This is a genomic window from Ligilactobacillus saerimneri (genome assembly GCF_036689625.1).
Taxonomy (GTDB): domain Bacteria; phylum Bacillota; class Bacilli; order Lactobacillales; family Lactobacillaceae; genus Ligilactobacillus; species Ligilactobacillus saerimneri.
This window is the reverse complement of sequence record NZ_CP144759.1, coordinates 295,001-352,671: the sequence shown is the minus strand read 5'-3', so window position 1 is coordinate 352,671 and position 57,671 is coordinate 295,001. Positions and strand designations below refer to the sequence as shown.

Sequence of the window (57,671 nt, the reverse complement as noted above, 5' to 3'; positions counted from 1 at the left end):
TACGTTGTTCTAGCGATGTACCGGTGGGGTGAACTGCTAGAGCCTGACTAATAATATCAACCACCGTACTATTGACACTCCGCTTATCAGCTTGTGCTTTTTCTTCTAACTGACGCTTTAGTGCCTGTGGTAGTCGAAGTAAAAAAGTAGTCATCTCACTTTGTCGCATATTTCATATTCCTCTATCTTTATGATATCTAAATGATATCATAAAGAACAAAAAAATCGTTTGAAAAAGCCTGATAATCTTTTCCAAACGATTTGTATACTAATTTTCATACATCCATCATCAGTGATCAATTACCGACGATTGGATATGACCTTTAATTTGACGCCTTTTTGCTTCTAAATAAAGAAAATAATATTTGGCTTTAGCTAATTCTGTTTCAGCCACCAATTGCTCATCACTATCATACACTGCCGCCTGCGTTTGGCGGGCGTTGTCCCAATTACGCTTAGCAGTATCAATATCAGCCAAGAGCATTTCGTCATATTGCTTCTTTAATTGCTGTTTCTTCCATAAACCAAACATCTTGATCCCTCACATCTCTTGCCGACCTTGCATTGCGCGCGCTAGGGTCATTTCATCTGCGTATTCAATATCGCTTCCCACAGCCAAACCATGTGCCAGCCGTGTAACCTTGATTTGAGCAGGCTTGATTAATCGCGATAAATACATTGCCGTTGCTTCACCCTCAGTAGTTGCATTTGTTGCTAGGATTACTTCTGTAATTTCCTCATGCTCCTGCAGCCGCTTCAATAAACTAGCAATGTTTAGGTCATCAGGCGTTGTCCCATCAGTCGGCGATAAAACCCCATGGAGGACATGATACAGTCCATGATATTCGTTCATTTTTTCAAATACCATCACGTCTTTAGGTTGCTCTACCACAATTAGCTGATGCTGGTCCCGTGTCTGATCCTGGCAGATTTCACACGGCTCATCTTCAGTAATATTGCCACAAATTTGACAATAGTGCAGGTCACGCTTAGCTGAAATCAAAGCTTTAGCAAACTTTGTAACATCTTCTTCATCCATATCTATGGTATAAAAAGCTAACCGCGTAGCGTTCTTATTACCAATTCCCGGCAAGCGCATATAACTTTCAATCAACTTCTCAATCGGTTCTGGATACTGCACCGTTTTCGCCCCTTTTAACTCAAATTATAGACCCGGGATATTTTGTGCATACTTTCCCATTGTCTTTTGGGTTTGACTATCAATTTGGCCCATCGCATCGTTGATAGCAGCCACCAACAAATCTTGTAACATTTCTACATCATCCGGATCTACTGCTTCCGGTTTGATTGTCAAATCAGTCATTTTACGGTCACCAGTAAATTTAACAACTACTAAATCTTCTGGCGCATGTCCTGTGAAAACCGTCGCATTTAACGTTTCCTGATCTTGTTTCATCTTCTTTTGCATTTGCTTAACTTGTTTCATCATTGCTGACATATTCATTCCACGCATCATTACATATTACCTCACTTTTAAATTAATCATTTTTAACTTTAACAATATCTTCCCCAAAAATTTTATTGGCTTCAGCGACTAGTGGCGCTACCGGTTGTGAAGCAGTAGGCGCCTCTTCTTTTGAGGAAGTTGTTGCCTGAGACTTCTGTTTCCCTTTATGCAGTTGGTCAACATAGGTTGTACGAATCTCTAGCCACTGGTCTTGCGGAATGAAAACCAGTTTAAATTCCCTGCCTAATAACAATTCTAATTGTTTAGTCACTGCAACCTGCAGTTCTTCATCTGCAATAGCCTTTTTACAAAGAAAACTCTGCTTAAACCCTAATAAGAGTTGGCTAGGGGCGGCTGCTAAGGGTTGGGCCACCGACATGATTGCCCGTTGTGGTATTGCCAATTGTGAGAGAACCTGGTCCCACACAGCTGTTACAGCTTGTTTATCCTCACGGGTTGCAGCTCGCAATACCGAATATACCCGCTCGAGATCAACCTTAATTTTAGCAATCGGCTTCCGTGTTACAGCTTGTGGTTTTACTTGAGAATTAACCTCGGTAACAGTAGCCCCTGGTTGACTTCGACGATTAAGTTCTTGCTTCAGCGTTGCCACTTCTTGTTGAAGTTGCTTAATTTCTGTTTGAAGTCCCGTATCCATCGTAGCAACCGGTGCTTGCTTGGGTGTCATTTGCGAAGCTTGTGTCAACTTGACAGTCATTACCTCTAAGTAGACAGATTGGTGTGTTGTGAACCGCATATTTTCTTGTTGTTCATTCAACACATCAATCATCTGATATAGACGATCAGCTGCTGTCGCCTGCGCAAATTCTTTAAAGCTATCGTCAATGACACCCATCCGATTTGCTTCAACAATTTCTGGTGCTTCTTGATACAGCAGTAAATCTCGACAATACATAATCAAGTCCTCAATCAAACGACTAGGATCTTTGCCATCCTGGAGTAGTTTCTGAATGGTTATCAACGCCGCTGCCGTGTCATGATTTAACACTTGAGCTAAATAATTATGTAATTCTTGTCGCGTTACACTTCCAGTTACTAATAAGGCATTATCTAATGTGACTTCGTTTTCACCAAATGATAAGACTTGATCTAGAATGCTCAATGCATCTCGCATTCCCCCTTCGGCTGCTTTAGCAATCACCTGCAAAGCCTGTTGATCATATTTAATCTCTTTTTGCTGAAGAATGTATTCCATACGGTGTAGCAACGCAGCTAATGTGATCCGCTTAAAATCAAACCGTTGGGTTCGGGAAATAATCGTTGCTGGAATCTTATGTGGTTCCGTAGTAGCTAAGATAAAAATTACATTAGCTGGGGGTTCTTCTAACGTTTTTAATAAGGCATTAAACGCACCCGTGGATAACATGTGAACTTCATCAATGATATAAACTTTATAGTCTGCTTGTGTCGGCGCATATTTTACTTTATCTCGTATGTCACGGATTTCTTCAACACCGTTGTTTGAAGCAGCATCAATTTCAATTACGTCGTTTAAACGGCCGGCTGTAATTGCCCGACAGGTTTCACATTCATTACATGGTTCGCCATCTTTTTGTTGGTGGCAATTAATTGCCTTAGCAAAAATTTTAGCAGCCGAAGTTTTTCCTGTTCCCCGCGGTCCACAAAAAAGATATGCATGGCTTGTTTGCTTCGTTACTAACGCGTTCCGCAACGTCTTAGTAATCAGTTCTTGCCCCACCAAATCAGCAAAACGCTGAGGACGCCATACCCGGTATAATGCTTGATAACTCATCCTGCATTCCTTCCCATTCTAATAAAACATTTCCCCCATTATAACAAAAAATCTCCTCGCCTTAACAGACCAGGAGCTTGCATTCATATCACAAAAGGCACATGCTGAACCAAACTTAGTGCTGCTTCCTTCCGGACCTGACACGGTTCGTAAGGACAACATTGCCTTAAGGCCTTGCGGCAAAATATATCTTAACACGATCACAATTATTTTTCCAGTATTGATTTATCTTTCTTTTGTTGCGCCAGCCTACGCTGCTGCTTCCTGATTTTTTGTTGTTTCCGAATATAGCGAAAGAAGTCACGCAAAATTTTAGCTGACGCTTCTTCCATAATTCCGTACTCAACCTGTGCCTGGTGATTGAAGCGTTTATCCCCTAACAAATTCATCAAACTCCCTGCACAACCTGCTTTGGGATCTTTAGTCCCATAATAAACTTCTGGAATTCGAGAATTGATAATTGCTCCACAGCACATTGCACATGGTTCCAAGGTAACAAATAACTGAGTATTTTCCAATCGCCATGATCCTGTGCGTAAACAAGCCTCTTCGATAGCCATCACTTCAGCATGATGAACCGCATCTTGACTGTGCTCACGCAGATTATGCCCTCGCCCAATAATTTCACCATCGTGAACAATTACACATCCAATGGGGATTTCACCTATGTTTTGAGCTTTCTTAGCTTCATACAACGCTTCCCGCATAAACTTGTACTTTTCAAATTCACTAAGCTCCATTTTCTTAATCCTTCCTATTTAATACTTTGCAAAATGAAGTACCCTTTATCCCGCGTCAAAGTTGTACAATTACCAAAAACTTCTAACATCTTCTTTTTAGCCGATGGAGCTCCCTGCTTCTTTTGAAGAACAATGGTTAAAGTCCCTCCTGGCAACAAGTGGGCATATGCTTCCGCTAAAATGGTATGTACTACTTGTTTTCCTGCTCGGACCGGCGGATTGGAAATGATCGCATCATAATCAGCATCTTCAACATCCTGGTAGCAGTTTGAAGGCCAGATTTTGACGTTCTTAATTTTGTTAATCGTAGCATTTCGTTGACATAACGCTAATGCCCGGTTATTAACATCTACCATATCAACTTGGCTTGCTGGGAAAGATTTTGCCAAAGCTAATCCAATCGGGCCATAGCCACATCCCACATCTAGAATTTTTGCTGCGGTAGTTAAGGTTGGTGCTACCGCAGTCAATAGCACACGACTACCATAATCCACAGTATTCTTAGAAAAAACACCATTATCAGTAATAAAAGTTAGTGTCTGATCCAGAAGTATAAAATCCCAGCGTTGTTCTGCATGATCTACATCTGGATTTTCTGTGTAATAATAATTTGGCATTTTTGTATCCTTTCTGTAATTTACGTTCATATTCTGTTTTATATCATACGAATTTTCGCGTGATAAAGCAATTTCTATTGGTATCCGCTTTCTTAAATAACTCTATATATGGTATTGAGGGTGTTTTTTAACCCCCTATATCTTGTGTTTTACGATTGCTTTTTGTTGATTTATTCCCAAAATATTGTATACTGAATTACGTTAATTATCGAGGGAGTGAGCACAATGAAGCTAACTGTTTTTACTAAAAATAACTGTATCCAGTGCAAGATGACTAAGAAATTCTTAGAACAACACAACATCAGTTTTGAAGAAAAAAATATTTCACAAGAACCACAATACATTGATTATCTCCGTGATCACGGCTTCCAAACTGTTCCGGTGATCGAAGAAAACAACGAACCTGTAATCAATGGTTTTCGTCCTGATCTTTTAAGGAGGCTCATCGCTGACTAATGAAAGTTGTCTATTTTACTGTGACAGGTCAGACACGGCGGTTTGTCAAAAAACTTGCTGTTAGTGATCCTTACGAAATTGATGGGATTGATCCAGAACATGAAGTCAACGAGCCGTTCGTCCTCATCGTTCCGTCGTATAGTGACCCTGCTATCACGGAACCTGTGGACGAATTTTTAAGTTATGGAACAAATTCTAAAAATTTAAAAGGAATTATTGGCAATGGTAACCGTAATTTTGCGGAATTATTTATTATCACTGCTAAAGAACTGGCTCACAAATACCAAAAACCAATTATTTATGCCTTTGAATTCAACGGCACACCACGCGATGTAGAAAATTTCAGGAAAGCGGTGAAGAAACTTGAGTCTTAAAGATATTGATATCAGCAAAGTTCGTTATTATGATCTCAATAATGAGATCAATCTCCCTGTTAATGGGCAAATTCCATTGAATAAAGATAAGGAAGCTCTAGCTAGCTTTCTCGAAGAAAACGTTGGCCCCAACACCAAACGGTTTGCCAATCTAAAGGAACGCTTTGATTATCTCATTGCCAATGATTATTATGAAGCTGAATTTATTCATAAGTATGACTTTAGCTTCATTGAAAAGTTATACGCATTTTTACGTCAAGCCAACTTTCACTTTAAGACCTTCATGGCCGCTTATAAATTCTATGCCCAATATGCTTTAAAAACTAACGATGGAGCATATTATCTGGAAAACTTCATTGATCGGGTAGCAGCCAATGCTCTTTTTGCTGCTGATGGTAATGAGGAATTGGCTATGGCTTTAGCAGATGAGATTATTCACCAGCGTTATCAACCAGCTACTCCAACCTTCCTCAATGCCGGTCGCAAGCGGCGGGGTGAGTTGGTGTCCTGTTTCTTAATCCAAATTACTGATGATATGAACTCAATTGGACGAGGAATCAATTCTGCCTTACAACTCTCACGGATTGGGGGCGGTGTTGGGATCACCCTATCCAACTTACGGGGAGCTGGCGCCCCTATCAAGGGAATTCAAGGAGCTGCTTCCGGGGTCATTCCTGTCATGAAACTCCTGGAAGATAGCTTTTCCTATTCCAACCAACTTGGCCAACGTCAAGGTGCAGGAGTTGTGTATTTGAATGTCTTTCATCCTGATATTATTGCTTTTCTTTCCGCCAAAAAGGAAAATGCTGACGAAAAAATCCGGGTTAAGACCTTATCTTTAGGAGTTATTGTACCTGATAAATATTATGAATTGGTACAAAAGAATGCCGACATGTATCTCTTTGACCCATGGGGGGTTGAGCGCGCCTATGGTAAACCATTCTCATATGTTGATATCACTAAAGAATATGACAATATGGTAGCTAACCCTGCTATTCCTAAGAAGAAAATTAAAGCCCGGGAATTGGAAGAAGAAATTTCCAAACTCCAACAAGAATCAGGTTACCCCTATGTTATCAACATCGATACTGCTAACAAGGCTAACCCAATCGATGGCAAAATCATCATGAGTAATCTTTGTTCAGAAATTCTGCAAGTTCAACGTCCTTCACGCGTTAATAATCGCCAGGAATTTGACGAACTTGGCACTGATATTAGTTGTAATCTAGGTTCAACTAATATCGTTAACCTGATGGCTTCACCTGATTTTGGTAAGTCCGTTATGACTATGACCCGAGCTTTGACATTTGTGACTGACCACTCTGCAATCGATGTCGTTCCATCAGTTGAACATGGCAATGCGATTGCACATACTATTGGTTTAGGTGCTATGGGATTGCATGCCTTTTTGGCTAAGAATCACATTGAGTACGGTTCTCCAGAAGCTTTAGACTTTACTAGTGTCTATTTTATGCTCTTAAATTACTGGACTCTTAAAGCCTCAAATACTATTGCTCGAGAACGACAAACGACTTTTGCAAATTTTGCTAAAAGTAAGTATGCTGATGGGACTTACTTTGACAAATATGTAACTAAATCTTATGCTCCGCAAACTGACCGGGTTAAGGAACTTTTTGCAGGCACTTTCATCCCCCAACCATCTGATTGGGCCAAACTCAAGGAAGCTGTAATGCTTGATGGGCTCTACCATCAAAACCGAATGGCTGTTGCTCCTAACGGATCAATTTCTTACATTAATGACACTACTGCCAGTCTTCATCCAATTATCAACCGGATTGAAGAACGACAGGAACGAAAGATTGGGAAGATCTATTATCCAGCTCCATACCTTTCTAACGATACTATCAAGTACTACAAGTCAGCTTATGATACTGACATGCGGAAAGTTATTGACACCTATGCGGCTGCTCAACAACATGTCGACCAAGGAATGAGTTTAACTCTCTTTATGCGGTCAACTATTCCTGAAGGTTTGTATGAGTGGAAGAAGAACCGGACAAACAAGATGACAACTAGAGATTTGTCCATCTTACGAAACTATGCCTATGCAAAAGGCATCAAGTCTATCTACTATATTCGGACTTTCACTGATGATCAGGAAGAAGTCGGCGCAAACCAATGTGAAAGCTGCTCAATTTAACTAGGTGTTGATTTTAATTAAGGAGGAATAATCCGTTCATGGAACGTCTAGACAAAAAAGGAAATTACTTAGCTATCAACTGGAATGACATTGAAGATAGCATTGACAAAGCTACTTGGGAAAAATTAACTGAACAATTCTGGTTAGATACACGAATTCCCCTTTCTAACGACCTTGCGGACTGGCGCACTTTATCTGACGCCGATAAAGATGTCGTAGGGAAAGTTTTCGGGGGACTAACCCTGTTGGACACCTTGCAATCACAAGATGGAATGTCATCTTTGATGGCAGATGCACGTACACAAGAGGAAAATGCTGTACTTAACAATATTCAATTTATGGAGTCTGTCCACGCTAAAAGTTATTCTTCAATCTTTTCAACGTTAAACACTCCTAAAGAAATTGAAGAGATCTTTGCTTGGACTAACAGCAATGAAACACTGCAATATAAAGCTCAAAAAATTAATGACATTTATCGTCACGGTAAACCATTAGAAAAGAAAGTCGCTTCTGTTTTCCTGGAAACTTTCTTATTCTATTCAGGTTTCTACACTCCGCTATACTGGTTAGGCCACAATAAACTGGCTAACGTTGCTGAAATTATCAAGTTGATCCTGCGGGATGAATCTGTTCACGGCACATATATTGGCTATAAGTTTCAACTTGGTTTTAACGAATTGAATGCTGAGGAGCAAGAAAGCTTTAAAGAATGGATGTACGATCTTCTCTATGATCTTTATGCTAATGAAGAACAATACACCCACCTTCTTTATGACCAAGTTGGTTGGACAGAAGAAGTGCTCACTTTCTTACGTTACAATGCTAACAAAGCCTTGATGAACCTTGGTATGGATCCCTTATTCCCAGATACTGCTGAGGACGTCAACCCGGTAGTCATGAACGGGATCTCTACTACCACTTCTAACCATGACTTCTTCTCCCAAGTCGGTAATGGTTATCTGTTGGGGAACGTTGAAGCAATGAATGATGATGACTATCTATTCCGCTTTGACGATGACGATCAAAAATAAATATTTCCATAACTAAACAAGCGGCAGGCAAGAAATATTGTTTCTTGCTTGCCGCTATTTTTATTATATAGCCAAAGCTTTTTATAAAATTTATACCACTAATTCTTTGACGCTAGAAAAGGCTATCTTCTAATCTTTGCAGTTGTGCTTGATACGTCTCAGTCGTCAATAACAAGTCACTGGCTAATCGGTCAATACGCGTAATAATCTCTCCGGTAATGATTTCATCACCAGCAATATCTTTGCTCTCCACGTATAAACTGCTTGCTAATGGGACTGCCTTCATGAAGTTTAAAATCGGTTTAAGCTGGTAATCAGCCACCAAAAAATGGCGGGGTGAGCCCGCTGTTATCACAGCTGTGGTCACCTTGTCTGCCAGTGCTCGTGCGGGAAGTAAATCTAAGACATTCTTTAACGCCCCAGAGATTCCTGCCTGGTATACTGGTGATCCCAAGACCAAAGCGTCCGCACTCATGATTTCTGTTGCCACACGGAGAGTGTCACCACTGTACTCACGAAAATCACGTCCATCACTAAATACCATCTGCAATTGTCGTAAATCCAGCAAAACCACCTCAACTTGGTTGCTTTGTGCTTGGAGAGCATCTTTTAGTTTGTTCAAAATTGTTACCGTTTTCGAACCAATAACAGCACCTGATACAAGTACTATTTTCATTATTTCACCTACTTCTTCGGATATGCCCGGGTATACTGCTTAACAACAGGAACAATCTTCTCCCCTAAATAATCAATTTGTCTCATCACTTGTTTGTGGGGCATTCCTGCAAAGTCAAGTTGGGCGATATAGCGTTGCATCCCAAACTGTTCATACTGATAAAGGACCTTTTCAACAACAGCTTCTGGGTCACCAACATTCATTGATTGTAGCGGGTCGCGTTGGGCAGCAAAGGCCCGTTTATCAAAGCCATAACCATTAGCTAACCGCATTCCCTCATCAACATGTGGATAATACTCCCGTAGCGCTGTGGTCATATCTTCAGCTACATAAAATAATCCCGCAGTTGTTACCGGAATTTCTGCTGGATCATATCCATTTTCGCGTAAAACGTCACGATAAATATCCACCGACTCCTTGAAACGTGATACCGGCCCAGCAAGGGTTGTAATCACCATGGGAACACCTGCTCGCCCTGCTTTAATCGCACTCTCAGCTGGTCCACCAACCGCTCGCCAAATAGGCATCTTTCCATTTAAAGGCCGAGGATACACAGCAATATCATTTAATGGAGCGCGAAACTTGCCTGACAACGTAACTCGTTCATTGGCTGCGATCTGCAATAATAAATCAAATTTTTCTTCGAAAAGTTCAGCATAATCTTCATATTTGTAACCAAGCAAATCAAAAATCCCTAAACGTGATGCTCGTCCGCCAACAATTTCGGCCCGCCCATTAGACAACAAGTCTAATGTAGCAAAATCTTCAAAAAGTCTAACTGGATCTGTGGTCGACACAATAGAAGCAGCCGACCCGATCTTAATCTTTCGCGTTGCATTAGCAATAGCTCCCAAAATGACTGTATGTGCCTGGTTAGTAAAATATTGCTGATGACTTTCGCCCAAACCATAGTAGTCTAAACCTGCTTGCTCTGCATACGTAGCTTCTTCGACTAACTCATCAATTCGTTGCTTTTCACTACTAATTTTGCCCGTAGTTGGGTCAGGCATCCTATCCCCTAACGTATAGATTCCTACTTCTAAACCATTTTCTGGATGAATCCGATAATCTGCCATTGTCATTTGGATAACCTCCACTCCATAACTTACTCTATGTAAGAAATATAAATAAAAATCCCTAGATTGCCAAGACGGCACTTCAGAGTAATCAGGTTACTTTAAAGATACCGTTTAATTTGGCAAGCACAAAATTGATCCGTATAATAAAACTTAAAAAGTCGCAGGAGGAATACCGATGAGTTTTGAACCACTGGACTGTCACATCGATGATGGTCTCAAAAGTTTATTGGGCAAATGGAAAATCCCTATTTTAATTCAACTACGCGCTCAACAAGTGTTACGCTTTTCTGACTTATACCGCGCACTACCTGGAATAACTAAAAAGATGCTTACACAAACGTTAAAAGAACTGGAGGAAGATGATTTAGTTAATCGCAAGGTCTATCCGGTTGTGCCCCCTAAGGTCGAATACCAGTTATCTGCACATGGTCAGGAATTGATTCCGACCCTCGATGCCCTTCATGCGTGGGGAATAGCCCATAGCGCACACTTAGCGCATAAGCAACACCAGCATGACTAATCCGGTTATATTAGAAAATATTTTTACACACTACCGACTAACTTCTTAGCCTTAGTATTAAGGAAGATTATTTTTGAAAGAAAACGGCTTACTCCTCGTAAACCTTGGTTCCCCCCGTTCCACAAGTGTGGCTGATGTACGCCAATATCTCGCCGAATTCCTGGGTGATCCCAATGTAATTGAAATGCCCCGCTGATTTTGGAAACCAATCTTGCATGGGATGATTTTACGGTCACGGCCGGCTAAATCAGCTCAGCTTTATCGGGAAATATGGACCGATGCGGGATCTCCTCTCATCGTCCATACCTATAATTTAACTAAAAAAGTTCGCACTTTACTTCCTGACTGGGAAGTGACAATGGCTATGACCTATGGGCAACCAACAATTGCCAGTCAAATTACCAAGTTGCAACAAAAATGTCACCACATCACTGTTCTCCCACTTTTTCCTCATTACAGTAAGTCCACTACTAAGTCCATTATCGACCAAGTTGCAGCGGTTGCTCCAAATGCAACAATTATTAAGCGCTTCGGTGGCGACGATGCTTATATTGCGCTTCTGGTTAATAGGATCAACCAATTGTGGACAGCAGGTGACTATGACCAATTGTTTGTTTCCTATCACGGGGTTCCTGTCTCTATGATTAAACGCGGGGATCCTTACCAGGATGAAACCATGGTTACTTCGCGCAAGTTACAAGCAGCTTTAACTTTAACATCAGACAAAATTAAATTCACCTACCAATCACGGTTTGGACCAACCCCGTGGCTCCAACCATATCTCCATGAAAGTCTTGTCCAAGCGGCTGATGCAGGCATACGAAAAGTTTTATTAGTTTGTCCATCATTCACAGCTGATTGTTTAGAAACTTTACATGAAAATGGTATCGAAAATAAAGCTAATTTCCTAGCCCATGGCGGGCAAACTTTAGATCTTGTTCCTGCCCTCAATGATGACGCGGAATTTGCTCAATATATTGCCCACTTGGTTCAAATTCATAAATAGATACCAATAATACAAAAACCGTTAGAAATTGCGTTACTGAAAACGTTACTTTCTAACGGTTTTATTATTACTGTTTTCTAAACTCCAGCTAAAACTCTAGTTTTTTCATTCATTATTAGTTACGTAAAAATCGTGGCAACCATCTTTGCCATAAATCAGGTAACCCCGTGGTATTCTTCTCTTTTTTAACCGGAACGTTCACTACCGCAAATAATTGGATCATGGTAGTAACTAGTGAACTCTTCTTCCGGTAAGCAATGTATTTAGGATACCATTGGGTAACGTATTTATTTTTAAATGACCGTAATCCTTGGAACGAGTAAAAACGGTATCCATATTCATAGATCAAATGGGCAATTTTTTCTTCGAGGAAACTAAACTCCGAATTTCCTACGTTTGCTAACGGAGCCATTCCCATATCAAACCGCTGATATCCATTTTGCTGTCCATATTCAAACAACTTGATAAATAGAATGTCCATTACTCCAGAAGGAACACCATCATGGCGGTGGCGCATAAGATCAATTGAAAGTACGCCCTCCTCCATTGGCATAATATTAGCAAAGGCCACCAAGCGTCCGTATTGGTTTTTTACCACTGCTATCGGTTGCTGTTGTAGGTATTCTTCGTCAAAAAAACCTAATGAGAAGCCTTTTTCGACTTCTTGCCCTAACCATTCATCTGAAACGCTACGCAAATCAGCCATTGTCGCCGCATCAAATGGTGGTTGTAATAAAGCAAACTCATAACCTTCACGTTCAAATTTGTTAACTAAGTTCCGTAATGGCCGCCGCTTCTTCCCCGCCATACTGAAGTTGGGCAGATCAACATACCCTTCTTCACCGATTTTAATAAAATCAAACCCATAATCATGGAGCAATGAGGCGACTTCCTGATTTGTTTCATAAAATACCAGGCTGTAGCCAAACCGATCAGCAACCTTCATAAAATCCAAGATTGCACTTCGTAAATATTCCTGATTACCGACCGGTTCTCCCATGATCAATAATTTATTAGCGTTGCGCCGATACATGAAGAAAAGTTGATCCTCACCGTTAACTTGATAGTAATAAATATTTTTGTCACGCAAATAAGCCAACTGACTTACTTCATTGCCCCCAAACTGGGCAATTATCTTATGAATACGTTCTTCATCATAATTATTTAGCTTGAAAGGATCATTGGCTGCTCCTAAATAGCGGATCAGAATCATTCCCAGCAATGCAGCAATTGAAAGTGCAATCAATCCCGACAGCCAAATTTTCAAACCAGGAAATAGGAAAACGGCAGGCGTCTTATGATGGCGCATAAATGATGGCGTGTTTAATACTCCAACAATAAGATAGATCACCAGCGTCATCACAAAGATCGACCCGTCAACAATCAATTCGTTAATGGAATAACGTAACTGTTCACGATAAAGCTCTTTTTTGGCAAAGGCCACTGCAATCACTACTAAAACTAGGAAAGCAATAAACACCGGCGACGAAGAATCCCAAAAAATAGTGTTGGCCACACCCGCTACCAATAATAGCAATGCCGGCCAAAAAGCCCGCTTAACCTTTAGTGCAATCGCCCGACCTAAAATAATCAAAAGAACTGCAAAGATGATGTCCGATGATTGACTCAAGAAAAAGAGGGTATATGGATATAGCTGCAACAAAAACTTGTTACTGAATGTATAATTAGGGACCGCTGCTTCCAATAATAAAAAGATACCTGAGAAATACATGAAGCAAGTCACTAGGATATGCGCAATTTTTTGGAAAGCAGCTTGGGGCAAACCATCCAAATACTCATTGACCCGTCCTCCCATGCTGTGGGCAAAAAAGATTAAGCCAATGATAAAGGGAACAATATAATAAAAGATCCGAAAGAATAAACACCAAACAACAGCTTGGTCTGTTGCAATGCCTAGGGTGCTCATCCCCATCATCATGAAGACGTCAAAGGAACCTAAGCCCCCAGGTACCATTGAAATGACCCCTAAAACTGATGCAATAACATACAGGGGGAAAATTGCAGCTAAGTTCACAGATACATGCATAACCCAGCCAATCATCATAAAGAACCCGGCCGCAAATAACCACTCAAATAGCGATCCAGCGATTAACCGCAGCTCAATCCCCAGCGTTAGGTCTTCAAAAAAGGATGCACTTTTTAGTTTGGTAACAGTAAATAATACTGGGAAATACAAAGCTCCACCAGCTAACCAAATCCAATAATTAGCAAATTGAACTCCGATTTGCCCAATAAAAATCATTCCTAAAGCTAGCCAACACAAAATAGACAAACCCGCAACCAAAAATAACGCTACCTTGGATAAGGCATATAATACCTGCTTTTTAGTTGCATTTTGACTGTAAAAATGGGCCCGCAACGTTGCCCCTAAAACCCCGCCAAAGCCAGCGATATTAGTAAAACTGTTAGTTGTCCATCCGCTTCGGATGATATACGGGATTGTGAATTTTCCTGGTAAAAACTTCACAATAGCAAAGTCATACCCCAACATCGGTAATACTGCTACCATTCCGCCTAACAACATCAACCCTATTTCGATTGGTGACTGATCAGCCAATCCCTGTCCAACCCGATTCCAATCTACATCGCGAAAAATTTTTGCTACTTCAAAAATCACAAAGATTACCACTGATGTTACAAATAATAATTTCAGCAATAGCGCATTGCGATCAAAAAAAGTACGTGCTTTTTTTAGTATAGTTGTCACCTATTTTTCCTCCCCAAGTATGCTTTATCTATTCTCATTATCAACGAAATTAGTTAATTATTCAACTAACTAACGTAGATTAAAAACATTTTTAGCAAAAAAGGATAACTCACAGTAATAAACTGCGAATTATCCTTCGTTGTTAGGTGTTATTTAGCTCAATCGTGCTTTTTCTTTTTATTTTTCAGATCGATTCTTAATAATCCTGCCAGCATTATCAGGAGTAACCCCCACACCGTCTCACTGGTGGTTTCTTCGGCACCCGTTTGCGGTAGCCGCGCTAATTGCTCTGTTTTACTTTCCGCTTGAGCTGGACTTGGATTTTGTTGGTCACTAAGCGCAACCTTCTTATCAGCCATTGTCCCGGGCGCATTGTTCTTATCTGCGTCATCTTCTGGCATCTGTGGCTGATTATCTGGTGCGTAAATGAAAATAATTTCATCATTTACCAGCTTAAATTGTCCGCTGACACTAGGGGCTGCACTTTGTAAGTGATAACCAGGTATCTGTATAGCCTGTGCAGTAAATGCTGCCCCAAATGTTCCTGTTAAAACTGTACTTGGAGCCAAGTGGTGTCCATCAGCGGTTTGATAATGCACCACTACTTGCTCTTCATCAGGTGCGTAAACAAAGACTACGGCGTGATTATCCACTTGATAAGTTCCGGTTACTTGTGTGGAACCGCTAACCAAGTGGTATCCTGGAATATCCTTCGCAGTCGCAGTGTACTCTCCACCATAGACACCAGTCAAGTTTTCACTTGGATGCAACGGCTGCCCATCAGTCGTTATATGCTGTACTGTGACTGTTTCAGGGTTTGGAGTGTAGTTAACGACATATGCTTTATCTAGGTTCTCGTCCCAAGTAGCATTGCTAACAACAACTGTGTCACCGCCAACACTGTCCATCTCTGGAGTATATCCTTCGATGTCTGGACTGTTCAAGGTGGCAAAACTTGCCTGGTCATTCCAATCATGATCCCAAACAACCACTCCGGTAGCCATATCTTTGATTCCCCCTTGAGTAAAGACTAGGGTCTTTGCTACCTTTTGTGGTCCTGTTGGTAAGTTATAGGTCACTGTCATCGTAACGGTCTTAGTTCGCTCTTGGGCTACCAACTTGTGCTTAAGGTGCACAACAATTTGTTCACCATCATGGGTTCCATCAGCAGTAAAGTTAATCTCCGTTGGATAACCTGGTACCAAGACATACCTATTCGGATCCGGATTGATAATGTTAGTAGCGACTTTCTGGTCAGTTTGTCCATTGATCATTTGTGGATCACCAATTTGTAGTTGATTGTTGTCATCATCAACATAAATTACCGTCGCGCCCTGCTTATTAGGACTATAAATCACTGTTCTTTCAACAGTATTTAATTTTGGATCAGCAAAATTGTCATTCGTAATCAATACTACTACCGAAGATACTTCTGACTGGTCGGCCGTATAGCCCTGAATTTTCGGACTATCAACTGCTGCAAAAGTCACTTTTTGGTGCCAAGCCGAATTCCAAATAGTGGTCTTAGTTACCAAGTCAGTAACCCCATCTTGAATCACTGTCAAGCCTGGCTCTGTCTGGTAATCATCCGCCGCTTGGGAATGTGTAGCATCGGCAAAGACGTAGTGAATTACTTCTGTAATTGTCTTAGTTCTGTGCGCTACCACTTGCTTATGTTTAAAATGCAGGACAAATTGATTATGCCGATCGTCGCTTTGATAAGTCGTCCCTTTAGCAAAATTATCCGTTGCATCTGCGTTCACAATGTAGCCTTTAGCTTCTAAAGTGGCAATAATTTGTTCTAGATTTTGCCCGTTTTTGGTAAACACAATTTGCTCGGCAAAATTGCCACTTGCAGTCAACTGATTCAAAATTTGACCGTTGGCATTATCGTCCACTAGCTTTATCTGAGCATTCTGTGGATTAGCTGTATACCGGATTGTGAATACTGTGTCTTTATCCAACGGCTGGATATTGTCCATCTCAGGCGCAGCGTTGGTTGGCGTATATCCATCGAGTTGCCCTACGATTTCGGGTGCTCCTACACTAGCAAATGAATCCCGATAACCAGCAACAAGTTCCCATGGATTGTAGGTAACATGCTTAGTAACTTCATCTACAAGCGCACTCCGCTGGAACTTAACCGTTTGTACTAATTGCTTGGTAGTACCATCTGGGAGGTAGACGATAATTGTCCGCGTTACCGTTTGATTTAGATCACCTGCTTCTAACCCGGTCGTATATGTCAGATTAGGATTATCTGGGAGAGGATCGGTCGTCGTTTTAGGATCATCCGGTGTCACTAAAACAGTAGCATGTTCAATCAAAATCTTTTGGTCAGGAGTATGATCACCAGTAAACGTAATCGTCGTAGGAATCTCCTGTCCTGTAACCAGTCTCCATCCAGCTGGAACTTTGATTTCGATCCCTGATGGAGTTTTAAAGCTCCCATCGTCTTGTTTCAAAGTGATGGTTTCATCTGTATGTCCCGTGATTTCATATGTCGGAGTGATGACCTTCCCCGTTTCTTTATCAACAAACGTGATATTTGTTTTTTGTTCCTTCGGAGTATAGATGACAACTTCGTCCCCACCATTTTTCGGCTTACCAGCCAAATCAAAGGCAATCCGCTCGCTCGCAACTGTCTCTGTATTCGCTGTATATCCTGCAAGGGTGTGCTTATTAGCGGTTAAATTATAAGCATCAAAGTATACCGGTGTTGTTACATCAGTGGTCCCATGAACCCACTTAGAATAATGCACTGCGTCATCACTGCCCTGGGCAAGTTTAACCAGATCAATATCAGCCTTCCGCGTCCAATGTGATTCTTGGATGACAGGAGCGAACGCTTCGCGTCCATCCTTGTAAACAAAGGAAATCTGCCGAGTAACAGTGGTATTCAGATCTTTCTGGTCAACGCCTTGCGGGTAGTTATGTGTATAACCATCACCATCTGTCAGTTGATCTATCGTTGCTTTTCCTGCTTCAGCAGTAACTGTGACATGCTTGTGCCCAACATAAACTTTCCAGATCTGCTTAATTTTCAGCGGGACTTTTCCAGCATCGGTATCAACTAGTTCACTATTATCATATGATTCTAGATATTCCTTATTTAGTCCCTCAGGATTAGTCGTCCAGCCATCAGATACCAGCTTGTAACCTGCTTTGGCTAACTGTGCTAACCGTTCCTGGGTAGTGTAATTAATTGTGTCCCCTGAATTACCATTAATTCCGTCAGTAAATAGTGTATTGCCGGTATCTTGGTCAATGTACGCTACTTGGGCTAATGATGTATTAGGAGAAATAACAACATAGACATCACCAGCATTCACGCCCTGAATAGCAGCAATCGATTTTACTATCGCTTCTTGAGGAGTGTATCCTTTCAAAAAGTCATATTCTGTTGGCTTATTCGGATCATAGTATGGGGTAGGCACACTAGCATAATCTCCCACTGCACCGCTGGTAATGGTGGTTGAATTACCATTTTGATCTTCGGTTGTAGTACTTACTGGTATCCATATGTTGCGAACTGATAATTCTCCCGTTACCAAGTTAATTTCTACTTGCCGGTAGAACTTAACTGTTTGGTGAATATCATTTAAGCCAGCTACTGGTTGCCCTGAAACATCAACCCCATTCTTAGAAGTTCCTTGTGCATACCGATAGTGAATTGTCCGGGTTGAAGTTGATTCATAATCTTGCACATGGCTGGCGTATTCATTTGCAGGATAAACCGGCGAATTATCATCACTACCAGCAACTTTTTCACCGACAGTGGGCGGATTATCTGGTGTCACACTAACCCACTTTTCATGGTAAAAGACATCTACTGTCGTATCTGCCGTTGTTGCATCAACATCCTGAGCTGCAATCGACGCTAAAGCTCGGTCATTACTATCCGTGGCCTTTTCATAACCAAACTTCGTCAAATCATACGTTGCTACTGCTTGCCAACTTGTTTCATCTGTTGCTTCGTACCCAGCAGTATCCTCAGTTGCTTCAGCATATGGAATCCATTTTTCCCCTACTTTTGGCACTACACCTGAACCTTCAAAAATCACATCCACTTGACTTGGCTTATAATAACCAACCAAGGCTTTAGTGATCATGTCATAAATTGCGTAGCGCTTTAAGGTCACTACTTGCTTCACAGTCTGAGGATATTGTGTTGTAGTTACCCGTCCATTTGCGTCATTAATCAAGCGATCTTGATCCGCATCCCAGAAATTGATTGTCCGCGTTACCGTCTTTGTTTCTAAGGTGAACTGGTTACTGTGAATCAAATGCATAGTTACGATATTTTTGCTTGGATCAGCTGAATATGTCTTCGGCATCCCCAACCCATCATCAGAATCAATAAATTTTCCTTGATCGGTATCGTAGTAATGTACATAACTCAAATCATAACCGTCATCAATCCCTTGATTTAAACGATTGAAAACATCCCAATAAACTGTCTTATTCTCGTCATCAATCGCTCCATCAGTGACTCCCGTTGCGATCTTCAGGTCAGGGATGATGACCTTATTATCGGTGTCATCAATTACTACGTAGTGAAATTCTTGTGGTAGAGCAGTATAGGTAACTGTATTGGTAAATGCTATTGTATCTTCTGGATGTTTAGCAAATTCAGCTGCAATATCAAAAGTGATTCCCTTTGTGGCAATTTCTGAAGCGGCTGTTCCTGCCAAGTATCCCGCTTTTTTCGGAACGGTTACCCCTGGAATCGTAAATGTTGCTTCTGTCCCGGTGGTGGTTGTTCCTTGTTCCTGATACAAATAAGTGACTTCGCCTGTAACTTCATCTGTCATTTGGGTTACAGTATAGGTCTTGATAACTGGAACAGCAATGCTATTATCACCATCTTGTTGATACAATGGTGCACTTGGATCATATTCGAACTTATCTGTCCGTGTTATCGTTTTAGTGACCCGATCAATGATATGTTCCAATTCAAACTGAACGGTATCACCATCGAAATAATAAGCAACGATCTGATCAAAGCCAGCCTGACCCGTACTATACTTTCCAGTCTTGATTATCGTCGGCGTTTGTCCCGCTACTAACTGATAGTGAGCTGGAATCAAATCAGCAGGAATATTTGTAACCGCAAAATCGGATAACTTCAGCGTATCTTGATTGTCACTATATGTCTTCGTTAAGGCCGGAACATCAATGTAGTGGTCCTGACCATTCTCATCAACATAATGTAGTCGTACTTTAACAGTAGACTCCCCTGTAATCTTTATCCCCGCCCGGGTAGAAATAAACGGTGTCATTCCTTCACCCATCAAGGCTGTATCCAGATACCCTGTCTTATTCGCATCATTGATAAAGTTTGGATCAGTCCCATGGAAAATGAACTGTCCCACTGCTGTGATAGAGTCAATCGTCCGTAAGAAACGAACCATCACTGCTTTAACTTTAGACCAATCATCAACCTGATCCGCGGTCATAAAGCCTACTGTCGACGGTAAGTAACCTTTTTGCGTTTGATTTGGCAATGTTTGTGTATCATATGAGTACAAAATTTCAAAATCATTCACACCAAACGCAGTACTACGCGGTTCAAATTCAACCGCCCGGGTCAAATGGAAAGTAAAACTTGTATCCGAACTCTGTGGTAAGTTAGAGACCAAATATCCCTGTTTAATGCCATCAGTACTATAATTTGCCAGCCGTACAAAGTACGCCATTTGGTCGCTTCCTTTGTCGTCTGAAGTCCCAATTTGAACCGGTTTAACGTCCTGGTTCCCCTGAGCGGTATTTGGGACATAAGCAATTGGTGGGGTCTTAATTGTAAAAGTCCCTGAACCTAATAGGTACAACTTACCACTAACTCCACTGTCAGTAATCCCTTGAGTATAACCTTTGACATCTTCTTCAGGATTCAGCACTTCTTTGGAGGTGTTAACCATCCCTGTCCGGGTGAACATGTATACTTGCCAACCATATGAACCTGCTTCAGCATCCGGATCAATAGCAATCGGCATTTGGTTAGAACCATTGACATAGTTACCAGCTTTGACGTCAAAGTTAAATCCTGTTCCCGTATAATCTAGCTTGATAACTTCGCGCCCATTATACATAAATTTAGTCAGCTTGGGCTCTACTACTCCCTTTTCTCCTGGATTTGGTAAACCAATATCTTTCCACGTACCAGGAAAGTTCATATGCTCTGGTAAGACGTAGTAGAAGATTGGTTCATGGATGTACTTTGTTCCGATGGACGAACTATTGGCGTTGGCGATGCTGATACTACCATATGATTTCCAGTTTAAGTCTTCACTGTAATATTGATTAGATGTTTGTGAACCAGTGGCTCCGGCATCTGACTTCAAATCAGCTACACTTTGGACCCGTTGGTTTGAAGTATTAGTATAAGCAGTTCCATTTCCAAACTCTGGTGACCAAACTGTAAATTTAGTACTAATCCTCAGATCAGCAGGTAACGGATCGGCCTCATCGGTGGCTGGTGCCAAGGTCCCATACACAACGAAAGATTCCGGACTATCATACTGGTTTGTCCCAAAATTACCAGTGATGTAATAGTTAACATATTTATTCGTTTCGGCCCCCACTGCCCAGACATCTGGAATAAGCTCTACCTTTTGGAGTAACTTCCCTGTCGGCGCAGTTACTGCCTCCCCTGCTTTAATAGTTCCCGTCAAAACGGTCCCATCAGTTAAGTAAGCTGTGTAAGTATAAGCTGTTGTCCCCCGCCGCGCTGCCTCGTTTAACTGTGGCGTTCTAAAACCCGTAATAGCCAGTTCCTTAGGAAACTCTGCAACAATGTGCAGGCTATTCTTAAACTCAACTGAAGTTTGATTAGTAAAGGAGAAATAGTTGGTAATCTTCGTCGCAACTGTTTGACTAAATAAATTAGAATTATTATTTCCCCATGAATACAGTGGCAGTTTTCCTTGGTCAGGAATAGCATCCTTTCCTAACATCGTAATCTGCCATGGAGCCAGTGTTTTGGAGATAGTTGTCAAACCATCTTCAGTTAGGATCTGCTCTTGTATCGTGATCGGTCCTGCTGCAGTTAAAGTCGAAGTAGTCTCTGGACGTTCAGCTTCAAATTTTCCCACTAACTTATATCCTGTTTGAACTTCATAGCCTTGGGCCCCATATCCCTTGGGAACAGTGATGACAATGTTTCCGCCTTTACCACCTACTTGCGTAATCGTTGTTTGATCACCATCTTTTAACTGACTAGCTAACCGGGAGGCAGCTTCATCCAAAATGAAGTCTGCTGGTACCGGAATTACAATCTGAGCGCCATAATTACGGGCTGAGTTAATCTTGTTAGAAGAATAGCTTTGGTCATCTTGGATCCCAGTTGCTTGTCGAATATCAAGTTCAAACTCATATGTGACATCCGGCAACAGTTTATTAACCGTCTTCGGATCAGGTTTAGTTTGAATAAGTTGCGCATTGTCCAAACTAGTATGGATCTTAGTTGTATATGTTAATGGAGGATTCTCTATTGGCGTTGTTGTGTCATTGCTATTGTAATGACTCCAGTAAATTTTTCTAATAGCGTCCCCATCTTTGATTACATCACTTGGTCTCCCTTGACCCGTATAGTTATTGCCATCATTGATGATAATCTGTAACCCTTGGGAACTAATAGTGAAGTTGTTAGTAAACTGGAAAGTATAAACATTATAGCTAATCCCATCAATCTTTTCTGATGTCCGCTTAACAGTTCCAGCTCCAGTTAACGCCCCCGCTGTCATAACCGCATTATCATTAAGTGAAAATAGATAGTTAGGAACTTTAACGATGTAAACGTCACCGGTATTGATTGTCCCACTTAGACTGACAGTAATCCCACTATTAGAGCCATCATTCCCCAGGGTGCTGCGGCTAATACGCAAAGTTCTGCCATTATTATCAGTAGCGGTCAGACCATCGTTCGCCACTGATGTCGTAACATTTGGCGCAGCTGCTCGTACCCGTGGTTGGATAGGGGCATTACTTTCTGTTGCAGGCGAGGTTTCATTCACTGTTGTATCTACCGAAGTAGCAGGTGGCACCGTATCCCCAGTCGTACTGCTACTTGCCACACTAGTATCTGTCGCTGGTACGTTCTGGCTACTCGTATTTGTAGTAGATGACTCATCAGAAACAGCAGTCGTTGTTTTCGGCTGAGATTGAGTGCTGGTAACTTCTGTTAACTCACTATTCCCTGAATCCTTGCTAGTTATTGCATCACCGGTTGTTTGCACCGTTGGCAGTGCATTTCCAGTTTCATCAGCTTGGACTAGTTGACCCTTTGCAAATACAAACATTGTACCTAAAAGAACCGATGCAAAGCCAACCGTTAATTTGCGCAAACCATACCTTGGCTTTTGCATAGCAGCCTTTTGCTTGCGAAGTTGAGTGTTATTTTTTCCGACCATATTGGCAACCTGATATCAACGTGTCTTTGTAGTCGGCTAACTACATTTAAAGATCGATACTTTCCTTTCTCCCATTTTTCTGAACAGTTTTTAACCTAGAACACGCTTCTCTTTACTAGGTTCTGTTGCAAAAATTACATTTATAAATACTAGCTTTGTAACCGTATTTATATATAATTATAAAATTAAGTTAGAAAAATAAAAAGCCATTTGTGGTAGACTTTTGAATACCTATACATCAAAAGAAAGGACACCACAAATGACCTACCATCATCTTACCATAGACGAACTAACGATGATCGCTAATTTTCGTGACCAAGGAGTAAAAGCCTACCGGGCCGCCAAACTTTTGCACCGGAGCTTAGAAACCGTCTACCGAGTTTATCGCTTTCTGGCCGCCGGCCACACGCTCCAAGAGTATTGCCAACACTATCGTAAAAACAAGACTCATTGCGGTCGGAAGGCCATTCAATTGCCCACTGATGAGGTAACTTATATCAAAGCCAAAGTGTCTCAAAGCTGGACGCCAGACACAATTATGGGACGCGCTGAACGGCCACTCAGCTGTAGTATGCGGACGCTTTACCGCCTTTTTGAGTGGGGTACCTTTGATGTGCGGACTTTGCCGATGAAAGGCAAACGTCGCCCCAATGGTTACATAGAACGGCGGGGGAAGGCTGGTCAACTTGTCCAAAGCATTCACCAACGGGCTATCGACTTTCCCAACTTTAACCGTGAATTCGGCCACCTTGAAGCCGACACCGTCCAGGGTAAAGGACATCAGGACGCCGTTATGACTTTGGTCGAACGGACTTCCAAAGTCGAAGTAATTCTTAACGTCCATAGTAAGACGGCCACCAGTGTGACCCAGCACTTACAAGTTTGATTTTAATATTAATTATTAGTTTGTTTTTTTAATTTACTATACTTTGTAATAGCTAAGTGCGAACAAAAAAGACCGGTAACGACCAGCCTCTTATCATTGCTGCGTCTAATGATGCGCAACATGATATTTATGCCCCGCGCGCCCTTTCCGGGTTACACGTTTGATTTTTTGGTGTTTTTGTTCGACCAATTTAAAATTCTTCATTTTCCCCCGAAACGGGCGCCCAGCAACTTTTAGCCGCGTCCAGTCCTGCATCGCCGTGATCATGCCAGCTAACTGTTTAGTTTGAAAATCATTTCCTTCTAGTTGGGCTGCTTGGTAAATATCAGTTTGTAACCGATTAGTTAAATTTTGATGGTACCGGAGTAACTCATTCGTCAACGGTTCATGCCGATACTTGTTGAACAAGTCTTGGATAATTATCATCGCTTCTTTAACATTCTGGGGTTTGACATAACGATTTTGCATATTAGTTCCTACTTTCTTTTGTGCTTTTAGATTGATATATCATCTTTTTTGATATAAATATATATGTAATTTTTTGTTAGGAGGTTACGTATGCGTCCGAAAAAAATAGCTGACACTATTAGGAAAATAGTTTCCTATTTTGTGCTTCTAGTTTTACACGAGATTTTTATTTCTTTTATGTCCTATCATCATGTGTGGATTCTTTCCACACTATAATTTTATATCCACAGTATTATCAATAGTCTTCCCTTTGCTGCTGGTTCGTGAATTGAACTTTTTTCACGGTTAGTTTTTCCATTCGTATTTGTAGCTATATTGTCATCCAAATTAGCAGTACCTCTCCAAGTTATCGATACCTTAGCCAGTGAAAATGAAGCAGCTGACCCTCGCGTAAAAATTTATTTTGGACTTGTTACAGCCACAGCCAGGAAAGCATGGTCAAAGTGGTAGTGGTTTTCAATCTTAATTTTACTTCTCTACTTTATCCTTGCTCACTTGTTATCAATTCTCATCAGTATCCCTCTCGCACTCATCTTAAGAGGGATTTTAACCATCTTGGGGCTTTGATAAATAAGCGCACTACCTAATTTTAATACAAAATCATAAAAAATAGCGCTGGAAACGAAACTCGCTTCCAGCGCTATTACTTTAGTGCGTTAATTACTTAAGAGTAACTGATGCGCCAAGTTCTTCTAACTTAGCCTTCATTTCTTCAGCTTCGTCCTTAGCAACGCCTTCCTTAAGTACGGAAGGAGCACCGTCAACTAAGCCCTTAGCATCCTTCAAGCCAAGACCAGTAATGTCCTTAACTGCCTTGATAACCTTAACCTTTGCAGAACCTGCAGAAGTTAATTCAACATCGAATTCGCTCTTTTCAGCAGCGTCGCCACCAGCAGCACCTGCAACTGCAACAGGAGCAGCAGCAGAAACACCGAATTCTTCTTCGATAGCTTTAACTAAGTCGTTTAATTCAAGAATGCTAGCTTCTTTTAAGTCAGCAATGATCTTTTCTGTATCTAATGCCATTGTTTTATTCCTCCAATATTTGGTAATTATATATCTAAAATGTTGTACTTACGCAACCTGCATTAAGCAGCGTCTTCTTCGCCCTTGTCGGCAACAGCCTTGACAGCGTAAGCAAAGTTGCGAACTGGTGCTTGCAATACAGAAAGCAGCATTGAAAGCATACCATCGCGATCTGGAAGTTGGGAAAGTTCGTTGATTTCTTCGAGAGTAACAACTTTACCTTCGATCATACCACCCTTAACAGTCAAAGCGTCATGATCCTTAGCAAACTTAACCAAAATCCGGGCTGGTGCAGTAGCATCATCTGAACCGAAAGCAACAGCAGTTGGGCCAACGAATGCATCGTCAAGTCCTTCGTAACCAGCCTTGTCAGCAGCACGCTTCAAGAAAGTGTTCTTGATAACACGCATTTCAACGCCAGCTTCACGCAATTGCTTACGTAATTCAGTTACTTCTTCTACCGTTAAACCACGGTAGTCAACAACAACTGCTGATGAAGCGTTAGCAAACTTTTCAACAACTTCATCAACCAGTGCAGCCTTTTTGGCAATAACTTCTTTACTCATAACTTTGATTCACCTCCTAGTCATTGTGTCAGAGTTCTCTATAAAAATAAAAAACCCTATGTCCACCAAGACACAGAGAGAGGTACAAATAATATACTCCTCGGCAGGCAATGTTTAAGGCGTGAGCCACCTGAGTCTTCGGTAGAATCATAATTAAAAAATTGACCTTAACTAGGTTAACATTAAACCCAGTTAAGGTCAAGCATTTTTTTATAAACTATCTTATAAAGTAGTTGTGTCCACAGTTACACTTGGGCCGAATGTGGAAGCAACAGAAACGTGCTTCATGTAAATACCCTTAACTGCAGCTGGACGTAACTTAGCAATAGTTGAGTAGATAGTGTTAAAGTTACCAAGTAATGCTTCAGTATCGAATGATACCTTACCAAATGGTACGTGGACGTTACCGTCACGGTCAGTCCGGTAAGTTACCTTACCAGCCTTAGAATCTTCAACGGCCTTCTTAACATCCATAGTAACTGTACCAGTCTTTGGGTTTGGCATTAAGCCCTTAGGACCTAATACCCGACCTAAACGACCTACTTGGGCCATCATATCTGGTGTTGCGATTGCAACATCGAAGTCCAACCAACCATCTTGGATCTTAGCAACCAAGTCATCGTCACCAACGAAGTCTGCACCAGCAGCCTTAGCTTCATCAGCCTTAGCACCCTTAGCAAAAACAACAACAGTTTGGTCACGGCCAGTACCGTTAGGTAAAACAACAGCACCACGTAATTGTTGGTCAGCTTGCTTAGTATCAAGGTTCAAATTGAATGCTACTTCAACAGTTGCATCAAAGTTAGCAAAATCAATCTTCTTTACCAATTCAATAGCTTCTTTAGCTTCGTATTGCTTGCCAGCTTCAACTTGCTTAGCAGCTTCTAAATACTTCTTACTCTTTTTCTTTGCCATTAGTGTATTTCCTCCTTGCAATATGTGGTCTATCGGATAAACCTCCCACTTGACACGCTTACTTTCGTAAAGTGTCCGTCTGAGAAGCAAAAACCCGTGTTAAAGAATTAGTCTTCAACAACGAAGCCCATGCTCCGTGCAGTACCTTCAATCATGCGCATAGCAGCTTCAACATCTGCAGCGTTTAGATCTTGCATCTTTGATTCAGCGATTTCTCTAACTTGAGCAGAAGTTACAGTAGCAACCTTCTTTGTGTTAGGTTCGCCAGAACCCTTTTCAACACCAGCAGCTTTCTTAAGTAAAACTGCAGCAGGTGGAGTCTTAGTAACGAAATCGAATGAACGATCATCGTAAACATTAATCACAACAGGAATAATCATACCAGCTTGATCAGCTGTACGTGCGTTGAATTCCTTTGTGAATCCCATAATGTTAATACCTGCTTGACCCAATGCAGGACCAACTGGTGGAGCTGGAGTAGCTTTACCAGCAGGAATTTGTAATTTAACTACATTTACTACTTCTTTAGCCACGGTAATACCTCCTTAAAGTCCGTGTGTGGTACGGATGACCATGTAAATTTGGTCTCCCACGTGTATGCACTAAAGCATACTTGAATAATATAGCACACTCATTTGTTCTGTGCAATATCCTTTTCAAAGGTGAAAACTCATCTTTTAAAAAGAAAATGACCAATTAGTTGGTCAACTTCTTTATTTTCATGTAGCAGCGAGTGGGCTGCCCGGCACCCTGTCACTACTACTTGTTCGTAATAATTAGCTGGTGGCAATAAATAGCGCAAAGCTAATACCGAATTTACTGCCACTATGCCGTCTGAATGGCGCCCATGACCAATATCACCCGCAATATTTAAAAATTGCGTTCGCGGATCAATCCATTGTTGATGATCCGCAAACCATTGGTACAACGGCGTTTGTCTACTTGGCCCATTAACAGTTAAGGGGTAGTCTTCAATAGGGAATGTGTTTTTTCCCGGGTCGGTATCATTAAAAGGTCCCCCTAGCATAACAACTTTATTGACCAACGAGACAGCTGGATTCTGCCCATATAACATCAAATACCGTAAGACAGTCACTGCCCCCATCGAATGAGCCACAATATTGACGCGGTCAATCCGATAACGCCAGTGAAGAACTGCTAACAAATGATACAGCCACATAGTCTGAGCCATAATATTTAGGCGGTTGTTAGTGAACAACACCTGGACCATTGAACCAGGCAAGCTGGGATCACCGATCATTTTAAAATGCTGCTTATCTTTAATCCGCACCACAGCCGTCTTTTGCCCCCAGCCCCGCTTCGCCAACCTGCGAATTAACGGACCAGTTGATAATCTGGTTCCAGCATAGCCGTGAATAAATAACGTTGGAATCGGACTGCCAGTTGGCTTGCCCCCGCTTAAACGCTCTACCGTCCCGAATTGATGCCACCGTGCTACTAAAAAGGAGGATGCTCCTAATGCCAAACCACCCCATCCTACGAGCTGACGTTTCTGCATAGTACCATCCTCCTATATCAGTTTAGTTTGTTGATCAAACCAAAGTTTCCACTTGATCAAAGTTTAATTCAGTTGCAGTTTCCCGACCGAACATATCGATCGTAACTTTTAACTTCATCTTTTCTTCGTCAATTTCAATAATTTTGCCAATTAAGCCTTCAAACGCTCCATCGACAATCTTCACTGCATCTCCAATATTACCAGCAAAGTTAACCACTTTTGACTTCATCCCTAATTGACTCAAGATTTCATCAATTTCTTCATCCAATAGTGGCGCAGGTTTGCTTCCTGACCCGTGAGAGCCTACGAAACCGGTAACCCCTGGAGTATTCCGTACAACAAACCATGAGCGGTCAGTCATTACCATTTCTACTAGAACATAACCTGGGAAAGTCTTGGACATTTCGACTTTTTCCTTTCCCGTCTTAGTTGTTTCGATGCGTTCTTCTTCCGGAACAACTACCCGAAAAATATAGTCTGCCATCCCCATAGACTGTGCCCGTGATTCAAGGTTAGTTTTAACCTTGTTTTCGTAGCCAGCATAAGTGTGTAAAACGTACCATTTCTTTTCCGCTGATTCAACCATGTAACATTCTCCTTAAATTAATTTTATGTAAAAGGTAGATTGCAATAAATAACTTGAACAAATTTAATGACGCAGATTAAGCAAAAAGATCTCAATTGGAGTTCGCCAGTTCAAACATTTGAGTGGCCGTGAATTCAGATACCAGTTAATCTGAATCAATTCATCATCACTAATCTCTTCAATTGGCTGACCCTTAGGAATAAATCGCCGTAACACTCGATTACGATTCTCATTACTACCACGTTCATGCGGAGAATAAGCATGGGCAAAGTACAACGGCACGCCGGTATTTTTCTCAATTGATTGGTAGTTGGCGAACTCTTTCCCGTGATCAACCGTCAGTGTCTTGAGATTAGTTCCTAATTGATTAGCTAACTCAAGGATAGCCTTAGTCATTGAAGTGCTATCTCGTCCACCAAGCCGTTTAACGATAGTAAGGCGACTCTTGCGTTCGACAAACGTGGCTACTGCTTGACCTTTGCGCTTGCCAGATAAAACTGTATCAGCTTCAAAATGGCCTGCAATATTACGATCAGAAGCTTCAGCTGGACGATCTTCAATCGAACGACCATGACTGAAAGTCCCACGGGTTTCTTTAGCACGCTTACGACGAATACCATGGTCAGGTAAATCAGTCATCCGAATATCTAGAAGTCCTTGATCGACCCAGTTATAGATAGTCTTGTAGGCGATCCTAACCACATGGGCTACTTGTTCAATTGACCATTTCTGAATCTTGATCTTGTCTTCGATTAGTCGCTTGAGGTTAGCCGTTAATGAGCATTTACGACCACGATAACTAAGTTTAGTTTCGTGGTCGGCTTGCGCACTAGTCGCATGGTATTCACCCTTTAACCGGTGAATTTCATTAAAGATAGTAGTCTTACTAAAGCCCAGGTAATCAGCGATATATCGAAGAGATCGCTTTTCATGACGAAGCGTTTCGATGACAATGCGGTCTGAAAATGATAAGATAGTGGTGCCCATAAAGGTCCTTCTTTCTAATGGAATGTTGTAACGACACCATTAAAGACCTTTATGGGTTTTTCTGTCCACTAAAATGTTCAACTTAAATTTTACAATCTGCCAAAATAAAAAAACCCCGAATTTACACCCGAAGTTTTACCACCCCAGGTATTATAGCAAACTCTGCTGCAATACACCAGGATATTAATTAACCGACAAACTGTAATGCCCATAAGACCACATAATCAACTAAGGCGAAAAACGCAATAAAGAATAACGACATAACCACTACTGTAGTAGTATCCCGTGATAGTTCTCGACCTGTTTCCCAGGTTGTATCCTTCATTGTTTTGGCCACGCTCTTAAAAAACTTCATTCTCACCCCTCCTGTCAACCAGCTCTATTTAGTTTCTCGATGTAAAGTATGCTTGCCACAATACTTACAATACTTTTTGATCTCCAACCGGTCTGTTCGATTTGGATTCTCTGTCGCTGTATAATTGCGGGAACCACAAACAGAACAAGCCAATGCGACTTTTCTCTTATTTGCCATTTTTGTCTCGCTTTCTTAACTCTCTATTCTTTCCAACTTTAGCACGGGCAAAAGTCACCTGTCAAATCACCTTTGTGACAACTCATCCCGTAATGCAGCTAATTTATCCAGTTGCTCTTGATCCCAGGGTGAACGCCGAACCGAGGCCTCATCTTGATATTGCCGCGCTTGCTGCCGCACCTCATGTTTAGCCCGTTTGATATTTTGATATAGCTCCCACGCCGGCACCCGCATTGCTCCTTGGGCAAAAACAGTCCACTGCTCAGCTTGATCACTTGTAGCTACCGTCACTTGCGTCAGGGCATTTTGGAGTTCTCCAGCTAACGATTCGATATAAGAATCTGCTGTCTGTTCTTCTGCTGTCCAAACTACCCGCAAATCATATTGCTCGTAGCTACGCGATAGTCCTGGAACATACATCGCATCAAACACTACGATGATATCATATGTTGTCTGACGCTTATAATTGGAAAGAATATGCAATAATTGATCGCGCGCTTCTTCTAACCGATCAGCTTTCTTTAGGCGATCCAATTCTGGCCAATTCCCGATCATGTTGTATGCATCAACTATCAGAATATTCTTCTTGATCATGATTACCGCCCCCGCGAGGTAAATCCTTGGTAAATCAACAGGCTAGCTGCCACACTGGCATTGAGTGATTGAACATGACCAACCATCGGAATTGTTAACATTTCATCACAATTCTTTTTCAATAACGGCGAGATTCCTTTACCTTCATTGCCAATAACTAAAGCTACTGGTCCATGAGCATCCCACTTACGATAATCAGTTCCCTGCATATCAGTTCCGAACAGCCATAGCCCTCTTTGTTTAAGCTCTTTAGCAGTTTGAACCAAGTTCGTCACCCGTGCCACTGGCATATATTCGATCGCCCCAGTCGAAGTTTTCGCTACGGTTGCAGTCAGTTGAACTGCCCGCCGCTTAGGGATGATAATTCCATGCACGCCAGCAGCATCAGCTGTTCGCATGATTGATCCCAAATTATGTGGATCCTCAATTCCATCCAAAATCAAGAAAAAAGGATCTTCTTCGCGCTGAGCTGCTACCGCAAACAGGTCATCAATGCTAGCATACTCATACGGTGCCACTGCCACTACCACTCCTTGGTGGTTCTGGTGGTCAACCAGGGTGTCTAACTTAGTCTTGGGAACCCAAGAAACAATAATCCCCCGTTGCTTAGCTTGCTTTTCGATTTCTTTTAAAACATCTGCCTTCAACCCAGATTGTAAAAACACCTTGTTGATCGGCTGTTGGCTTTTTAATGCTGCTTGGGCGGGATGACGCCCAATTACAAAGTCACTTTTAAGTTGTTTACCCATACGTTACTTCCCTTCTTTTTCAACTGTTGTGATACACCATTGGGCTAGTTCATCCAAACGTTCTTTCTGTCCACTTAAAAAAAGGTAGCCAAAGAGTGCTTCAAACCCCGTTGAAATTCGATAAGTTCCCACTGAAGTATTCTTAGCTTTAGTATGACTCTTCGCATTCCGTCCCCGTTTAAAAAACTCTTTTTCTTCGGTAGTCAATAAATCTGCTGCCTTCATCTTTTCAATCAAAAATGCTTGTGCTTTGGCAGACACATAATGTGTAGCTAACTTTTGTAACTTATTGGGTTTGGTTAAACCACCTTTAAGGAGGTGTTCACGAATATATACTTCATAGATCGCATCGCCCATATATGCTAAAGCGATTCCATTCATTGCATTGTAATCCATTATTTTACTCTCTTCTCCATCTCGTTCCATGCGGGGTATCTTCTAAAATGATTCCCTGTTCTTTCAATTGATCACGAATTTCATCACTCCGCGCAAAATTCTTTTCTGTCCGAGCAGCATCACGTTCATGAATTAATTGCTCAATTTCTGTATCAAGAAGTTCTTCATTTTTAAACTCAATCCCAAAAATCGCAATCATCCGCATAAATTCATGCAACATTTCATCAGCCACTCCACGACTAACAGTAGCTTCTTCTGTATACCGATTCATTGCTTTAGCTAATTCATAAACTACGGCGATCCCGTTTTGAACATTGAAGTCATCATCCATTGCTTTAAGGAACTTCATTTGATAAGCGGCCATTTGTTCAATCCAAACATGATCAGCTGCAGTCAATGGAGCAGTAGTGGCATCATTAGCCACACGATAATTAAGGTTGTCCCATGCATGCTTAAGTTTGGCTAAATTGTTCCGTGCCTCATCCAAGTTATCCTGTGAATAACGAATTGGTCGCCGGTATTGGGTTGTTGCCATAAAGAACCGCAAAACTTGTGGGTCTACTTCTTGAACGAGATCATGAACAGTAACAAAATTCCCTAGCGACTTGCTCATCTTTTCGTCATCATTGCCAATTGTTACAAAGCCATTGTGCAACCAGTAATTAGCAAATTTCTGTCCCGTTTTAGCTTCACTCTGTGCAATCTCATTTTCATGGTGAGGAAACTCTAAATCCTGGCCCCCGGCGTGAATATCAATTGTATCTCCTAAATATTTTGTTGCCATCACAGAGCATTCAATATGCCATCCTGGCCGCCCTTCTCCCCATGGAGAAGTCCATGAAATCTCACCCGGTTTAGCCTTTTTCCACAGAGCAAAATCCAACGGATCTTCTTTCTTTTCCTGGTCAATATCTGTTACCCGTTCACTTGCTCCAAGTTCTAATTCATCAATTGCTTGGCCGGATAGTTGACCATAATGAGCAAACTTCCGCGCCCGGTAGTAGACATCACCATCAGCTTCATAGGCATAGCCCTTGGTAATCAAAGCATCCACAAATGCGATGATTTCGTCCATATTTTCCATCACTCGTGGATTCTTAGTTGCTCGCTTGATATTTAAGGCATCCGTATCCGCATAAAAAGCCTGAATAAATTTTTCCGTCACTTCAGGGACAGAAAGGTTCATCTCGTGGCTAGCCTTGATAATTTTGTCATCCACATCTGTAAAGTTGGAAACATAGTTTACCTGATATCCGCGATATTCAAAATACCGCCGAATAGTATCAAATGCTACCGCGCTCCGTGCATTGCCAATATGGATATAATTGTATACTGTTGGACCGCAGACATACATCGTCACTTTTCCAGGTTGTAAAGGTTTAAAAACCTCTTTTTCTCGTGTCAAAGTATTATAAAGATGAATCATTTTGTACCTCACTTCTTAAACTAGCAAAAAAGGGCTGTGACGCACTTATGTCACAGTCCTTTCCAGTTGGCTTTTAATTGCGCAACGGCGCTAACCATGACTAGGCGCCTTTTTCACACTTCTATTCAGCCATTTCATCTAAAGTTTGTTGTAAATGCTTTAAAGCTTTTTCTTTCCCTAATAATTCAATGGAAGGTGCCAAATCTGGACCGTGCATTGCCCGTGTTGTCGCAATCCGAATTGGCATATACAGTTTCCGTCCCCGGACACCAGTTTCTTTTTGAACGTTCCGAATAACAGCTTGGATGTCAAAGGCATCAAAAATTGGTAGTTCGTTAACTTGCTTAGCAAATTCATTCAACACAACCGGTGCTGTTTCATCAGCTAATTCCTTCTTGGCAGCTTCATCTAACTTAGGTGGTTCAGTAAAGAATACTGATGCCATTTCAGCTAACTGACCTGTATATGACATCTGCATCTTGTATAATTCCATCAATTGCCGTACCCATTCAATTTCATACACGCTTGGGTTAGCTGGAATTAAGTCTGCCTTAATTAACTGTTGTAGCGATGATGCCGTAATTTCATCGGAAGGAGCGGACTTAACATACTGGTTATTGATCCATTCCATCTTCTTGTTGTCAAAAGCAGCTGGTGACTTACTCAACCGCTTGTAATCAAACATCTTAATGAATTGTTTGCGGTTAAAGATTTCTGATTCACCAACAGGTGACCAGCCTAAGAGGGTAATAAAGTTGAACATAGCTTCTGGCAAGTAGCCTAAATCACGGTACTGTTCAATAAACTGCAATACTGATTCATCCCGCTTACTCAACTTCTTACCTGTTTCAGAGTTAATGATCAGTGACATATGACCGAATGCCGGAGCTTCCCAACCAAATGCTTCGTAAACTACTAATTGCTTTGGAGTATTAGCTACGTGGTCATCTCCGCGTAAAACATGGGTGATTTCCATCAAGTGGTCGTCAACAACAACGGCGAAGTTGTATGTTGGCATCCCATCACGCTTTTGAATAACAAAGTCGCCACCGATTGTATCGGATTTAAAACTAATGTGTCCCTTAACCATATCATCCCATTCGTATACCTTGTTGTGTGGTACCCGAATTCTGATAACTGGTTTCAAGCCTTGAGCTTCTGCAGCAGCTTGCTTAGCAGCAATCTCTTCGTCAGACATACCTTCGTATTCATAGACATAACGTGGAGCTTCCCCACGGGCCTTTTGTTCTTCCCGTTGGTTCTGCAATTCTTCTTCTGTCATATAGGATTTGTATGCCAAGCCCTTTTCCAAAAGTTCTTGAATCAACGGTTGATAGATCCCTTTACGTTCAGATTGGCGGTAAGGACCATATTCACCTGGCTTATCTGGACCTTCATCCCAGTCCATCCCTAACCATTTTAAGTTGTCTAATTGGCTCTTTTCACCGTCAGCAATATTTCTCTTAGTATCTGTGTCTTCAATCCGGATCACAAAAGTTCCTTTATTATGCCGTGCAAATAAATAGTTGAATAATGCTGTCCGTGCATTCCCGATATGCAAGTGCCCTGTTGGACTTGGTGCATAACGAACACGAATTTTTTTGTCTGCCAATTTAAGCGCCTCTTTCTTTTTCATTTTGTCGATACTCTTTAAAGTTTACAATGAATATTCCAAAAAATAAACTATCCCGAGTTATTATTTTCTTTTTTGGGGTAAATTACTTTCCTGCTCCTGGTCTTTAGCAGGAGACTGTGCTTTTAGCTTGCGCCGCGAATGGGCTAGCTTAGCAAAAATCATTCGTCCAGCGTCTGTCTGCAGAGCACTAGTAACCTCAACTTCGATAGTCTTATTCATATAATAATAACCATCTTCAACAACAATCATGGTCCCATCGTCTAGATAAGCCACTCCTTGTTGCCGTTCCGTTCCTTTCTTAATCACCATAACTTCAAGTTTTTCACCAGGAATCACCCGTGGTTTTAGTGATTTAGCCAGAGCATTCACATTTAACACTTTAACATTTTGAAACTGACTCACCTTATTCAAATTGTAGTCATTAGTAACAATCTCCGCATCTAGCAATTTAGCTAACTTGATCAACTTGCTATCAACTTCTGTAATATCCTCAAAATCACCATCATACATTTGAATAGGGACAATTTGTTCACTCCGCAGTTTATTAAGGATATCCAGTCCTCGGCGCCCCCGAACGCGTTTGATACTATCACCAGAATCAGCAATGTATTGTAGTTCGTATAAAACGAAATTAGGAACAATCAAAGTTCCTTCTAAAAAACCCGTTTTCGCTAAGTCATAGATACGACCATCAATTAAAATATTGGTATCTAATAATTTATAGCGGTAGAAGTTTTCTCCTGCACGCCGTGCCAAAACGTTGTCTGCAGCCACAGTATCAATTTTGTTTTCTGGATCTAACTTATCCCGGCGAAATAGAAAGGTGCGGCGGAAATCTATCAGTCGATCACGACCAATAATAAAGCCTAGATATCCCAAAATAATCATCAGGATGACAGGAAGGATTGTATGAAGCAGGAATAATTGCGAATGCCAAAATAATGTAGAAATCAAAACCGCAACTATTAGCCCTAATACTACACCCAGTGATTCAGAGATCAGCGTTTCGGGCTTTTGTTGCAGCAGCTTCTCTTCAATCCGCTGTAATAAATCATCCATGTAATTGCTAAAAAGATATGCCGGCATGATAAATACCACTAGACCAATCAGGGCATTAACTGCCATGTTATCTAAAATACGATTTGTAGAAACATGCAGCAGCTCCCACAATAGTGGCATAAAATTATACCCAATGCCAATTCCCAGTAAGGCTGCAGCAATGAGAACAATTTTCTTGCGCATGTTATATCATCTTCTTTCTAAAAACATCTTACCTATTTAAAGGCTAATTTCAGGGCCTGTTCAACCGTCTTAACCCCCACAACTTGAATTCCATCAGGGAACTGCCACCCATCAAGGTTGTTTTGTGGAACAAATACCCGATGAAATCCTAGCTTGACTGCCTCGTTAACTCGTTGCTCAATCTGACTAACCCGACGAACTTCACCAGTTAATCCAATTTCACCAATGAAGCAATCCGTTGGTAGTGTTGCAGTATCTCGATAACTTGAAGCAATACTAATTGCTAATGCTAGATCAATCGCTGGTTCGTCTAATTTTAATCCCCCGGCAGTCTTCAAATAAGCATCTTGATTTTGCAACAATAAACCAGCTCTTTTTTCAAGCACTGCCATAATCAACGCTACCCGGTTGCGATTGAGACCAGTAGTTGTACGTTGGGCATTACCAAAAGCAGTCGGCGTTACTAAGGCCTGGATTTCAGCCAAAAGAGGTCGTGTCCCCTCTAAAGAAACCACCACTGCTGAACCGGTTGCATCAGCCAAGCGCTCTTGTAAAAAGACCTCTGACGGGTTAGTAACTTCTGCTAACCCCTGTTCTCGCATTTCAAAAACCCCAACTTCATTAGTCGAACCAAAACGATTCTTAACAGCCCGTATCATTCGGAAAACTCGATGCTGATCGCCTTCAAAATACAAAACTGTATCAACCATATGTTCCAAAATCTTAGGACCAGCAATTGCCCCGCCTTTGGTAACATGTCCCACCACGAAAACAGTGATCCCGTTAGTTTTAGCAATCTGCATTAAATCACCCGTCACCTCGCGAATCTGGGCTACACTGCCCACAGCAGAATTCATCCCTGGTTCCTGCATGGTTTGTACCGAGTCGATCACTACAAAGTCTGGCTGTGTTGTAGCAATACTTTCTTTAACACTTGCCATATCAGTTTCTGGATAAATATAGAAGGAATTTCCACCGACACCTAACCGGTCAGCCCGCATTTTGACTTGGCTGGCACTTTCTTCCCCAGTAACATAAAGTACCTTTTTTTGGGAGTGAGCCAACTGGCCTGATACTTGTAATAGTAATGTCGATTTCCCGATCCCGGGATCCCCACCAATTAAAATCAGTGACCCAGGAACGATCCCGCCTCCTAGTACTCGATCTAACTCCTGCATCCCAGTTGTCACGCGCGGAACCTTCTGAGTAGTAACCGTATCAAGAAGTTGTGGTTGAACTTGGGTTCCACGCAAATTCAACCGCGGACTAGCAGTGCTGTTGGAAGTAGTGGCAGGCTTTTCCACCTGTTCAACAAAGGTATTCCAGGAATTGCAATTAGGACACCGCCCCAGATACCGCGGTGAAATATATCCACATTCCTGACACAAATAATTGGTCTTAATTTTTGCCATTACACCACCTCATTTCTACAAAAAATAAAATAAATATACTATATAGTTAAAATATTATTTTAACATATTTTCCCTTTCTTTTTGAGGGAAGGGTTACCGCCCCGACGAACCGAATCCACCAGTTCGTTCGCCGAGTGGTTGTTCTTCGCCATCAGCCTGTAAATAAGACATGAAAATTCCTTGCCCTAAGCGGTCACCTTTCTTGATGTGATAATCCTTTGGCCCTAAATTAACCAACTGGAAGAATATTTCGCCTTCATTTGATTCGTTATTGTAATAGTCACTATCAACTATTCCTACTCCGTTAGGAAGTATCAATCCCCGCTTTAAAGGACTGCTCGAGCGATTTGCTAGTAGGAGATATTCATCTGGTTGCATGTATGCTTTAATTCCCGTAGGAACTAACAGCGGACGTAAATCATCAGCCGCCTTGGTATAGTCCTCAGGGCGCAGAGTCTTTTCTTTACGGATTCGCCACAATAGTTTAATAAAATTCATTTTCCAAATACTTGGCAGAACAAAGTCCTCTGCTGCAAAAAAATCATATCCCGCCGCATTTTTAGTTGCCCGAATCGGTAATTTTATATCCTCATTTTTATATTTTGAAACTACTTGAAATCCTCTTTTCATTTGTTATTCTCCTTTCATTAGGCGATTTTAATGCCATTCATTTTAATTATAATGCTATACTGATACCGAAAGGAAGAGCGCAATGAATTTTAAACATCAAGGAAATAATTTGCATCTTTGCACTCCTGACGGACAGCTAATTGCCAGCATCGGGTGGATTTCTCTACCTGATGTTCAAGCTGTAGCAGTAGAAAGATGCTGGTTACGCCCCGGCTACGACGCACAGTATTTACATACGACAATGACAACCTTTTTTGAACATATCGTCAGCCAGCACTTAAAAATTTTACCTTTATGTCCCGAGATGGTTACTTTCTTGCGTCATCATCCTCAAGGTCAAGAACTTTGGCTCAAAAAACATACCACGCTGGAGGAATCATAATGGATCAAAACCAACTTAAAAAGCTTGTCGGAGAAAAATCAGTCGAATGGATCGAAGACGGAATGATCGTCGGCTTGGGAACCGGATCAACTGTCAAGTTCATGGTTGATGCCCTCGGTAAACGTGTTCAAGAAGAAGGACTCAATATTATCGGGGTAACTACTTCCAACCGAACAGCTGAACAAGCTCGCTCTCTCAATATCCCCCTTAAATCAGTTGATGAAGTGGACCACATTGACCTGACTATCGATGGTGCCGACGAAATCAGCGCTGATTTCCAAGGGATTAAAGGTGGTGGAGCTGCCCTCCTATTTGAAAAGATTGTTGCCACTAACTCTAAACAAGTAATGTGGATTGTTGATGAAAGCAAGCTTTCACAACAACTGGGCTCATTCCCTCTTCCAGTTGAAGTTATTCCTTACGGTAGTCAGAAAGTCTTTGAACGGTTTGAAGCCAAAGGACTCAACCCTACCTTTAGAAAAAATGCCGATGGTAGTATGTTGCGAACGGATTCGCAAAACTATATCATCGACCTTCACCTCAAAGAAATAGCTGATCCACATACTTTGGCTGATTACTTGATTAAACAAGTTGGGGTTGTTGAACACGGTTTATTCTTGGATATGGTTAATACCGTCATTGTTGGACGCCAGGATGGCCCTGAAGTCTTAGAAGCACGTTAATTTCTTTTGATGCGAAGAATCACTTGTTGCATACAGTGATTCTTCGCTTTTTTGTTCATTTTCATGCTGTACATTCAGCCTTTATTCGTTTACTTAATCTCATCATTATCTTATAATATATAATGTATTTCTAATTTTAAGGAGCGTGGCTAATTTGGAAAAAGCAATTAGTGCTGAACAACTTCAAGATTTCAAGCATGATTTACACACTGATAGCAGACATGATGTTTTGCGGCGGGTAGTTTCCAAAAACGGAATTCTGGCAGCTAGCTATGACTTACCAGCTGTTGCCAATGATATCAACTGGACTTTCTCCATTGATCTCGACACTGGAAAAGTTTCTAACCAAAAGCAATCTGGCCGGTGCTGGATGTTTGCTGCTTTAAACACTATGCGTCATTTCATGAAAGATACTTTCCGCGTAGAACCTGGATTCGAATTATCTCAAAACTATACTTTCTTCTGGGATAAGCTGGAAAAGTCTAACTACTTCTATGAAAACGTCTTAAAAACAGCAGAACTACCAACAACAGATCGTAAAGTTGCTTGGCTAATGGAAACTCCACAACAAGATGGTGGCCAGTGGGACATGATGGTCGGCATCATTGAAAAGTACGGGGTAGTGCCAAAGAGCGCTATGCCTGAAACTTATAATTCATCTTCATCCAGGGAGTTTAACGCCACTTTGAATCTCAAACTCCGGAAAGATGCTGTTACCCTTCGGGAATTAGTAGCAAATCACGCTAGCGATGAAGAAATTGCTAAGACTAAAAAGAAGATGCTGACTGAAGTTTACCGCATCTTAACATATAGTTTTGGCGAACCTCCAACATCCTTTGACTTTGAATACCGTGATAAGGATAACAACTACCACATTGATCAAAACATTACCCCTAAGGAATTCTTTAATAAGTACATTGGCTGGAACCTTGATGATTATGTTTCTGTGATCAATGCACCAACTGCAGACAAGCCATATAACCACTTATACACAGTAGAAATGCTGGGTTCAGTTGTCGGTGGTCGTCCTATTCGGCATCTCAATGTTGATATGGATACCTTCCGCAAGATTGCAATCAAGCAACTCGAAAGTGGCGAAAGTGTTTGGTTTGGCAGTGATGTTGGTAAAGAATCTGACCGCAAAGCCGGGATCATGGATACCCGTCTTTACAATCCAGATGAATTATTTGATGTTGATTTCAGCATGTCCAAGGCTGAACGTCTCGATTATGGACAAAGCTTGATGACCCACGCTATGGTTCTTACCGGGGTTGATTTGGTTAACGGTGAACCACGCAAGTGGAAAGTCGAAAATTCCTGGGGTGACAAGGTTGGTGAAAAAGGCTTCTTTGTAATGAGTGATGAATGGATGGACGAATACTGCTATCAAGTTGTCGTAAACAAGAAGTTCTTGCCTGCCGAACTCCAAAAAGTTTTTGAAACGGAAGAACCACAAGTGCTTGCACCATGGGACCCAATGGGAGCATTGGCCTAACTATTATATTCAGCTACTGAGATCAAGCATTAAACTTTAGCTGATAAAGCATTATTTAATCTTTCAGTTAACTTACGGAGATTGAACTTGGAACTAGTAATTAGTTCTGTTCTCATCTCCGTTTTTTAATCTCTAAAATTCGTTTGAAAGCGGCTCCGAATTTTTTATTTCGCTCTGTTTCATGGTAGAATTTACTTAATGTAGAAAAATCTTATAAATAAGGAGTTAAATCACATATGTGGGAGATTATAAATCTACCTGTATTATTGATTATTATTGTTATTTTACTGTTAGCCGCTATGTTTACTCTCTTAGAGTATTCCATTATCAAAGTTCGTCCTTCTGAACTAGAAGAAATGGATCAGACTCAAAAAATTAAACGGGCCCGTCACATGGTGGCTAACCTAACTGAATACTTGTCTACTGCTCAAGTGGGGATCACCCTGACCTCATTGATTTTAGGGTGGATTGGGGAAGAATACATTACCAACTTGATTGAAGCAACCAATCTTTTGCCGGCAGAGATTTTAGATGCCTTTGCACCAATCATTGGGGTTTTAATTTTTACCTTCCTCCATGCCGTCTTCACAGACTTAGTCCCTAAAAATATGGCCATTGACAAACCAGTTAAAGTCTTGTTGATGATCGTAAATCCCATGATGTTTTTCCACGTCGTATTCTATCCGTTTGTTTGGCTATTCTCTGCCACAGCTGGCATTTTAACCAAAATGCTCGGTTATAGTACTCACCCTGAAGAAGATATCTATTCTCAAGGAGAGATTGTTTCCTTATCCAAGCAATCACAAAAGGCCGGGGAGATGGATAAAGAAGACGTCTTGTTCATGCAGCGAGCATTTGAAATGAATGATAAAGTAGCTGCAGATATTATGATTGACCGGACCCAGTTAGCTGTCATCAATAGTAACGAAACAGTAGAAGATGCTTCTAAGTTGTACTTTAATAAGAAATTCACCCGTTTTCCGGTGGTGCAAAATAATGATAAGGACCATATTTTAGGCTATATTTTTTCTTATGATATTATGCGCCAAAATCAGGTTAATCCCCACGCACCTATCCGCAAAATCATCCGGCGCATCCCATCAGTCTATGAAAACCAATCATTACCCGCTGTTTTACGCGTAATGATTAAAGCTAAAGTCCCGATGGTTATTGTGCAGGATGAATACGGGGGAACATCCGGGATAGTAACCGATAAAGATATTTATGAAGAATTATTTGGTACTGTTCGTGAAGAAATTGACCACGTCAGTGCCGAACAAATTATTCGGGTCAACGATGATAGTCAAGGTAACCCTACTTACCGGGTATCTGGTAAAATTGCTCTCTCTGATTTCGAACGACATTTTCATACTACTATCACGCAGTTTCAAGAATCACCTGTTGCTACACTGACAGGTTACTTCTTGGAAGGTGATTATCCTTTGGAACTGGAACATCCTATTCGGGTAGGCGAATTCTCCTTTACTCCGATTGAAATGGAAAATGCTTATGTTACTTCTTTCCGTGTAACCAGAATTAGAAGTAGTCATTCTGCATCCCCAAAATCAGAAAGTGAAGAGTCTACTTCCCAGAATGATTAAAAATCAAACAAATGAGGCTGGGAAAAAACTCTCAGTCCAAAATGAAAGCCGGACGATGAATCAAATCTTGGTTCATCGTCCGGCTTCTTATGTACACAGGAAATCGTTCCTGATATGATGTAATTACCCCTAAAAACAAACATAAAGGAGCGATTTTCATGTATCAAAATTATATCACGGGACAAACAGAATTCGTACTAAATTATGACTACAATGTGCCAAAAAATCATCTGGTTCGGTTAATTGATACTTTTGTCGATTCCATTCCACAAGAGGTTTTGTTAGAAGAGAACGTGGCCGTCACCGGCCGCCCACTTTCTCACCCTGCACTGATGTTAAAAATTCTGTTGTTTGCGTACTCTCGTCAAACTTATTCTGGCCGGAAAATAGAAACCTTGTTAGAAGAAAACTTACCAATGCGATGGTTAGCCCGTGATCATTCATACAGTTACCATACCATCAATAACTTTCGACGGAGTGAGCACGCCAGGAACTTAATAAAACGTACCTTTGTTTACTTTACTATGGCTCTTACGGACCATGGGCTAATTCAAAATGATGCAGTCTTTATTGATGGCACTAAGGTTGAAGCGGATGCTAATAAGTACTCGTTTACTTGGCGTCGGGCAATAGAAAAGTATCACGCTAAGTTGAGAGAAAAGACGGCTAGTATTTATGATGAGTTAGTAGAAAAGCAAGTCATCAAAGAGATGAAACCAGAAATGATTGAATCTATCGACGGTATGGAATTAATGGCTGAAGAAGTGGAAAAAGAAATCACTAATCTAGACGAAGCCATTAAACAGGAGCCGAAAATAATTAAAGGTGGTTCAGTTAGAAAACGTCGGCGACGTTTTCTAAAGAAGCTTCGTCGTCAACTGAGAGAAGACTTAATTCCACGGGCTAAAAAATATGAACGTGTCGAAGATATTTTTCAAGGACGAAATAGCTTTTCGAAAACAGACCACGACGCAACTTTTATGTGCATGAAAGAAGATCCGATGATGAACCGAGAACTCAAACCCGGATATAATCTTCAGATTGCCACGCATAATCAGTTTGTCCTTGATTATGCTTTATTTTCCAATCCTACTGATACTAGGACTTTAGTGCCATTTCTTAAGCAATTCCATGGCTTGGATTTCTTTACACACGTGGTAGCTGATGCTGGTTACGGTAGTGAATATAATTACACAACACTGCTTGACCAATTCGATAAGCAACCACTCATTCCATACACCACCTATCAAAAAGAGCAGAAGCGTAAGTTCAAAAATGATCCAACAAAACCTCAGAATTGGCAGTACAATGCCGAAGATGACTACTATATTGATCATTTAGGCGTTCGCTTCAGTTTTTATCGCTACAGTAAACGAACTGATAAGTATGGATTTAAGCGCGATCTTAAACTCTATCGTGCCGACACACATCAATCATCAGAAGAGTTAGATCAGTTAGCTAAAACGCCAGGTAAGCGTCAGCGCTACATCCAGGTTAATCCAACTTGGAATTATTACAAAGCAAAAGTCAAAGAGACCCTCTCAAGCGATGAAGGTAAGATGATCTATCGTCGACGCAAGTTCGACGTTGAACCAGTCTTTGGTCGCATGAAGAGGGATTTTGGCGTACGCCGAACTCATTTGCGCGGCCAACGGGCTGTGGAAAATGATGTCGGATTAACCTTAATGGCATTGAACTTAACGAAATTGGGTAAAATGATCAACCAATTAAGACCCTTTTTAGTAAATAACCAAAAATGCGAACTACAATTTTTGATTAAATCAAAAATCATAGTTCGCATTTTCTTAGTTAGAAGCTAGAAAATAATAGTTAATTCCCAGCCTCTATTCTTATTGTTCAATATCTAATATTTAATCACTTATGCTAGTGGATACTTAGCGGTCAGTTCGTTAACTTCTGCTTTAACTGTTGCTTTTACAGCTGGATCATCAGCATGAGTTAACAGCGTAGTAATCAAACTAGCTACTTTAGTTGCATCTTCTTCTTTGAAGCCCCGACTTGTAATTGCCGGCGTACCTATCCGTAAACCGCTAGTCACAAATGGGCTTCGCTGATCATTAGGAATAGCTTCTTTATTCGTGGTGATATTAACCTCATCCAGTAGGTTTTGGGCATCTTTCCCCGTTAACCCAGTTGCTGTTAAATCAAGGATCAATAAATGGTTTTCAGTTCCTTGCGAAACAACCCGAATTTGTTCACTCTTTTGGAAATATTCAGCCATTGCGCGTGCATTAGCCACAACCTGCTTCATATAAGTTGTAAATGATGGCTGTAATGCTTCATAAAATGCCTGGGCCTTAGCTGCAATAACATGTTCCAAAGGCCCCCCTTGCATCCCTGGGAACAGAGCGGAATTGAGTTTCTTACCTAAGTCCGGGTTGTTAGAAAGAATCATTCCTCCCCGTGGTCCCCGCAAAGTTTTGTGGGTAGTGGTTGTCACTACATCCGCAACTGGTAGTGGACTCGGATGGAGCCCCGTTGCAACTAGGCCTGCAATATGTGCCATATCTACCATCAAATAAGCACCCACTTCATCAGCGATGCTACGAAACTGTTGCCAATCAATGATCTTACTGTAAGCTGATGCTCCAGCCACAATCAACTGGGGCTGAACTTCTTGGGCAATACGCCGGATTTCCGCAAAATCTAACTCTTCAGTTTCTGGATCTAAACCATAACTGTATGATTGATAAATCTTCCCACTAAAGTTAACTTTAGAACCATGAGTCAAATGCCCACCGGCGTCCATCCCCATGCCTAAGATAACGTCTCCTGGTTGTAGGAGGGCCTGGTATACCGCCATATTAGCTTGGGATCCAGAATGAGGTTGAACGTTAACATATTCTGCATTGAATAATTTCTTAGCATAATCAATAGCTAATTGTTCTACCTTATCAATGTATTGGCAACCGCCATAATACCTTTTTCCAGGATATCCTTCTGCATACTTGTTAGTCAGAACTGAGCCTTGGGCAGCTTGAACAGCCTCTGACACAATATTCTCTGACGCAATCAGTTCAATTGTTCCTTCTTGGCGTTCTTCCTCTTGTGTAATGGCTTCCCATAAGGCTGGTGCTTTTGGTGCGTATTCCATGTTTATCTCCTCCTTGAATTCAGGATGCATCGTTCCCAATTACAGGGTAGATGATTCAGCTTGTGGCTGCAATATCTGTTTATCTACTACTTGCAGTTGATCATTAAGTGTATAAACGATTGGCTCTCCATTGGCCACTTCGACCCCATCAATATCTGTATCTGATATCTGCTCAAGATATTTAATCATTGCCCGCAACGTGCTACCATGGGCAACAACTAATTGATTGTTCCCGGCCCGCAACTGGGGAGCAATCTGGTCTTGCCAATATGGTAAAATCCGTTGATACGCCATTGCTAAACTTTCAGCCAAGGGCAATGCATCATTAGGCAGATCCTGGTAACGGCGATCATGGTCCGGAGATGATAATTGGGGCGGAACTGCAAAAAATGATCGACGCCATAATGCAACTTGCTCAGCGCCAAATTTCTCCCGCGTCCAGTCCTTATTTAATCCGCGTAAAGCTCCATAATGGCGTTCATTAAGGCGCCATGTTTTAAATAACGGAAGGTAAAGCTGATGAATTTCTTCGGCCACAATATTGGCTGTTTTAATAGCCCGCACTAAAACAGACGTATGAATTGCTGTAAAATTAATTCCTACCTGCGCTAATGCTTGTCCAGCTGCATGTGCTTCCAGCTCCCCATATTTGGTCAAGGGAACATCGCTCCACCCCGTGTACATATTTAATTTATTGGCAGCACTTTGTCCGTGCCGCAACAGAACTAACTTAACCATGTTCTCAATCCTCTTTAACTTAACGATCATGTTAATAATAGCAAAATTCCGGCTCACCATAAAGAACTGTCGTCATCTCTTACTGGTTAATTTATTTACACCGGCAGTAGTTGTAAGCCTGATCTTCAACGCGTTGACAAACTTCTTTAAATAAATGTTTAGAACTCCTTTTATAGCTTTAAAAAATAAGAACAGCATTATATAATTTCATTAATATGTTATAGGTAAGGAGTCGGAAAATGAACGATAATAACAAATCATCTCAAGACGAGTTGCTAGAAACTCCGCTCCGTCGGACCCGGAAAAATAATAACTCGCATCGCTATCACAAACCTCCTAAGAAACGCAAACGTATCTGTCTTATTTTACTTGTGCTAGTGCTATTGATCTTCGGTGGTGTTGGCGTCTATGCCCTGAATATTATTGGGCACGCCAAGGCTACTATTGATGATACATACTCATCTGCTAATATTAAAAAAATGCGGGATGTCTCGGCAATCCTCAAAAAGAAAAAACCGTTCTCGATCCTCCTTTTGGGAACAGACGCTGGGCTAGGCCGCCAGGATACTGGGCGAACAGATACTATAATCGTTGCTACGGTCAACCCTAAGAAAAATAAAGTTACCATGCTCAGCATTCCTCGGGATACCCTGGTCCATGTTAGCGGATCGGACCTAATCTACGAAAAAATCAATGCTGCTTACCACGAAGGTGGAGTGCCTACGACCATCAAGACTGTTCAAAAAACACTAGATGTTCCTATCGACTACTATCTGCTTGTCAATATGGATGGTTTGGTCAAAACAGTCGACGCTGTTGGTGGCGTAACGGTTACGCCACCATTAACCTTCAATTATGAGGATGCTCATGTTACTAAAGGTAAGAAAGTTACCTTGAATGGGAAACAAGCTCTTGCCTATAGTCGGATGCGGCACGAAGATCCTAAGGGAGACTACGGACGTCAGTACCGGCAACGGCAAGTAATCGAAGCATTACTTCACAAAACTTTGTCAATCTCTTCCCTCAGCAACTATCAGGGAATCTTAAAGTCGGTTAAGGCCAATATTCGCACTGACTTAACTTATAATGACATGATGACCATAGCAACTAACTATCATTCCACGGCAGGCAACATCAAGTCATATACCCTCCAAGGTGAAAACGCCATGATCGATGACTTATCTTATCAAGTTGCTCCTGTGAGTGAAAAACGAAAACAAGCCAACCGGTTACGTCATGAACTAGGTCTAGCTGATAGTACTGCTTCCTTTGCTAACCCTAATAATTATGGAGCCGATGTCACTTCTGATTACACTACTGCTACTTCAACCACTACTGGAACTGCAACAACTGGTTATTACTAAAATAAATTTGTCTACAAAAACAACGGACTAACCTCCAGAAACAATTCTGGTAGTTAGCCCGTTGTTTTTTATTGATAATGCTGGAGATCTAACAAGATACTCCCATATGCTAAGCCAGCACCAAAACCGGTTAGCATTAACTTTTGTGGCCGCTTTCCCGCTTGCAGTATTTCATTTAAGACTAATGCTATTCCTGCTGAAGATGTATTCCCTACCCGATCAACATTATGTGGAAATTTGCTCATAGGTTGTTGCAATAACGCGGCAATTTTCTCAATCAAACGTAAATTGGCCTGATGGGTAATCACCATATCAAGATCGTCGGGGGTCAAGCCATTGTGATCACAAAATTCTCTGATATGCGGGGGAATGTTCTCTGTTACAAACTGATAAACTGCTCGTCCATCCTGGAAAAAAGCATCCATTTGGGGATAATTAGTCGCTGCAATATCAGTAATTGGTGCGATCCGACCACTATGGATAACTTCTGCATTCCCATCTGCATGCAATGATTCTGCAATAATCATGTTATCAGCTGGATCTGTGCTGCTTTCCAAGAGAACTCCAGCGGCGCCATCCCCAAAAAAGACTGCTGAAGTACGGTCCTGGAAATCTAACATTTTAGAAAAGTTTTCCGCACTAATTACTAAAGCACGATGATATTGCGCAGTCCGTAAGAATTTATCAGCAGTGCTCAGGGCAAAAATAAACCCTGCACATGCCGCAGAAATATCATATGCAAAAGCCTTAGTAGCCCCGATTGCTTTTTGAATTAGGGTCGCAGTTGCAGGAGTAATTGCGTCTGGCGAAATTGTAGCTACAATGATCAAGTCAATGTCAGTCGCAGCCACCTGCGCTTGCTCAAGCAGTTGTTGGGCAACCTTTGCTCCCATCATTGAGGTGTTTTCCTCTAAAGCAAAATGACGGGTTTTAATCCCTGTATGTGCCTGAATCCACTCATCAGATGTTGGCATAATTTGACTCAGCTCATCATTTGTTACTACCCGTGGGGGTAAGTAAGCAGCGCTAGCAGCGATTTTAACATATTTTTCCATACCCTCATTCCTCAAACTTTCGCAAAAAATAAAGAAGGAGGCTTTGCATAATGCAAAACCTCCTGTGATGCGGGTAAAAGGATTCGAACCTTCACGGGCTAAACGCCCACCAGATCCTTAGTCTGACGCGTCTGCCAATTCCGCCATACCCGCGACAACAAAAGTTATTATAGCAAACCCGTTCTTAGTTGACAAGGAATTTATTAATATTTTTCAACAAAAACTAAGTGACCATGACAGCGTGAGCATACATAGCGGTTAGTATTTATCCGACGTTGTCGCCAATACCGTGTATGACACTGTTGGCATTCATAACATAAACGTCGCTTTTTGCCTGTGAGAGGCGGGGCATAGCGTAGCCCTCCGACTTGATGGAGCAATGTTTTAAAATCGCGCTGGCGGTGCTGGTACCCGCGACCTTGCTGATGTAAAAAGTAATGACATAATTCATGCTTAATCACTCCAACCAAAATCGTATCCGCATAGTCAGTTGCTATTTGGGGATTTATTTCGATGTCATGACTAGTCAGCAAGTAACGGCCCCCCGTTGTTCGTAGCCGCGAATTAAACCGTGCTTGGTGAATAAAAGGTTGGTGAAAATAAGTATGTGCGATCTCTTCTACCAAGTTTTGTAATTCTAGATCAGTCATCCTACTTCCCCGTTTCTGGTGCCATCATTGAGAGTTGAAGTCGTTCTCTTTTCTGATCAACTGCTATTACCCAGACATCAACAATATCTCCCACAGCCACTACTTCCCGTGGATTAGCCACATAGTTTGTACTCAGCTGTGAAATGTGTACCAAACCATCTTGCTTTACTCCAACATCCACAAAAGCCCCAAAATCAACAACATTACGCACTGTTCCTTGAAGGTGCACTCCTGGTTTAAGATCAGCCAAATGAAGGACATCATCACGCAATAGTGGTGCTGGCATTTGCTCACGATAATCTCGTCCTGGTTTCTTTAAATCGGCAATTATGTCATTTAACGTCGTTTCTCCCACTCCCAATTGGTGAGCTAATTGCGATAAAGATACCCCTACCAAGGCTAAACCTATGGCCTCCGTTCCAATTTGCTCTGGTTTCAATCCCAATTCGGTTAGTAACCGTTGCACTAAAGGATAGCTTTCCGGATGAATATTGGTATTGTCCAAAATATTTTCCCCGTTAACAACCCGTAAAAAGCCCGCTGCTTGTTCAAAAGCTTTCGGACCTAACCGCGGAACCTGCTTGAGCTGGGTACGGTTAGTGAAATTACCGTGTTCATTTCGGTAAGCGACAATATTGTGAGCGGTTGTCTTTGATAGTCCTGAAATGTGCGTCAAAAGCTCCGCACTAGCAGTATTAAGATTGACTCCTACTTGGTTAACACTGGTTTCAACTATTGCATCCACCTGGGCAGACAATTCTTTGGTAGGTAGGTCGTGTTGGTATTGGCCTACTCCAATTGCTTGGGGATCAATCTTAATCAATTCTGCTAATGGATCCTGCAATCGTCGGGCAATGCTAATGGCTGAACGTTCTTCAACATTAAGGTCAGGAAATTCTTGTCGTGCCAGTTCACTTGCCGAATAAACCGAAGCTCCTGCCTCATTAACAATTACAAACTTCACTGATAAAGCATGTTGCTGGATAACCGTTGCCACAAATTGTGCTGATTCCCGACTAGCTGTCCCGTTGCCAATAGCAATCATCTCCACCTGATATTGTTGGATCATTGCAACTAACTCACGAGCGGCTTGAGCTCGTTGTTGTGAAGTCGCTTTTTGGCCCTTGCTCAGTTCATGAGGATAGATCACAGTCTTAGCTAAAAGTTTCCCGGTTGGATCAACTACGGCTAGTTTGCACCCCGTACGAAAAGCTGGATCCCAACCTAAAACTGTCCGTCCCTTCAATGGAGCTTGCATTAATAAATGATACAAGTTATTTCCAAACACTTTGACTGCTGCAGTCACTGCTTGTTCCGTCATTGTCGTTCTGATTTCTCGCTCAATAGCTGGTTTAATAAACCGCTTATAACCATCAAGATAGGCTGCCTGCAGATATTGGTTGCCTGGTTGCCGACTACTATACCGTGAATGCAGGTATTGATAGATATAGCTATCATCCGGATCGATTTTCACTTGGATAACGCCAGCTTTTTCAGCACGATTAATAGCTAATACCTGGTAGGGAGCGATCTTTTCCACCGGCAGCTCCCAATCATAGTAAGTAGCATAAACTTCTTGGGGATCATTTTTTTGTCCGGAAGCTTTTTTTCGTGTCACTACCCGACCATGCTGCTGAAAGCGCTGGCGCATCCATCCCCGTAACCCAGCATTTTCTCCAAATGCTTCGGCCATAATTTCGTGTGCACCTGCAAGAGCATCAGTAGTCGTCAATATTCCTGAAGTTGGGTTGATGAAATCGGCAACTCGCGCCGTCCCCTTCGTTAACAACAGGCGGGCCAGGGGTTCTAACCCGGCAGCACGGGCTTTTTGCGCCTTAGTTTGCTTTTTATGCTTATAAGGCAAATATAAATCTTCCACAGTAATGAGATCGGTCGCTGCTTCAATTTGCTTCCGTAGAGATGCTGTCAGCTTCCCCTGTTCAGCAATTCCATTTAAAACGGTTTGCTTCCTTCGCGCTAGTTTTTCGACTTGTTCATACGTGTTGGCAATCTGGCGTAAAGCTACTTCGTCTAAATTTCCTGTCTGCTCTTTCCGGTAACGGGCAATAAAAGGTACGGTGTTCCCTGCCGTCAACAAGGTTAATGATGCTTGAACTTGTTCAAATTTAAAAGGCAGCATTGCAGCTGCCTGGTGAAGGTAATTTTGATCCATTCGGCTCTAGTCGCCTCCTAATTTTTCTTTGATCAACGTAAACGTGGCTAAACTTGTCTGAAGATGTTCTTCCCGCTGGTGGTTAATTGCTTTTAACTGTGCAACATCAATTCTACCTAAATTGTGATGAATAACGGCATGCAATTCTTCACAATCATCAATATACCGACAATAGTTCGTAAACATTCGCCGGTTCAATGCATTAACCTTCAGTGGTGTCTTAGCCTTTTCAATTTGATTACACAAACGTTCTAGCAAAACAACCCCATGACCAAAAACTTCATGCACATCATCATAATGGCGAATGTCTTCAACAGTTGACCCGGCAGTGGCCACCTGTATCACAAATGCCAATTTTGTTTGCCATTGGTTTTCGATCTCTTTGGTCTTCTCCAGTGCCTGGGTAAGGGTTTGAAGGTACTTTTGAATTCCGGTTTGATTCATGGCGTAATCCCCCTTTTATCATTCTTATCATAACAAAAAAGAAAAGACGACTAAAGCCTTCTCAAGATCTGATTTAAGCCCTTGTCGTCTATTTTTTCTAATCTATTAGTTATTTCCAAAATTCATCATAAACTGTAATTGGTAAATGTCGCTTGTGGCGTGTTTTTTGGAACCAGTTCTCAATTTTGACAGCTACATCAGGGGCAACATCTTTGCCTTCTAAATAGTCATCAATATCCGAATAAGTTACTCCCAAGGCTACTTCATCCGGTAAAGCAGGTCGATCTTCTTCTAAATCAGCAGTTGGTACCTTTTCATACAAATGGCGTGGGGCTCCTAAAACTTCCAGCATAGCCCGACCTTGTCGCTTATCCAGCCGCCATAATGGTGTAATATCAGCACCACCATCACCAAATTTAGTATAAAAACCAGTGACTGCTTCAGCTGCGTGGTCTGTTCCTACAACAGCGCCGTTATTAGCACCCGCTATTCCGTATTGTGCAATCATCCGTTGCCGTGCTTTGATATTACCCTTATTAAAATCACTAATTTCAAGCCCATTTTCTTCTAAGCTCGCTACCATGGCATCGGTTGCCGGTTTGATGTTGACCCTTACCACCTGGTCTGCATTCATAAAAGCGATAGCATCCATTGCATCACTTTCATCTGCTTGATTACCATATGGTAGCCGCACTGCAATGAATTGGTAATTCACACCAGTTTCTTTACGCAATTCTTGGATAGCAATTTGACTTAATTTCCCTGCCAAAGTTGAGTCTTGTCCGCCAGAAATTCCTAACACTAGTGCCTTTAAAAAGGGATGTTTTTTTAAGTATGCCTTTAGAAAATCCACCGAACGCCGAATTTCGTCTTGGGGATTGATTTGCGGTTGAACTTTTAATTCTTCAATAATCTTACGCTGCATTTCACGCATAACACTGCCTCCCGTAGTTTAAATAATGTAGCCTTAATTGTACTCTTATTTATTCTTAGAAACTATACTTGTTCGCAAAACTTTAAACTAACGTTCGAGATAGAATTCAAACCGGTTGCCCACATACTGTGTTCGTACATATTCGAACGGTTGCCCATTTTTAAGTTGTGAGACCTGGCGCAGACGTAATACAGCTGCTCCTCGTTTAATCCCTAAATAAGCCGCAATCCGCTCAGAAGCTGCTACCGCCGAAACAATCTGTTCTGCATGTCCCATGGTCATCCCATGCTGCTCTAAGGTCCGATAGAGTGATTGCGTGATTTGTTCACGATCAAAATTCTTTACCAAGTGAAAAGGAACAGTTGCTACTTCAAAGCAGATCGGAATATTATCTGCATATCGGATGCGTTCCATTCGAAGGACTCGTTCACCTGCTTTGAGGTTAAGTTTCTCGCTTTCACTTAATGATGGAGTAGTCACAACATAAGAGATAGTTTTACTAGACGGCATTTTCCCTTGCGCCTCCGTTATCTCGGTAAAACTTGTTACTCCAGTCATCTTTTCCTGAACCTTTTTACGGGCAACAAATGTCCCTGCTCCAATATGTCGTTCCAATAAACCTTCATCTACTAATGTTTGAATCGCTTGTCGCAACGTCATCCGACTAACCCCAAACTGCTCTGCCAGTTCTCTTTCAGCCGGAATGCGGTCCCCAACGGCCCATTCTCCATCTTCGATTCGCTGCCGAATCTCATTATGTATTTTGATATAAATCGGCGAACTCACACTCTCACACTCCTTCGCATAACTTATTCGTTTTCTCTAGCGACTGTGGCATCAATTCCCTTAATAACCGCAGTCATAAAACCTGCTTCTTCCATAGCTAACAGGCCAGCCACAGTGGTTCCCCCTGGAGAACATACTTCATCTACCAGTTCCCAAGGTGTTTTAGTAGTGGCTAATGTTTTCTGGGCGCTCCCTTGAACTACTTGCGCAGCAATTTGCGTTGCGGTGACCTTATCTAAACCATACTTAACTCCGGCCCGAGCCAACGCATCAATAAAGAAGTAGATAAAAGCAGGTGAACTTCCGGCAAGAGCCGCGAAGATACTAAACTTGTCCTCTGCTAACTCAATTGTTGCCCCAATTGTATCAAACAATGCTACTACTCTCTGCCAGTGATCGGTGGTCACAAATTCGTTGCGGGTTAATGCTGTCATTCCCGCTGCAATCTCAACATTAACATTTGGCATGATGCGAATCATTTCCAATTCAGCTTGATCTAAAATTTTCCGCATTGTTGCTAAATCACATCCAGCAATCATAGATACAATCACTGGTCGCTTCCGCAGTAAAGATGCCTTCACTTCCAAGAGTACAGTGCGGAGCTGAGCAGGTTTTATGGCCAAAAAGACCAAATCTGCTTGGTTCACCACTTCTTCATTGCTTGCACAAGCATGTAAGCCTTGAGCCTGCGCATACGGCTCATAGGAAGAACGGTGTGCACTATGAAGATAGATTTCTCCTCCTGTAACTGCATGTTGGTTAAGCCAACCATTGATGATCGCACGTCCCATATTACCTGCACCGATAAAACCTATTTTCATTTTTTCCTCCTACTAAATACGTCCATAAATTTGCTAGTTTAATTTTAGCATGGTAAATAAAAAAACGTTACCCAAGAAGGTAACGTTTTGAAGAATTGGGGTAACTGGATTCGAACCAGTGCATCACGGTACCAAAAACCGTTGCCTTACCGCTTGGCCATACCCCAATGTGGTGGATGGGAGTGGATTCGAACCACCGAACCCGAAGGAGCGGATTTACAGTCCGCCGCGTTTAGCCAGACTTCGCTACCCATCCATAAGTATTTGTAAGTTGTTATCAATCAGTAACTAACTGACTTAATTATAATAACGTGGACACCCGAAAAATGCAAGTGTTTTTTGTAAAAAAATCAAAAAAATTTCAAAATGTAAATTTAGGCGCTAATTCTTAGCTTATTTAAGATATGCTTCCTTTTTCTCTATTAGCTAAAGTACACTTCTAAATAAAAAAACTATCCATATTAAACATACATGTTTAACATGAATAGTTTTCCAATTATATCAGCTCAATTCTAGGTTTATTCAACCCCATCCATTAAGCGTTTGATTGCTGGAACCATTAAAAGAACAATTAACCCGAAGCCAATTGTAATGGCACCAATCCAACCGTAATAGGCAACTTCTGTTCCTTGGGAGTAGAATTTAACAATTTGTGCGTTGATGGCCTGAGCAACGGCGTCAGCGATGAACCAAATACTCATCATCTGTGCTTTGAACGCTTTTGGCGCTAATTTTGTTGTAACAGACAGACCAATTGGTGAAATTAACATTTCCCCAACAATAACAAGAGCCCAACTTACGATTAACCACAGTGGACTTACTTTAACACCAGTTCCATACAACATGCCTGGCAACATCATCCAGACAAAGGAAGCACCAGCGAAAAAGAGTCCATAGGCAAACTTAGCTGGTGATGATGGTTGCTTAGAACCCATCTTTGTCCACAACCATGCAAAGAATGGAGTGTATAACAAGATAAAGAGTGGGTTAAAGGATTGGAAAAGACTAGCTGGGAAAGGTAACCCGAAAATTGATAACTTAGTCTGATCGTTGGCAAAGAGGGCTAATACCACTGAACCTTGTTCTTCGATTGACCAGAACAAGATAGAAGCGATAAATAGTGCCACATATGCTTTTACCCGTGAACGTTCTACCTTTGTTGTCTTCTTACTATGCAACATCAATGCAAAGTAATAAACAGGAATTAAGATCGCCAAAATAGTAACTAAGTTAATGATATTGTTAATATTTAAGCTTCCTAAGACCGCCATGATCCCGAGAATAACTGCCAAAACAACCACAGCCATTGTAACCCGAAGAGAATACTTTTTGATCTGATCAGGTTCAATTGGATCAGTTGGGTACAAACTATCTTTTGGTAAGTCCTTGCCTTGAATAGTATATTGTAATAAACCAAAGAACATACCCACAGCAGCTAAGGAGAACCCTAAGTGGAAGTTAACCTGCTGACCTAAGAAACCAACAATCAGTGGTGCTAGCAAGGAACCAACATTAATCCCAAAGACAAAGATCGTAAATCCAGAATCACGCCGTTGGTCGCCTTCTTCATAAAGACCACCAACCATTTCTGAAACGTTTGGCTTTAGCATCCCAGTTCCTAACACAATAAAGAGGATTGATAGGAACAATGCGGCCTTCCCAAATGGTGTTGCCAAGATGATATGCCCAATCATGATCAGGACCCCACCCCAGAACACAGTCCGCCGACTACCAAGGATTCGGTCACTGATAAATCCACCTAATGTACTGGAAAGATAAACCAGTGAACCATAGATTGACATAATCGAAGCAGCAGTTGTCTTATCAATTCCTAAACCACCTTGGGTTACTGAATAGTACATATAGTACAGAAGGATGGCCCGCATCCCGTAGTAACTAAAACGTTCCCACATTTCCGTGAAGAACAGGGTGGATAAACCTTTAGGATGCCCTAAGAAAGCAGTATCCTGCGATTTATCATTCATAAATAGATTCCTCCAAACTAATTCAACTTAATAGTTAACATGTAAATTAAAAATAATTTCAATGAGTATCAGATTACTATTAAGAAATTATGATAGATTAAAAAATAAATACAAGTAATATTGTACTGTATAACCACATCATCGTCAAATTAAGTTGTTAAAATGGGGTTAAGCAACGTTGATATAGCGCCAATACTAGCTTTTAAAATTAGAAAACAATTTCCTTTATAATCGAATATTAATTTATTTATAAAAGATACCTTACCAGCTTGAAATGCTAAACGTATAAACTTAGTTGTTATTTTATAATTAAGACACGCACTGCAGATCCTATTTTATCTTAGCCCATCACATAACAATAGCAAAAAAGCACCCACCACACGGCGGATGCTTCAATCATTCTTATCATTCGTCCAGCTGGTAAAAACAAAAACCCGCCCCTTAAAATGAGCGGGAATTAGGAGTGCCGGTTGCAGGACTTGAACCTGTGACCCTCGGTTTACGATACCGATGCTCTACCAGCTGAGCTAAACCGGCATTGGATGACCCGTACGGGATTTGAACCCATGTTACCGCCGTGAAAGGGCGGTGTCTTAACCACTTGACCAACGGGCCATTCTATATAATATAGAAAAACTCCGGCAGGCGGACTCGAACCGTCGACAGCCTGATTAACAGTCAGGTGCTCTACCAACTGAGCTATGCCGGAATAATCAGCGTGGCAACTTCCTATCCTCACAAGGGGCGTTCCCCTAACTACTTTCGGCGTTAAGAAGCTTAACTTCTGTGTTCGGAATGGGAACAGGTGTATCCTTCTTGCCATCGTCACCACAC

50 protein-coding genes, 6 tRNA genes, 1 rRNA gene, 1 other RNA gene, 2 pseudogenes and 1 other annotated feature (1 of these 61 cut by a window edge) are annotated in these 57,671 nt (G+C 41.5%); of the genes and pseudogenes, 13 read left to right on the top strand and 47 right to left on the bottom strand.

Annotated elements, in window-relative coordinates; genetic code table 11:
* From V3C97_RS01655 to V3C97_RS01620, 8 genes are all read right to left on the bottom strand, one after another.
* Nucleotides 1–169, bottom strand: partial view of an Arc family DNA-binding protein gene (locus V3C97_RS01655; RefSeq protein ID WP_009553198.1) — the 5' end (the start) only. Its footprint begins 191 nt before the window's first position; 169 of the gene's 360 nt are visible here — the first part of the coding sequence; it begins with the start codon at nucleotides 167–169; its stop codon lies beyond the left edge, outside the window.
* Between the two features lie 120 nt (nucleotides 170–289).
* Nucleotides 290–532, bottom strand: coding sequence for a YaaL family protein (locus V3C97_RS01650; RefSeq protein WP_009553200.1), 243 nt, complete (start codon nucleotides 530–532; stop codon nucleotides 290–292).
* A gap of 9 nt (nucleotides 533–541) precedes the next feature.
* The gene (recR, locus tag V3C97_RS01645; RefSeq protein WP_338434319.1) at nucleotides 542–1,141 is read right to left on the bottom strand and encodes a recombination mediator RecR; all 600 of its coding nucleotides are present in this window, start codon (nucleotides 1,139–1,141) and stop codon (nucleotides 542–544) included.
* A 24-nt stretch (nucleotides 1,142–1,165) separates the two neighbouring features.
* Entirely contained in the window at nucleotides 1,166–1,477 is a 312-nt protein-coding gene (locus V3C97_RS01640; RefSeq protein ID WP_278838577.1) for a YbaB/EbfC family nucleoid-associated protein, read from the bottom strand.
* 22 nt (nucleotides 1,478–1,499) lie between these two features.
* Nucleotides 1,500–3,242: a DNA polymerase III subunit gamma/tau gene (gene dnaX, locus V3C97_RS01635; RefSeq protein WP_338434318.1), complete on the bottom strand. Its 1,743-nt coding sequence runs from the start codon at nucleotides 3,240–3,242 to the stop codon at nucleotides 1,500–1,502.
* A 79-nt stretch (nucleotides 3,243–3,321) separates the two neighbouring features.
* Nucleotides 3,322–3,420, bottom strand: an RNA gene (gene ffs / locus V3C97_RS01630) — signal recognition particle sRNA small type.
* Between the two features lie 28 nt (nucleotides 3,421–3,448).
* Nucleotides 3,449–3,982: a tRNA adenosine(34) deaminase TadA gene (tadA, locus tag V3C97_RS01625; RefSeq protein ID WP_317294417.1), complete on the bottom strand. Its 534-nt coding sequence runs from the start codon at nucleotides 3,980–3,982 to the stop codon at nucleotides 3,449–3,451.
* Nucleotides 3,983–3,996: 14 nt separating this feature from the next.
* On the bottom strand, nucleotides 3,997–4,599 hold the full coding sequence (locus tag V3C97_RS01620; RefSeq protein WP_338434317.1) for a class I SAM-dependent methyltransferase: 603 nt from the start codon (nucleotides 4,597–4,599) through the stop codon (nucleotides 3,997–3,999).
* Nucleotides 4,600–4,824: 225 nt separating this feature from the next.
* Here V3C97_RS01620 and nrdH point away from each other — a divergent pair, with 225 nt between their 5' ends.
* Genes nrdH through nrdF form a run of 4 tightly spaced genes read left to right on the top strand, consistent with a single transcriptional unit; the run spans nucleotide 4,825 to nucleotide 8,621 of the window.
* Nucleotides 4,825–5,055, top strand: a complete 231-nt coding sequence (gene nrdH / locus V3C97_RS01615) for a glutaredoxin-like protein NrdH (RefSeq protein ID WP_009553213.1) — start codon at nucleotides 4,825–4,827, stop codon at nucleotides 5,053–5,055.
* Nucleotides 5,055–5,429 (top strand): class Ib ribonucleoside-diphosphate reductase assembly flavoprotein NrdI, encoded by a 375-nt coding sequence (gene nrdI, locus V3C97_RS01610; protein WP_338434316.1) that lies wholly within the window; start codon nucleotides 5,055–5,057, stop codon nucleotides 5,427–5,429. Before nrdH ends, nrdI begins: the two co-directional genes overlap by 1 nt.
* Complete coding sequence (nrdE, locus tag V3C97_RS01605) at nucleotides 5,419–7,590, top strand: class 1b ribonucleoside-diphosphate reductase subunit alpha (protein ID WP_338434315.1); 2,172 nt, start codon at nucleotides 5,419–5,421, stop codon at nucleotides 7,588–7,590. Before nrdI ends, nrdE begins: the two co-directional genes overlap by 11 nt.
* A 38-nt stretch (nucleotides 7,591–7,628) precedes the next feature.
* Nucleotides 7,629–8,621, top strand: a complete 993-nt coding sequence (gene nrdF / locus V3C97_RS01600; RefSeq protein WP_338434314.1) for a class 1b ribonucleoside-diphosphate reductase subunit beta — start codon at nucleotides 7,629–7,631, stop codon at nucleotides 8,619–8,621.
* A 112-nt stretch (nucleotides 8,622–8,733) separates the two neighbouring features.
* On the opposite strand, the gene V3C97_RS01595 is transcribed toward nrdF, so the two are convergent.
* Together V3C97_RS01595 and V3C97_RS01590 are read right to left on the bottom strand one after the other, a co-directional pair.
* A complete protein-coding gene (locus tag V3C97_RS01595) occupies nucleotides 8,734–9,297 on the bottom strand; it encodes an NADPH-dependent FMN reductase (protein WP_027826918.1) in 564 nt (187 codons plus the stop codon).
* Nucleotides 9,298–9,305: 8 nt separating this feature from the next.
* Nucleotides 9,306–10,379 (bottom strand): LLM class flavin-dependent oxidoreductase, encoded by a 1,074-nt coding sequence (locus tag V3C97_RS01590; RefSeq protein ID WP_338434313.1) that lies wholly within the window; start codon nucleotides 10,377–10,379, stop codon nucleotides 9,306–9,308.
* Between the two features lie 172 nt (nucleotides 10,380–10,551).
* Between V3C97_RS01590 and V3C97_RS01585 the strand changes: the two genes are divergently transcribed.
* Together V3C97_RS01585 and hemH are read left to right on the top strand one after the other, a co-directional pair.
* Nucleotides 10,552–10,896 (top strand): helix-turn-helix domain-containing protein, encoded by a 345-nt coding sequence (locus tag V3C97_RS01585; RefSeq protein ID WP_338434312.1) that lies wholly within the window; start codon nucleotides 10,552–10,554, stop codon nucleotides 10,894–10,896.
* Between the two features lie 73 nt (nucleotides 10,897–10,969).
* Nucleotides 10,970–11,902 (top strand): annotated as a pseudogene (gene hemH, locus V3C97_RS01580) (ferrochelatase).
* A gap of 115 nt (nucleotides 11,903–12,017) precedes the next feature.
* Here the strand turns inward: hemH and mprF are convergent.
* Both mprF and V3C97_RS01570 read right to left on the bottom strand, forming a co-directional pair.
* Nucleotides 12,018–14,630, bottom strand: a complete 2,613-nt coding sequence (mprF, locus tag V3C97_RS01575) for a bifunctional lysylphosphatidylglycerol flippase/synthetase MprF (RefSeq protein ID WP_338434311.1) — start codon at nucleotides 14,628–14,630, stop codon at nucleotides 12,018–12,020.
* 158 nt (nucleotides 14,631–14,788) lie between these two features.
* Complete coding sequence (locus V3C97_RS01570; RefSeq protein WP_338434310.1) at nucleotides 14,789–22,996, bottom strand: mucin-binding protein; 8,208 nt, start codon at nucleotides 22,994–22,996, stop codon at nucleotides 14,789–14,791.
* 304 nt (nucleotides 22,997–23,300) lie between these two features.
* On the opposite strand from V3C97_RS01570, the pseudogene V3C97_RS01565 reads away from it, so the two are divergent.
* A pseudogene (locus V3C97_RS01565) lies at nucleotides 23,301–23,918 on the top strand (IS30 family transposase); the annotation flags it as partial.
* 114 nt (nucleotides 23,919–24,032) lie between these two features.
* On the opposite strand, the gene V3C97_RS01560 reads toward V3C97_RS01565, so the two are convergent.
* The 18 genes from V3C97_RS01560 to V3C97_RS01475 all read right to left on the bottom strand — a co-directional run bounded on the left by V3C97_RS01560 (nucleotide 24,033) and on the right by V3C97_RS01475 (nucleotide 38,611).
* The gene (locus V3C97_RS01560; RefSeq protein WP_278838585.1) at nucleotides 24,033–24,395 is read right to left on the bottom strand and encodes a hypothetical protein; all 363 of its coding nucleotides are present in this window, start codon (nucleotides 24,393–24,395) and stop codon (nucleotides 24,033–24,035) included.
* 660 nt (nucleotides 24,396–25,055) lie between these two features.
* Nucleotides 25,056–25,421 carry a 50S ribosomal protein L7/L12 gene (gene rplL / locus V3C97_RS01555; RefSeq protein WP_009553239.1) on the bottom strand — a complete coding sequence of 122 codons (366 nt, stop codon included), beginning with the start codon at nucleotides 25,419–25,421 and terminating at the stop codon, nucleotides 25,056–25,058.
* A 62-nt stretch (nucleotides 25,422–25,483) separates the two neighbouring features.
* Complete coding sequence (gene rplJ, locus V3C97_RS01550; RefSeq protein ID WP_009553241.1) at nucleotides 25,484–25,987, bottom strand: 50S ribosomal protein L10; 504 nt, start codon at nucleotides 25,985–25,987, stop codon at nucleotides 25,484–25,486.
* Nucleotides 25,988–26,025: 38 nt separating this feature from the next.
* Nucleotides 26,026–26,147, bottom strand: a sequence feature (ribosomal protein L10 leader region).
* A 62-nt stretch (nucleotides 26,148–26,209) separates the two neighbouring features.
* Nucleotides 26,210–26,902, bottom strand: coding sequence for a 50S ribosomal protein L1 (rplA, locus tag V3C97_RS01545; protein WP_009553243.1), 693 nt, complete (start codon nucleotides 26,900–26,902; stop codon nucleotides 26,210–26,212).
* Nucleotides 26,903–27,009: 107 nt separating this feature from the next.
* The gene (rplK, locus tag V3C97_RS01540) at nucleotides 27,010–27,435 is read right to left on the bottom strand and encodes a 50S ribosomal protein L11 (RefSeq protein ID WP_009553245.1); all 426 of its coding nucleotides are present in this window, start codon (nucleotides 27,433–27,435) and stop codon (nucleotides 27,010–27,012) included.
* A 137-nt stretch (nucleotides 27,436–27,572) separates the two neighbouring features.
* Complete coding sequence (locus V3C97_RS01535) at nucleotides 27,573–28,421, bottom strand: alpha/beta hydrolase (protein WP_338434309.1); 849 nt, start codon at nucleotides 28,419–28,421, stop codon at nucleotides 27,573–27,575.
* Between the two features lie 34 nt (nucleotides 28,422–28,455).
* Nucleotides 28,456–29,007 (bottom strand): transcription termination/antitermination protein NusG, encoded by a 552-nt coding sequence (gene nusG / locus V3C97_RS01530; protein ID WP_009553250.1) that lies wholly within the window; start codon nucleotides 29,005–29,007, stop codon nucleotides 28,456–28,458.
* Nucleotides 29,008–29,070: 63 nt separating this feature from the next.
* Nucleotides 29,071–29,994: an IS30 family transposase gene (locus V3C97_RS01525; protein WP_003709292.1), complete on the bottom strand. Its 924-nt coding sequence runs from the start codon at nucleotides 29,992–29,994 to the stop codon at nucleotides 29,071–29,073.
* Nucleotides 29,995–30,181: 187 nt separating this feature from the next.
* Nucleotides 30,182–30,349, bottom strand: a complete 168-nt coding sequence (secE, locus tag V3C97_RS01520) for a preprotein translocase subunit SecE (protein ID WP_027826945.1) — start codon at nucleotides 30,347–30,349, stop codon at nucleotides 30,182–30,184.
* Nucleotides 30,350–30,373: 24 nt separating this feature from the next.
* A complete protein-coding gene (gene rpmG / locus V3C97_RS01515; RefSeq protein ID WP_081654795.1) occupies nucleotides 30,374–30,526 on the bottom strand; it encodes a 50S ribosomal protein L33 in 153 nt (50 codons plus the stop codon).
* A gap of 66 nt (nucleotides 30,527–30,592) precedes the next feature.
* The gene (locus tag V3C97_RS01510) at nucleotides 30,593–31,117 is read right to left on the bottom strand and encodes an NYN domain-containing protein (RefSeq protein ID WP_027826944.1); all 525 of its coding nucleotides are present in this window, start codon (nucleotides 31,115–31,117) and stop codon (nucleotides 30,593–30,595) included.
* 5 nt (nucleotides 31,118–31,122) lie between these two features.
* Complete coding sequence (gene rlmB, locus V3C97_RS01505) at nucleotides 31,123–31,869, bottom strand: 23S rRNA (guanosine(2251)-2'-O)-methyltransferase RlmB (protein WP_216543677.1); 747 nt, start codon at nucleotides 31,867–31,869, stop codon at nucleotides 31,123–31,125.
* Between the two features lie 3 nt (nucleotides 31,870–31,872).
* Nucleotides 31,873–32,265 carry a Mini-ribonuclease 3 gene (locus tag V3C97_RS01500; protein WP_009553260.1) on the bottom strand — a complete coding sequence of 131 codons (393 nt, stop codon included), beginning with the start codon at nucleotides 32,263–32,265 and terminating at the stop codon, nucleotides 31,873–31,875.
* Between the two features lie 4 nt (nucleotides 32,266–32,269).
* Nucleotides 32,270–33,691: a cysteine--tRNA ligase gene (cysS, locus tag V3C97_RS01495; RefSeq protein WP_338434308.1), complete on the bottom strand. Its 1,422-nt coding sequence runs from the start codon at nucleotides 33,689–33,691 to the stop codon at nucleotides 32,270–32,272.
* A gap of 121 nt (nucleotides 33,692–33,812) precedes the next feature.
* Nucleotides 33,813–35,303 carry a glutamate--tRNA ligase gene (gene gltX / locus V3C97_RS01490; RefSeq protein WP_009553266.1) on the bottom strand — a complete coding sequence of 497 codons (1,491 nt, stop codon included), beginning with the start codon at nucleotides 35,301–35,303 and terminating at the stop codon, nucleotides 33,813–33,815.
* Nucleotides 35,304–35,387: 84 nt separating this feature from the next.
* Nucleotides 35,388–36,569, bottom strand: coding sequence for a PIN/TRAM domain-containing protein (locus tag V3C97_RS01485; RefSeq protein WP_268889096.1), 1,182 nt, complete (start codon nucleotides 36,567–36,569; stop codon nucleotides 35,388–35,390).
* 32 nt (nucleotides 36,570–36,601) lie between these two features.
* Nucleotides 36,602–37,981, bottom strand: coding sequence for a DNA repair protein RadA (gene radA / locus V3C97_RS01480; RefSeq protein ID WP_268889097.1), 1,380 nt, complete (start codon nucleotides 37,979–37,981; stop codon nucleotides 36,602–36,604).
* Between the two features lie 93 nt (nucleotides 37,982–38,074).
* A complete protein-coding gene (locus V3C97_RS01475; RefSeq protein WP_216543683.1) occupies nucleotides 38,075–38,611 on the bottom strand; it encodes a dUTP diphosphatase in 537 nt (178 codons plus the stop codon).
* 82 nt (nucleotides 38,612–38,693) lie between these two features.
* Between V3C97_RS01475 and V3C97_RS01470 the strand changes: the two genes are divergently transcribed.
* The 5 genes from V3C97_RS01470 (at nucleotide 38,694) to V3C97_RS01450 (ending at nucleotide 44,592) form a co-directional block, all read left to right on the top strand.
* Nucleotides 38,694–38,993 (top strand): acetyltransferase, encoded by a 300-nt coding sequence (locus V3C97_RS01470; protein WP_009553274.1) that lies wholly within the window; start codon nucleotides 38,694–38,696, stop codon nucleotides 38,991–38,993.
* Nucleotides 38,993–39,676 (top strand): ribose-5-phosphate isomerase RpiA, encoded by a 684-nt coding sequence (gene rpiA / locus V3C97_RS01465; RefSeq protein ID WP_009553276.1) that lies wholly within the window; start codon nucleotides 38,993–38,995, stop codon nucleotides 39,674–39,676. The genes V3C97_RS01470 and rpiA overlap by 1 nt, the downstream gene beginning before the upstream one ends.
* A gap of 154 nt (nucleotides 39,677–39,830) precedes the next feature.
* Complete coding sequence (locus tag V3C97_RS01460; RefSeq protein ID WP_268889098.1) at nucleotides 39,831–41,171, top strand: C1 family peptidase; 1,341 nt, start codon at nucleotides 39,831–39,833, stop codon at nucleotides 41,169–41,171.
* Nucleotides 41,172–41,407: 236 nt separating this feature from the next.
* Nucleotides 41,408–42,772, top strand: a complete 1,365-nt coding sequence (locus tag V3C97_RS01455; RefSeq protein WP_216543689.1) for a hemolysin family protein — start codon at nucleotides 41,408–41,410, stop codon at nucleotides 42,770–42,772.
* Nucleotides 42,773–42,930: 158 nt separating this feature from the next.
* Nucleotides 42,931–44,592: an IS1182 family transposase gene (locus V3C97_RS01450; RefSeq protein ID WP_056968813.1), complete on the top strand. Its 1,662-nt coding sequence runs from the start codon at nucleotides 42,931–42,933 to the stop codon at nucleotides 44,590–44,592.
* Nucleotides 44,593–44,651: 59 nt separating this feature from the next.
* Here the strand turns inward: V3C97_RS01450 and glyA are convergent, their stop codons facing one another.
* Together glyA and V3C97_RS01440 are read right to left on the bottom strand one after the other, a co-directional pair.
* Nucleotides 44,652–45,887, bottom strand: coding sequence for a serine hydroxymethyltransferase (gene glyA, locus V3C97_RS01445; RefSeq protein ID WP_027826932.1), 1,236 nt, complete (start codon nucleotides 45,885–45,887; stop codon nucleotides 44,652–44,654).
* A 39-nt stretch (nucleotides 45,888–45,926) separates the two neighbouring features.
* A complete protein-coding gene (locus V3C97_RS01440; protein WP_027826931.1) occupies nucleotides 45,927–46,625 on the bottom strand; it encodes a 2,3-bisphosphoglycerate-dependent phosphoglycerate mutase in 699 nt (232 codons plus the stop codon).
* A 239-nt stretch (nucleotides 46,626–46,864) separates the two neighbouring features.
* Here V3C97_RS01440 and V3C97_RS01435 point away from each other — a divergent pair, with 239 nt between their 5' ends.
* Nucleotides 46,865–47,989 (top strand): LCP family protein, encoded by a 1,125-nt coding sequence (locus V3C97_RS01435; RefSeq protein WP_338434307.1) that lies wholly within the window; start codon nucleotides 46,865–46,867, stop codon nucleotides 47,987–47,989.
* Between the two features lie 68 nt (nucleotides 47,990–48,057).
* Here the strand turns inward: V3C97_RS01435 and V3C97_RS01430 are convergent, their stop codons facing one another.
* The 15 genes from V3C97_RS01430 to rrf form a co-directional block, all read right to left on the bottom strand.
* Complete coding sequence (locus tag V3C97_RS01430; RefSeq protein WP_009553289.1) at nucleotides 48,058–49,044, bottom strand: beta-ketoacyl-ACP synthase III; 987 nt, start codon at nucleotides 49,042–49,044, stop codon at nucleotides 48,058–48,060.
* Nucleotides 49,045–49,112: 68 nt separating this feature from the next.
* Nucleotides 49,113–49,197, bottom strand: a tRNA-Leu gene (locus V3C97_RS01425).
* Nucleotides 49,198–49,247: 50 nt separating this feature from the next.
* Complete coding sequence (locus V3C97_RS01420; protein ID WP_338434306.1) at nucleotides 49,248–49,694, bottom strand: SprT family protein; 447 nt, start codon at nucleotides 49,692–49,694, stop codon at nucleotides 49,248–49,250.
* A 1-nt stretch (nucleotide 49,695) separates the two neighbouring features.
* On the bottom strand, nucleotides 49,696–51,867 hold the full coding sequence (locus tag V3C97_RS01415) for a Tex family protein (RefSeq protein ID WP_317294405.1): 2,172 nt from the start codon (nucleotides 51,865–51,867) through the stop codon (nucleotides 49,696–49,698).
* Nucleotides 51,868–51,873: 6 nt separating this feature from the next.
* The gene (locus V3C97_RS01410) at nucleotides 51,874–52,311 is read right to left on the bottom strand and encodes a hypothetical protein (protein WP_009553294.1); all 438 of its coding nucleotides are present in this window, start codon (nucleotides 52,309–52,311) and stop codon (nucleotides 51,874–51,876) included.
* A 109-nt stretch (nucleotides 52,312–52,420) separates the two neighbouring features.
* The gene (gene nadE / locus V3C97_RS01405) at nucleotides 52,421–53,245 is read right to left on the bottom strand and encodes an ammonia-dependent NAD(+) synthetase (RefSeq protein WP_216543697.1); all 825 of its coding nucleotides are present in this window, start codon (nucleotides 53,243–53,245) and stop codon (nucleotides 52,421–52,423) included.
* 87 nt (nucleotides 53,246–53,332) lie between these two features.
* A complete protein-coding gene (locus V3C97_RS01400; protein WP_009553299.1) occupies nucleotides 53,333–54,031 on the bottom strand; it encodes a GntR family transcriptional regulator in 699 nt (232 codons plus the stop codon).
* 23 nt (nucleotides 54,032–54,054) lie between these two features.
* Nucleotides 54,055–54,852 carry a pyrroline-5-carboxylate reductase gene (gene proC / locus V3C97_RS01395; protein ID WP_009553302.1) on the bottom strand — a complete coding sequence of 266 codons (798 nt, stop codon included), beginning with the start codon at nucleotides 54,850–54,852 and terminating at the stop codon, nucleotides 54,055–54,057.
* Between the two features lie 95 nt (nucleotides 54,853–54,947).
* A tRNA-Gln gene (locus tag V3C97_RS01390) sits at nucleotides 54,948–55,019 on the bottom strand.
* Between the two features lie 3 nt (nucleotides 55,020–55,022).
* A tRNA-Tyr gene (locus V3C97_RS01385) sits at nucleotides 55,023–55,108 on the bottom strand.
* Between the two features lie 262 nt (nucleotides 55,109–55,370).
* Nucleotides 55,371–56,837, bottom strand: coding sequence for a peptide MFS transporter (locus tag V3C97_RS01380; RefSeq protein ID WP_009553304.1), 1,467 nt, complete (start codon nucleotides 56,835–56,837; stop codon nucleotides 55,371–55,373).
* 464 nt (nucleotides 56,838–57,301) lie between these two features.
* Nucleotides 57,302–57,374, bottom strand: a tRNA-Thr gene (locus V3C97_RS01375).
* A gap of 6 nt (nucleotides 57,375–57,380) precedes the next feature.
* A tRNA-Glu gene (locus V3C97_RS01370) sits at nucleotides 57,381–57,452 on the bottom strand.
* Between the two features lie 21 nt (nucleotides 57,453–57,473).
* Nucleotides 57,474–57,546 (bottom strand) — tRNA-Asn (locus tag V3C97_RS01365).
* 7 nt (nucleotides 57,547–57,553) lie between these two features.
* A 5S ribosomal RNA gene (gene rrf, locus V3C97_RS01360) occupies nucleotides 57,554–57,670 on the bottom strand.
* Nucleotide 57,671 lies beyond the last annotated feature (1 nt).

Excerpts from the sequence above, each read along its gene's own strand:
- V3C97_RS01440 (WP_027826931.1), bottom strand. The coding sequence starts at position 46,625 with ATGGTTAAGTTAGTTCTGTTGCGGCACGGACAAAGTGCTGCCAATAAA.
- V3C97_RS01535 (WP_338434309.1), bottom strand. The coding sequence starts at position 28,421 with ATGCAGAAACGTCAGCTCGTAGGATGGGGTGGTTTGGCATTAGGAGCA.
- V3C97_RS01455 (WP_216543689.1), top strand. The coding sequence starts at position 41,408 with ATGTGGGAGATTATAAATCTACCTGTATTATTGATTATTATTGTTATT.
- V3C97_RS01420 (WP_338434306.1), bottom strand. The coding sequence starts at position 49,694 with ATGACTGATCTAGAATTACAAAACTTGGTAGAAGAGATCGCACATACT.
- radA (WP_268889097.1), bottom strand. The coding sequence starts at position 37,981 with ATGGCAAAAATTAAGACCAATTATTTGTGTCAGGAATGTGGATATATT.
- V3C97_RS01640 (WP_278838577.1), bottom strand. The coding sequence starts at position 1,477 with ATGATGCGTGGAATGAATATGTCAGCAATGATGAAACAAGTTAAGCAA.
- V3C97_RS01500 (WP_009553260.1), bottom strand. The coding sequence starts at position 32,265 with ATGGATTACAATGCAATGAATGGAATCGCTTTAGCATATATGGGCGAT.
- glyA (WP_027826932.1), bottom strand. The coding sequence starts at position 45,887 with ATGGAATACGCACCAAAAGCACCAGCCTTATGGGAAGCCATTACACAA.
- V3C97_RS01525 (WP_003709292.1), bottom strand. The coding sequence starts at position 29,994 with ATGGGCACCACTATCTTATCATTTTCAGACCGCATTGTCATCGAAACG.
- nrdH (WP_009553213.1), top strand. The coding sequence starts at position 4,825 with ATGAAGCTAACTGTTTTTACTAAAAATAACTGTATCCAGTGCAAGATG.
- V3C97_RS01380 (WP_009553304.1), bottom strand. The coding sequence starts at position 56,837 with ATGAATGATAAATCGCAGGATACTGCTTTCTTAGGGCATCCTAAAGGT.
- rpmG (WP_081654795.1), bottom strand. The coding sequence starts at position 30,526 with ATGGCAAATAAGAGAAAAGTCGCATTGGCTTGTTCTGTTTGTGGTTCC.
- V3C97_RS01570 (WP_338434310.1), bottom strand. The coding sequence starts at position 22,996 with ATGCAAAAGCCAAGGTATGGTTTGCGCAAATTAACGGTTGGCTTTGCA.
- V3C97_RS01410 (WP_009553294.1), bottom strand. The coding sequence starts at position 52,311 with ATGAATCAAACCGGAATTCAAAAGTACCTTCAAACCCTTACCCAGGCA.
- V3C97_RS01595 (WP_027826918.1), bottom strand. The coding sequence starts at position 9,297 with ATGAAAATAGTACTTGTATCAGGTGCTGTTATTGGTTCGAAAACGGTA.
- V3C97_RS01470 (WP_009553274.1), top strand. The coding sequence starts at position 38,694 with ATGAATTTTAAACATCAAGGAAATAATTTGCATCTTTGCACTCCTGAC.
- V3C97_RS01590 (WP_338434313.1), bottom strand. The coding sequence starts at position 10,379 with ATGACAATGGCAGATTATCGGATTCATCCAGAAAATGGTTTAGAAGTA.
- nrdI (WP_338434316.1), top strand. The coding sequence starts at position 5,055 with ATGAAAGTTGTCTATTTTACTGTGACAGGTCAGACACGGCGGTTTGTC.
- V3C97_RS01650 (WP_009553200.1), bottom strand. The coding sequence starts at position 532 with ATGTTTGGTTTATGGAAGAAACAGCAATTAAAGAAGCAATATGACGAA.
- V3C97_RS01430 (WP_009553289.1), bottom strand. The coding sequence starts at position 49,044 with ATGGAAAAATATGTTAAAATCGCTGCTAGCGCTGCTTACTTACCCCCA.
- V3C97_RS01435 (WP_338434307.1), top strand. The coding sequence starts at position 46,865 with ATGAACGATAATAACAAATCATCTCAAGACGAGTTGCTAGAAACTCCG.
- rplL (WP_009553239.1), bottom strand. The coding sequence starts at position 25,421 with ATGGCATTAGATACAGAAAAGATCATTGCTGACTTAAAAGAAGCTAGC.
- V3C97_RS01560 (WP_278838585.1), bottom strand. The coding sequence starts at position 24,395 with ATGCAAAATCGTTATGTCAAACCCCAGAATGTTAAAGAAGCGATGATA.
- V3C97_RS01450 (WP_056968813.1), top strand. The coding sequence starts at position 42,931 with ATGTATCAAAATTATATCACGGGACAAACAGAATTCGTACTAAATTAT.
- rplA (WP_009553243.1), bottom strand. The coding sequence starts at position 26,902 with ATGGCAAAGAAAAAGAGTAAGAAGTATTTAGAAGCTGCTAAGCAAGTT.
- secE (WP_027826945.1), bottom strand. The coding sequence starts at position 30,349 with ATGAAGTTTTTTAAGAGCGTGGCCAAAACAATGAAGGATACAACCTGG.
- V3C97_RS01620 (WP_338434317.1), bottom strand. The coding sequence starts at position 4,599 with ATGCCAAATTATTATTACACAGAAAATCCAGATGTAGATCATGCAGAA.
- V3C97_RS01485 (WP_268889096.1), bottom strand. The coding sequence starts at position 36,569 with ATGCGCAAGAAAATTGTTCTCATTGCTGCAGCCTTACTGGGAATTGGC.
- rpiA (WP_009553276.1), top strand. The coding sequence starts at position 38,993 with ATGGATCAAAACCAACTTAAAAAGCTTGTCGGAGAAAAATCAGTCGAA.
- nrdF (WP_338434314.1), top strand. The coding sequence starts at position 7,629 with ATGGAACGTCTAGACAAAAAAGGAAATTACTTAGCTATCAACTGGAAT.
- V3C97_RS01415 (WP_317294405.1), bottom strand. The coding sequence starts at position 51,867 with ATGGATCAAAATTACCTTCACCAGGCAGCTGCAATGCTGCCTTTTAAA.
- nadE (WP_216543697.1), bottom strand. The coding sequence starts at position 53,245 with ATGCGTGAAATGCAGCGTAAGATTATTGAAGAATTAAAAGTTCAACCG.
- dnaX (WP_338434318.1), bottom strand. The coding sequence starts at position 3,242 with ATGAGTTATCAAGCATTATACCGGGTATGGCGTCCTCAGCGTTTTGCT.
- V3C97_RS01475 (WP_216543683.1), bottom strand. The coding sequence starts at position 38,611 with ATGAAAAGAGGATTTCAAGTAGTTTCAAAATATAAAAATGAGGATATA.
- tadA (WP_317294417.1), bottom strand. The coding sequence starts at position 3,982 with ATGGAGCTTAGTGAATTTGAAAAGTACAAGTTTATGCGGGAAGCGTTG.
- cysS (WP_338434308.1), bottom strand. The coding sequence starts at position 33,691 with ATGATTCATCTTTATAATACTTTGACACGAGAAAAAGAGGTTTTTAAA.
- proC (WP_009553302.1), bottom strand. The coding sequence starts at position 54,852 with ATGAAAATAGGTTTTATCGGTGCAGGTAATATGGGACGTGCGATCATC.
- V3C97_RS01585 (WP_338434312.1), top strand. The coding sequence starts at position 10,552 with ATGAGTTTTGAACCACTGGACTGTCACATCGATGATGGTCTCAAAAGT.
- rlmB (WP_216543677.1), bottom strand. The coding sequence starts at position 31,869 with ATGGGTAAACAACTTAAAAGTGACTTTGTAATTGGGCGTCATCCCGCC.
- rplJ (WP_009553241.1), bottom strand. The coding sequence starts at position 25,987 with ATGAGTAAAGAAGTTATTGCCAAAAAGGCTGCACTGGTTGATGAAGTT.
- nusG (WP_009553250.1), bottom strand. The coding sequence starts at position 29,007 with ATGGTTGAATCAGCGGAAAAGAAATGGTACGTTTTACACACTTATGCT.